This is a genomic window from Candidatus Buchananbacteria bacterium, assembly GCA_013359225.1.
Classification (GTDB): domain Bacteria; phylum Patescibacteriota; class Patescibacteriia; order Buchananbacterales; family UBA6539; genus JABWCG01.
Genome location: JABWCG010000002.1, coordinates 1 through 57,671, shown reverse-complemented (window position 1 = coordinate 57,671; position 57,671 = coordinate 1). Strand labels below are relative to the sequence as shown.

Genomic DNA, 57,671 nt, shown 5'->3' with positions numbered 1-57,671 from the left:
CCGCAGTTTTACCGCACCAACACCTGCCACTAGCCAACCAAAGGTAGTTGCCACCGGCAAAATGCAGTGGCCCTCAACCTGCCGCCGCATTACCCAATACTTCCGTCTACGTCACTCTGGCGTCGACATTGCCTGTCCGCTTGGGTCTGACATTTATGCCGCTGACTCTGGAAAGGTAATCACCGCCCAGAGCGGCTGGAATGGTGGCTACGGAACTTATATTATTATTGACCATGGTAATGGCACTCAAACACTCTATGGCCATTTAAGCAAACTGTATGTTAAGGTTGGTGACGCCGTCAGTAAGGGAGATGTTATTGCAGCTGAAGGTTCAACTGGACGATCCACTGGACCACATAATCACTTTGAGGTTCGGGTTGGCGGCGCCAGAAAAAATCCGCTCTACTACGTTCAGTAACAAAATAAAAAAACACCCGGTTTATTTCCGGGTGTTTTTTTGATTGCTTAACTAAAAAACCAGCCAGCTGCGCTTAAATATCAAAATCAACCCCAACATGATCATCAATATACCGCCAACTAGATTAGACCATTTGGAATATTTAGTCGTAAGTCCAATTTTTTCAAAGCTGTACAACGCAATACCAAAAACAATTAAATCATCAACCATATAAAACAAAATGTAGAGCCCCATAAACCACTGCGTCAGCCAAAATCCGGGATTGTTAAGCTCAATAATTTTGGTATATGCCTGAGGAATGCCAATTGAACAGGCAAATTCAATAATATTAACTGAAAATGCCAAAGCAATAACGCCCACAACAGTCAAAATAGTAAACGGTTGCGAAACCAAATCACGGATTTTTCGCGAGGTCTTGGAACGCTGCTCGTAGTTAGTTACCTTGCAAGTTCCGTCAGATTTACGCCATTCATACAAAAAGAAAATACCTCCGCCAATCGCAACCAAACCAACGAGTGGAGTAATAACACCGTCCAGACCGACAAAATCCCAAGCCGTAAACCAAACATTTAATATCAAATAATACATGATTGCTTCAGCCACAATAAACAGCCCGGCAACTTGCCACATCCGACGGCGATCACCAACCTGTGCTAGCACAATCAAAAAAGTAACCAAAACCCACATGGCACATGGATTAAACCCGTCAACAAACCCCAACACCATCGAGAGGCCGCCGAGCGAAAAACCTTCAACATCAATAGGGCCGATAAACGGCAAGCTCACAAAAAGAGGCACGGCACTAGAGCCGATGCTGCAAGTGTCCGAGTGTTCGTCGCACCCCTCATTGGCTTTCTGCACTTCCCCCGATGCACCTTGATTTAAAAATTCTTCTAAAGTAAGACGCGGCTTCGTCTTATTATCATCAATCAACTGTTCAAAATAGCGTCCGGTTGTTTCAGGCTGGTCAAAACCCTGAATAACAGTAGTACCAATAATGGTAATTGGCGTTACTTTCGGTAAACCCTTTAACTCGGCAAGTCTAACCCAATTATCACGATTTTGAGTTTCGGCGATGTCATAAAAATTAACAACAAAATCGTCGCGGCGCGAAGCTAGATCGGTCAAAAATGCTTTTTCGTTCTGGCAATGCGTACATTCCAACCGTTCAAAGACTTCAATGGTCACCTTGTCTACAGGTTGAACTTGAGCGGATAGCATTGTTGGTAAAATACCAAGCGTTGCAATAACTACAAGCGAAACGATAAATAAAAATTTTTTAAACATAAGATTTTATCAGCAAATCAACGGCGAGTTGATTTTTTTAGCTATTAAGTACGTAGAAATGAGTAAAATCAAAAATCCAACGATCCCAAACTCCAGCCCACCAAAGGGCAACACCCCCAAAAAGCCGGCTGATGCCGAAAAACCGAATAACGACGTAACAACAATTGAACCACACGACGCGCATCCGACACCCAAAAACCCAAGCACTGCCCCCAGCAAACTGCCCCCAGCGATTTTTTGTAACGTTGCACGCTTCCTAAAATAATACGCCTGCAACGAAACATTTATTCCTATTAATAAAGACAGTAAAACAATTAAAAACTGATCAATAATATCATAATTAGTCAATAAAATCTGAAAAGAGCTAAAGAATATTTTCAGTTTAGCAGTAGCTCCGTAGGTTCCGGAGAACAAAATTTGCCCAAGAAGACCATAATTATTAAACCACATCCCGGCTAAAAATAATATCAGAGTAATACCAGCAGCTAATAGCAAATATAAAGGCTTGGTAAACACTTCGCCAATGCCCCCAAGGGCTATCTTTAAATTATTTTTCATGATCAAAATATTAATAAAGCATTGTTATAATAATACTTTTATCCCAATAAGTCTAGCCAAAGCCCAAATAAAGAAAAACCCATTCAAACTTGAATGGGAAGACGAGCCATAACGGCAACATCGTCGCGTCTCACGACACAGCCCTCTTATGGACTTTTGGCTTCACCTGCCGACGACGAACGCCAAACTTCCACGGCCGGAGCGGAGAGGATCTGCCCTCGCGGGTAAAAACCTTAAACCGGACTGGTTGTTTTGATCTTTGAAACGTTGCCACCACAGGATAGTCAACGCTCCACACATCATGGCTTTCGCCTTGATTATCCACCAAGGAAAAATTCAAGCTGCTGACGTCTGACTCACAGCGATCAGCCATCAGGCGGGCAATGGCTTCGTTGGTAAAATCGTCAAGCGGCTTGATAAACCACTCGCATACCGTTTTCTTAGGCATGGCACCAATCCTTTCAGGGTTGCAGCGAAAAAGAACACCAAAACATCAATGTAACAAAAAATGTAATACACTATGGATTTTCTGTCAATCTATTCAATCTTTGGCCGATATTGTAATGCCTCAGCTACATGTTCTAATTTAATATCTTTTTCACCAGCCAAATCGGCAATAGTGCGCGACAATTTAAGAATCCGAAAATATGATCGGGTTGACAGGCTAAGCTGATCGACTGCCTGGCGCAACAAATTTAGCGTCTCATCATCAACCGTGCAAAATTCTTTTGCCAGGCGTGAACTCATTTCAGCGTTCGTAATAATCGCCATATCTTTAAACCGTTGTTGTGCCACGCGCCGTGCCGCTTCAACCCGCTGACGAATCGCCGAAGAAGGTTCTGATAAAACATTTTGAGTCAATTTATCAAATTTTACTTTTGGTACCTCAACGTGCAAATCAATACGGTCAAGCAGCGGGCCGGAAATCTTTTTTTGATAATTGATAATCTGCGACGGCGAACAAATACACTGATGTTCAGGGTCATTTAAATAGCCGCACGGACAAGGATTCATCGCCGCAACCAGCATAAACTGAGCCGGAAACTGCAGTGTCCCGGCGGCTCGTGAAACTGAAATCACGCCATCCTCTAGCGGCTGGCGCAAATTTTCCAACACGCTTCGTGAGAATTCGGGAAATTCATCCAGAAACAACACTCCGCGATGTGCTAATGATATTTCACCCGGCCGCGGCCAAGTGCCGCCGCCCACCAGTGCCACGCCGGAAGCTGTATGATGCGGACTACGAAACGGCCGAATAGTCACCAATGGGGTGGCGGGTGACAATAACCCGGCCACACTGTAAATCATAGTTACGTCTAAGGCTTCATCTTTAGTCATCGCCGGCAAAATTGTTGTCATACTCTTTGCTAAAAGCGTCTTGCCAGAACCAGGCGGGCCGCTCATAAGAATATTGTGGCCGCCAGCAGCCGCAATCTCTAAAGCGCGCTTAACGTGTTGTTGGCCCTTAACGTACGCCATATCATAGGATGAATTGTGTAACTCCGGAGATGAGGACGCACCAGCAATATACTGTTTAATCGTTTCCTCTCGACGAAAATGGTTCACTAACTGTTTCAAACTCTGACAACCATATAAATTCAACCCCGATACTAGGCTTGCCTCTTTAACATTAGCGGCTGGTAAATATATCTCTTTAATGGCATGCTTTTTTGCAAAAAGACAAATCGCCAAAACTCCGTTAATTGGCCGCAAGTTGCCGTCCAAGGCTAGCTCACCGACAAACAGTTTCTGCTGGGCTTCGTCCAATTTAATTTGATTTGACGCCAATAAAATACTTACGGCGATCGGCAGATCATACGACGGACCTTCTTTTTTCAAGTCAGCCGGAGCGAGATTAATTGTCACTTTACCGCGTGGCATCAACAAACTGGAATTTTTAATTGCGGATCTGACCCGCTCACGCGATTCATCAACCGCCTTATCGGGCAAACCGACTACAAAAATACCGGGCAACGCCGGGCTTAAATCAGCTTCAACTTCAACCAGTTCACAATTCAAACCGAGAACAGCGGCGGAATAAACTTTGGCGGACATAAAAACACACCTCAATAATTAGGTGCGCTATGTTGATTGGTTATTTACTTGTCTTACACCAGTTTAAAAAATTTTTTTAGTTTTGTCCAGCCTTGGCATGTAAAAAAGAAACAATGACCAGAACGGCAACGCCAATGGTAATTGCAGCATCAGCAAGATTAAAAACGGTAAACCAGGCAACATCAATATAATCAACCACAAACCCAAACCGCATACGATCAAACAAATTAGAAAACGCGCCTACAATAATTAAGATGAAACTAACAACTTGCGTTAATTCCTGTTCCAGAAACGATTTAATCAACAATCGAAACATAATCAGAATCAAAATAATTGTTATTACGATTAAAGCCACACGATTAAAGCCAAAACCAAACGCGATACCGGCATTTTTCGCCAAGCTAAAACTAACACCATCAAAAAAACCCTCACCGATAATTTCAGAAGGGTTTTTGATAAACCAATACTTTAACCACCGATCAACCAGAAATAAAATCAAAGCAACAACAAGCCAAGGAAATAATTTTTTAAACATCTACGCTTCGCCCTTTAATTTCTTTTTACATTCAACACACGACGTGGACGTCGGGCGGATTAACAAACGCTGCTCTTCAATCGGTTTACCACAGTGCTTGCAAACACCATATCCACCCTTAGCAATACTGTCTAGAGCTTTTTTAACATCACGAAGCTGCGTTTCCAATGTGTGTTCAATACTTAATCGGTCACTATACTCTGCAACCTCATTTGCATTTTCATCTTCATCATTTCCATATTCAGGAAAATCAGACCGATAGTTTCCCGGCAGGCTTTCATCTTTAGTCGCAAAATCTCCCAGCGCCATTTCCAAACGCTTTTTTTCTGCCTCAAGATTATTCTTAATTGTCTCAATGGTTTTTGAATCCATATATTTTATTATATTAATGATAAGCCCAACGCCTAATGATGTCAATATTGACTCTCAAACAAAAAAAAGAAGGCGCGGAGAGCGCCCAATGATAACATTGTTAAATGGCGACCGCGCCTTAGAAACACTTAAGCGGTCGCATGAGCACTCAGTGGGCAGAAAACCAAGTTAATCTGATTTTCTATCCACTGAATGCACAAGCATCAACCACTAAGTGGTAATATAGCTTCTACTGACTGAAGCGCTCCTCTACCTCTCTTTGGTTAGGACTCTCTTTGTTGGGTCCTTTCAACCGCTATTTTTGCTTTTTGTTTTTGTGGAATGTAGTCAGATTTACACTCCCTTTGTTGAAGAGTAGTAGAGAAGAAAAAAATTTCTCCAAATACTTTTTTGGGGAAACTTTTTTAAAGTTTTCAATGTATAGCGGCTTGAATCAACTTACATAATTAGTATATCACGGATAAACCACTTTGTCAATCTTTTTTGACTAAAAATAAAAATATTGCTTTAAATTAGCAATATTCTTTCCTTTACAAACCAAAAATAATATTGTTTATTTAACTTTTTGTTATTAACATTTTATCCACACCCCACTGTTAATAACTAAAACAGCCAACTGTTGTCTGACTATTTAACTGGTTCATCACTACATACTGATCAAGCGTGTAATCAAACAATTTCTGACCCCGATTAATAACTGCCAAACCACCCTGATGAGTACCAACTCCGCAATTTGTCAGTTCCGAAAGCGGCAATAGTTGCCCGCTTATAAATTGTTTTAAGCGGTCGGGCGAATTAGAAACAAAAACCTTACCATCAACCGCGGCGTATGCAAAATTAAAATCAACTCTTGGTTCAGATACGTAATGGATAACACTACTAGTTGAGATTTCTTCAGTTTGCCATTGCCAATATTCGGGTTCAGCCTTTAATTCGGTCACAACCGACTGATCAGGCAACACTCGAACGACTTCTTGCGGAAATTTTTGAGCCAAAATAATTGTAACTAGTTTTTCTAGCCCGGCCAATTCAGCTTCAGGTACTAAATCAAACACCATCATAAAATCAAAACCAAAAACGTTGCTACTGCCGGCATCAAACAAAATAATATCTGCCGGACGGTTAATGATATTTGTCACCAAACTAGTCACATCAAAATCATAAACTGATAGCAAGCCATTCACAACCTGCTTAAACGCAGCGTCAATACCCAAATCGGCCTCACCCCAGTTTTGAAAAACCGCAAAAAGATTTACCCCAGAAAAAAATACCTTAAAGTCTTGGGGCAAAGAAGTTATAATCGGCGTAGTTGAAGTTCCGCCAATATTGTTTTTAATTTCAAAAATCCACTGATCACTTTTTTGGTTCAAAACTCCGACAATGTCTTTTGTGATTAACTTTGCTAATAATCGATACTGTAATTCTGGATATGCACTAAGATACTGTTTCAAATTATGGCTACTCAAAACAAAGCTAACTTGCTGATTTGAAAATTGATTTTCAATTACCACTGAAGCAGAAAAGGTTTTAGCTTTTTGCACCTCAAGAATCTTATCAAGCGTTTCCTGATTTTTGGCAATTACTATATAATTGTCGCCTTGATAATGATGCGGAAATTGTGAAATGACATTTTCTAAATCAGTAAGATGATTAATCTGAAAAAAATAAACTGGTTCAAGTCCATTTGATGAATTAGGTACTAAGACATACGATACCCTTGTTGACTTATCAACCAACAAATTAAAATCAGAAAATAGTGAAATGATTGGAATGTCTGTGATGCCGGCTCCCCACGGCATCACAGAATCACGAGCCGTTAAATAAAAAACTGAATCGATGGGTGCCAATGTTATAAATGGATCAACAGTTATTTTTTTTAACCACCACCAGAAAAAGCAACTCACTAAAACCAAACACAAAACCCCTCCACCAATCAACCAAGACCAATGCTTTTTTTGTGAACGATGTTCGTTCACTGAAAGCGGGGCTGAATAATCAGTGAAGGGGTCTGTCATGACGTTTTGATTTTACTTAAAATCTTTTGCGAAACGGTTTTTTGTGATCGCGAGACTGATGAGTATCTTCTTGTCCTTCGGGCCGCTCTTTCAAAGCTTTAATTGAAAGGTTAACTCTCCCCTTTTCATCAATGCCAATGACTTTTACTTTTACCTCATCACCAATCTTTAACTCATCGCTAACCTTGCCAACACGGTAGTGCGCAATTTCAGAAATGTGCACCATGCCATCCTGACCAGGCAAGATGTCAACCAGGGCGCCAAAATCAAGAATGCGTGAAACTTTACCGGTGTAAATTTCACCAACCTCAACCTCTTTAACAATATTCTTAATCCATTCAACCGCTTTGTCCGAATCCGATCCAGCAATGGCCGTTACCATCACGGTACCATCCTGTTCAATATCAATTTGAACACCAGTTTCTTCAATAATCTTATTAATCACCTTACCGCCCGGACCAATGACTTCGCGGATCTTTTCCGGATCAATCTTGAAACTGATAATGCGCGGTGCATATTTTGACAGCTCTGTTCGCGGTTCACTAATGGCCTTATTCATTACCTGCAAGATTTCCAAGCGTGCTTTTAAGCCTTGGGTAAGAGTTTGTTTTACAACTTCAAGCGGTAAACCTTTAGTTTTCGTATCAAGCTGAATAGCAGTAATGCCGTCGGCAGTACCGGCAATCTTAAAGTCCATACCGCCCACGCCGTCTTCCAAATCCTGCAAATCGGTCAATACCTTAAACTTACCAGCCTCTTCGTCAGAAGCAACACCCATCGCAATGCCGGCTACCGGCTTTTTAATTGGTACCCCAGCATCCATTAATGCCAAACTAGAACCACAAGTTGAGCCCATTGACGATGATCCGTTTGAGCCCAAAACTTCTGAAACAACGCGAATAGTATACGGGAAAACCTCTTTATCAGGCATCATCGGTCGCAAAGCTTTTTCGGCCAAAGCGCCGTGACCAATTTCACGCCGACCCGGAGAGCCGAGACGGCCGGTTTCACCAACTGAATACGGAGGAAAATTATAATGATGCATAAAGCGCTTGCGGCCGCTTTCTTCCAAACCGTCCAAAAACTGCTCATCACCAGGCGCGCCAAGCGTGACAATTGAAAGAATCTGCGTTTCACCACGGTTAAATAGAGCCGAACCGTGCGTGCGCGGCAATAATCCAACACCAGCACTAAGTGAACGAATCTCCGTCAGCTTGCGACCGTCAACACGCTTATCTTCTTCCAAAATGGCGCGGCCAATTTCTTTGTCAACATACTGATCAAATAATGGAGATGCCTTCTTACGGCGATCTTTGCCGATGTTTTCACTTTCTAAATATGCCATCAGCTCTTCCTTTAATTTGCCAAGCGCTGCTTTCCGTTCAGCTTTGGTCGGCAGTTTGGTGTCAAACAACACTTTCGGAGTATTTTGAGCAATCCAGGATTGCGCCTTTTCCAACAGCTCTTTATGAGCTTCAGGAGTTTCTTCATCGGCCTCGCCGGCAGGGTTTTGAATTGCTACTTTGGCGACGCCGACTTTTTTAACTAATTCATTAATAGCATCAATTAACGGGTTAATATGTTTCATTGAAAGTTCAATACCTTCATAAACCAAATCTTCTGACGCCTCCAAACCTTCCGCTTCAATCATTAAAACTTTATTATTCATTCCAGCAACCACTAATTGCAATTCAGCTTTTTCCCGGGCTTCAAAGGAAGGATTAACAACCCATTGACCGTCAATGCGAGCAATACGAACACCAGCCAACGGACCATCCCATGGAATGTTGGAAATAGCCAACGCTGCCGAGGCAGCAATCAACCCAACGACATCTGAATCGTTTTCGTTATCAAAAGACAGTACAGTTAAAATGACTTGAATTTCATTTTTGATTTCTTTAGGAAACAGCGGCCGGACACAGCGGTCAACCAGCCGAGATGTCAAAATAGCCTCGTCAGTCGGACGTCCTTCGCGCTTAATCCAGCGACTGCCCTTAATTTTTCCGGCGGCATACAACCGCTCTTCGTAATCAACAGACAACGGGAAAAAATCAACTCCCTCACGAATACCGCCCATCACCGCAGTAGCCAAAACAACGGTATCGCCGTAGCGTACCGTACAAGAACCGTTAGCTTGTTTCGCCAACTCACCGGTTTCGATGATTAGCTCTTTACCTGCTAAATCAGTCTTGAAAGTATTTTTTGTCATAAAAAATTCCTTTCCCGGCTGATATAAATGTGCTTCACGTCACTAGTATACATCTGCCACTTTTTTGAAAAGTGAAAGGTGTCTACTAACAACGCTAAAAATATTTTCTATCAGCCGTACTTAATTTTAATTATCGTTTCTGAGTCAGCTTTTTAATATTGCTTATCAGTTTGCTTTTATTTTGTACTGGACCGTGGATTAAAAATTTCTTTGGATCTTTGCCCAGATCAATAAAATCATCAACGGCCTCAATCAATCTGGCCGAGGTGGTTTTGCCAAAGGCTAATACTTCAACCTGGCAACCTTTATTTTCCTGCAAATAAGTCACCAATGGCACATAGTCACCGTCGCCGGAAACCAGAATAACACTGTCAAGCTTACTAGCCATCTTAATACAATCCATTGCAATACCGACATCCCAGTCAGCTTTTTTAGCACCACCGGCAAACACCTGCAAATCCTTGGCTTTCACTTCAAACCCCTGATTATCAAGAGCACCAAAAAATCCGCGCTCTTCTTCGGACTCTGAACGAATCACATATGCAATCGCGCGAATTAATTTGCGGTCGGCAATCGCCGTTCTTAACACTTCCTGAAAATTAACTTTAGCACCATACAAATTTTTTGCTGAATGGTACATATTGGCAACATCCACGAATACACCAATTCGTTGCTCTCGATGTTTAAGCATACGTTTTAATTTTATTTTTATTCTTCTTTAACTTCTGGCTCTGCTTCAGCTTCTTCGGCCTCAACGGTGTCGCCAAAATCTTCCTCTGCCAACGCCGCTTTCTGCTCTTCTTCTTCAATTTTAACCACTTTAAGTTTCAAATCTTTAACGATCTGCTCATGTGCAGCCTGATCTTCGCGCCGTAAATAATTCAAAAGTCGCCGTCTTTCAGCCACTTTCTTTAACAATCCTCTGCGTGAGGAAAAATCTTTTTTGTGATCTTTTAAGTGCTTGGTCAGCTCTTTGATCTCTTCAGTCAAAATAGCGATTTGCACCTGTGAAGAACCGGTATCACTGTCATGGGTTTTATACTTAGCAATGATCCGCTCTTTTTTTCTTTTATCTAACATTAGCTTGGCCCTTTCGGTGACGATATATCCAAGTTTTGTCAAAATTTTGGCAAAACCGAGATAGCGTCAATTAGTTATAAATCACCTCAACAATATCATAATTATTGACCATTGTCAACCGACAGCCTGTAATCATTGGCAAAACTGATGAAGTGTCGTAAAATATAACCATGCTTAAACTGATCCAAGAATTTTTAGAATACTTAGAAATCGAGAAAGGCCGTAGTATCAACACGGTTCGAAATTATGATTTCTACCTCCGGCGCTTTGTCGATTGGGCCAAGATTAAATCCCCTGCTCAAATTGACATAGAGCTAATTCGCCGCTACCGGCTCTGGCTAAATCGCGAAGTTGATCACTACGGCGAAAATCTAAAAAAATCAACTCAGAATTATCATTTAATCGCGCTGCGGTCATTTTTGAAATACCTTGCCAAGCGCGATATCGCCTCACTGGCACCGGAAAAAATTGAACTGGCTAAAATGCCAGAGCGTCAGGTTGACTTTCTGGAAGGCGACGACCTAGAACGACTATTGGAGGCGCCGCTCAAAACGACTGAAGCAAAAATTATCCAGCTTCGCGACAAAGCAATTTTGGAAATGCTTTTTTCAACTGGCTTGCGGGTTTCCGAAATGGCTAAACTAAAACGCGATCAAATCAACTTACAAAAAGATGAATTTACCATCCGCGGTAAAGGCCTCAAGCTACGAGTAGTGTTTCTTTCAAACCAAACCAAATACTGGCTCAAACAATACCTAGACGCCCGCAAAGATTTGGCCGACAGCTTGTTTGTCCGACATGACCGGGCTAAAGGCAAAGAGCAGCCAGAAAATTTAACTCCCCGAAGCATTCAACGCCTGATTAAAAAATATTCCAAGGCGGCCGGCATCACTAAAAACGTCACGCCACACACGATGCGCCACAGTTTTGCCACTGACTTGCTAATCAATGGCGCCGATATTCGGTCGGTCCAGGCAATGCTCGGACACTCATCAATCACCACCACCCAAATTTACACTCATATCACTAATCAACAGCTTAAAGAGGTGTACAAATCGTTCCACCAGCGAAAAAAGAAAAAATAGACGATTGACTTTCAGTCATTTTTTTGCTAGACTCATTTTGTTCTAGTCTCGAGTCCCAGTAGCTCAACCGGATAGAGCAACAGCCTTCTAAGCTGTAGGTTGAAGGTTCGAGTCCTTCCTGGGACGCCAATCTTCGCTTCAAGTAAACGTAATTGAGCCCCTATAGTTCAACGGATAGAATGTGGGCTTCCGGAGCCTAAGATGTAGGTTCGATTCCTACTGGGGGCGGATTAACAATCAACATGGTGGCATTGGTGAAACGGTTATCACGCGAGTTTGTGGCACTCGCATTACGGGTTCGATTCCCGTATGCCACCCCAGAAGACATCTCCCCGCGCAGGGGAGGTGTTTTTTTTGTCAAATAAGCCTATTGTTGCAGGTTCTAACCAAACCTGCTTAAGTCGCATGTCAGCAAAACCTTTTTCCATTATTTCAAAAGGTTTCTGCAAATTTATGTTTAATTTCCTGTCCTTGAGGGTGAAGTCCGAACCTAACGAAGCCAGGATAGCTTTCTTCGCAATTAAGTCACCATTCATAAACCAATGACGGGCGTGGCAAGAGAACTCAAACGTTTTCTCGACTTGGTCGCACCAACTGTCGGCACGTTGCTCCGTATCGCGCAAGCGTTCGGCAAACCGTTCGCGTTGCTTTAAGAGCTTGTCTTTCTGTTGGAGATATTCCTCGTCAGTTAACAATTCCCTCAACCTCATTTGGGTCAAGTTATCAAGCTGCCGCTGTGCGTCGTTGTAAGCGGCTTGCTGGGACTTGTAAACCACCGTCCTATCCTCAATTTCCTTACCGTTGATTTCCTTCAGCCATTTGACCGCCCAATCCTTAAAATCTTCTGGTATTGATACTCGCTGCAAATGTTCGTCAATTTGTTTCTCCAACTCATGTACTGAAATGGTTTTTTGCGAACAACTACTCAATTTCTTTTTAGTGCAACGGTAATAAGTGTAGTGGTGGATAAGGCCGTTGCCCTTATTAATCTTGAATTTCTCCTCAGCGGTAATCATCGAACCGCACTCTCCGCACCTAATCTGCCCCGTAAAAGCGAACTTGTGCTTCTTTGGCCGTGGCTTACCTTTACGGCCAAGCAACTCCTGGATTCTCCAATATTCCCCTTCAGTAATCATCGTCTCGTGCTTGCCGTCGTACCAATTGCCGCTGCCCATTGGATATTCAAATTTTCCATAATAAAACGGGTCAGTTAAAATCCGATAAATCGAACTCTTGCTCAACGGTTTACCGCCCACCCGTTTCTTGATTGGTGTCCTGTAGCCCCATTCGTTATTCAGTTTTTCTAAAATTTGTGGCGGGCTACATGTCCCTGACAGCATCAAATCGAAAGCTTTCTCCAATAACGGGAAACGTTCAGGGTCAGACATGATTTTCTTTTCGCCTTTCGAACTAAACCTATCACCCATATAGCCAGGCTTCGAAACGCAGGGACACCAACCACTTTTAACTTTCGCCATCAGCCCGCGTTTGGTATTTGCTTTCAAATCAATGATGAATTGGTTGGCCATGCCGAACTCGACGCTCATCAACATGACATTGTCGGTTGGGAAATAATCCTTACTGGGTGTTTTTATATGCTTAATTATTCCCTGCTGTATAAGCCAAGCTATTTCACCGCCGTCAATCGGGTTTCTTGCAAGCCTATCCAATTTCCAACAGAGGATACCCTGGGCTTTATCCTGCTTAATCTTGTTTATCATGTCGCCATAAACTTCACGACCAGGTTGCTTAGCTGATTTTGATTCAGACATCTTGCCAACGACATGCAACCCATCCCTCTTTGCAATTTCCTCTAAGGCATCAATTTGTGAAGCTAACGACAAGACTTGCCTGTCCTCCGATTCCGTAGACTTGCGCGCATAGATGAAATATTTTATTGCTCGACTATCGTCTGCCATCACTTTCCTATAAAAAATATTTATCGGTCGACTACCCATTCAGTCGGAAGCCAGCCAGCCATGCCAACTTTATCATTATCAACATCCAATACCCCTGCCATAATTCTGACCTTAACCATAGTGACGGAAGTTTCAATAACTTTAGCCCGTGAACCGTTGTGTACAGCGAACGCCCCTGGAATTTCAAGCAAGCCTAAATAATCTTGAGCATCAAGAGCCTTAAAAACCTGACTGTAATCTTCCTTATTTTTGGTCAACATTATTGCCTGGTTAGGGTCTGGGTTGTCAGGAAGCCTAAGGAATGCTTCTGCACCAGTTTCACGAACCATTTTTGGTTGCTGATTCTGGCCAGTGTTCTGATACTTACCGTTCGCAATTTCATCCGTATTCTTTTCGATTCCTTGGTTAATAAATATAGCTATGATAAAAATTGAACCGACGATAAATGCCCAGCTTTTCCAAGAACCAAGGCTTGATTTCTTTTTTGCCGATGGCGTAGTGTTCTTTTTAAGTTCCTTGCCGCAATGTTTGCAGACGATTGCCTCGTCCTGGATTTCCTCGGCGCAAAATTGGCATTTTTTCATAAAATTCCCCTAATATGGAGGGACTATAAGGCCCTCACCAGTTTTAACAGACCGAAGTCTGTCTGCGCGCTAACACAGCCTGATGAGGGCTTCATAATGTGTTAGCGCGCATATTTAGTTATAACTCCATATTAGTCATAATTGCTTAAAAAATCAACCTTAAATTTACCTCTCTCAGCATCCTAACCGAACTACTTCTTCAACTTTTCTTGTTCTTGTTTTTCAATTTCCTGATGGAGGTAATCAAGTCGACTTTGTAACTCTGCCGTGCTCATGCCTGCATACTTGTTACGAGAGACCAACTCCTTAACCCAGTCTTCGCCATATTTCTGAGCGATGATGTTCCTGGTAGCAACACCAACCATTGCACCAGACAACTCGGCAATATATTTTTGTACTGACAGAATAATATTTAATGCCTGAATCCTGACCGATAAACTACCTAAAGAAAAAATATTCCACGCCTCACACAGTAAGTCATTTGCCATTTCAATCGCCTGAACCCTCTGAAATTCAAAATCTGCTGCTGTTTTCTCCTTGGCAAGAAGTTGTTCATTAAGGTGTTCACGCACTTTCTTCAACAAGTTACAACCAGCCTGTGGGCTTATGTGTAACCGCCTTCCTATCTCGCTCCCACTCCTCAACCCATGCAGGTACAAAATTAAAGCTCTGGCAAAATGCTCTTCGCTTTCATCCGTAGTCGGTCGGCCACCTGATGACATCTTAAAATTTTCATTTGAAACGTCACTCATTACCTTAAAGTTTTTAAAGTTATTATCGTCCCTTCTTTTTCAAATATTTATTACCATAATCAGCAAATTGTTGGCTGGCCTGCTTAATGAACTTTTGCTTAATTATTTTCTTCACGACGGCAAACGAACGAACCATATAATTACGCTTTGTTATGCCTTGTTCCTTGATAAAACTATCAATCATGTCATACTCCTCTGGTTTTAATTTTACCTGAAAAAGTTTGGTCGTACTTTTACCATACTGCTTCCCAGTTTCACTCGCATGAAAATCAAGATTCATAACATTATTACTTTTATCAATACCTTAAATTAGGTGACTTCCCTTTCCTAATTAAGGAAAGACATGATTGATTGATTATCATAGCTGATTTAATTAGCAATATGGACAGAGGAAATGCCGTGGGGCAAGTCACCAGGCTACCCACGGACTTAGTCTCTGGCCACATTATTTCCTGGATGCCTTTATCACCCAGTAAGCTTTTGCTTGGTTAATGTTTATCCAGCAAACCAAGGGAAAGACTGCCCAGCTATAATTTTTATGATGAACCATCGCTTTCTTTGGTGTTAACTAACTTAACACCATCTTTTCCAATCGGCCTGTAGATTACCTGAAACATATTCAACAACTTAAAAGCTGCTTCTCTAGCCTGTTCTTGGGTTAAAGTTACACCATATCTCTTGTAGTAAATTGCTACAAATTCCTTTATTGCGATTTCGGAAAGCATAGTTAAAAGCTGTCGACCCGTGGAGATGAATCAACAGCTTTTGACTCTCCACGGTATACAAAAAGCCCGAGACAACCCACCCAGAAAAACTGAGAAGGTCGTCTCGGGCAACTTAGCACTTCACGGCACCGAGATTAAATCAATATTTTAGGCTAAGTAGGAACAATATTATTCTAACCGATATTAAAAAAGCGTCAAGATTTCAGCCTATATTATTATATATTAGATTATAACATTTTAAAAAAATAATTTGTTTTTTTCTCAGCTAAAATAAGATAAAAAGTAAACTTATCCACAAATGGCATAAACATTCTTAAAAAGTGTTAACACAATTAACAGTCAATCATTACTTTCTTTAAAAGGTAGATTGTACCTATAATTTTTATGTTTATAATTTCTTATATACCTAAAATAACTAGTTGACGAAGGATTAATCCCCATCAACCGCTTAATTTCGCTTACTCTAACCTCACGTTTATACAAATCTAAAAATTTTGTATTCCTGAATACTGATGGAGTAATTTTCTTATTAATGCCAACGTTTTTTAACGTATCAACTACAATCCTCTGAATACTCCTCTCGGTTAGCGGCCAGGCCTCAACGATAAATTCGTTTTGTGGCTTAAAAGCAACTACTAAGCATTGACACCTGTCTTTCCGCAAATCAAAATATTTTTCTAACAATCCTAGCGTCGCTCGTGGCAAATCAAGTTCTCGATTCTTATAATAATATTTACTATTTTTATACTGAATATTGATTGTCCCCTTCTTAAGGTCAACGTTATCTCTAAAAAGTAGTGTCATTTCATGCACGGTCATGCCAGTATCAGCTAAAATTTGTATTATCAATTGATTTCTCATCATCCTAGGATTAACCCCATGTTCAGAGTTTCTCCAATAATTTAATAACGCTTCAAGCTCCTCATCTTCTAAGAAGTCACGATGATAAGATGTACGGTGTTCCTTAAGAATAGTGTTATTTATTTTTTTATCAATAATTTTATCGGAGTTCAGTGATTCGATATTAATATTTTCTAAATATTGAAAAAAATACCTCAAGTGTTGAAGTGTCATCATTGCGGTAGATAGCGACAAACCCTGCAACTCTCTTAAATGGCTAATAAACTCCTTATTAATCATTTCATCAGAAATTTTTTTCACCTCAATATCACCAATAAACTGATAAAATTTTTTTAAAGAACCTATATAATTAATTAATGTTCTCTGGTTTATTTTATTGTTTTCCAAATAAGTTGAATAACCTTTAATCAGGTTAATCAACCCAGCAGGCCTATCACTCTTCAGGCTACGAAAATAAGTTAATGGTGAAAATTTTAAATTCATGTTTATTAATTTTCATAAAACAGCTTTCATTATGCTCACAACACCTAGATGAAAACACTTAATTAAATGCTCCCTGAAAACCAAGGGAGCATTAGCATAATTTAAGATTAAGCCTTTCTCGTACTATATTGAACTACTGAAAATTTTCGCATTCCTTAAGCGCTGCCCTTTGGCACCAATCAACAGCTGCTTCATGTCCAAAGCTCTCTTGTAAACACTGAGTATATTTTTCAGATATGCCGCAATACTTAGCACTACATTCACTGTTATCTTCACATAAATAGTTAAATTTTATACTTGTTATTTTGACACCACCATACTGGCCGTATTCATTAAATGGGGCGAATAAAAATCGAACTACCGTTGGGGGTTGCAATTTGATTTGGTCCCATAGAATAACATCTCTTGTTGGGTTCCTGTCTTTTTCAAATTCTTCTTTCGTGGTTGCTAGAGTGATGCGGTTTTTTAAATCCACCACGAATTTTATCGGAACATCTTTCACAAATATTCCTCCTATTTTTTTTGTTTCCGCTAAATCCAATTGATTTTCATCTTTCCTAACTGCATTCAGCACGCCACTGATATTATCAAAACTAAAAGAAATAAAATGTCTTCCTTCACCTAACACCTGACCTTCCACCTCAAGTTGAGCGACTTTAAATTTGCCATTCAATGCTAACTTAATAGACTCTTTATCATAATTTGAAGTGTAAACTTCTGGAGAAGGAATATAATCACCCCTAGACTCTAATAAATTACCAGTAGTCAATAATGTCTCACCGCCACCCAAGTCTGGCGGCTGAGGTTTATCAATGTCTGGTGTGACTGCAATGTCCTCATTGGTATTTACAGTTATATTCGGTTCAAACGCTGGCTGTTTCGAAAAAATAATATAAAGAACACCAATAATAGTGATGGTAAGTCCTAGAATAGCAATAATTCCATCTTTAGTTTTCTTTACCTCGTCTGGCATAATATTTATTATTAATTAATAAAGCCGACAGTAAATCGTCAATCTTTATTATTATTACCTTGAATAAATTAAGAACTGGGAAAACAAATAAATTTAAAGCCGCAAAAATTTTTATATAATGAATACAATCGTTATTTTTTAACCCCATAATTTCTTTGGGATTAAAATTAATTTTCATAAGTTTCGTAAAAAAATTATTCTTGTGATATTCCTCTAACCATGGACCGAAGTACTTATATATAGCCCCGATGCCTACAATGGTTGCCAAGGACACGATATAAATACGCGATAAAAAACCTCCTGTATACGGTTCTTTTAAATAAGAGATTGATAATGGCAAAACAAAAACATTAAACGCTGCCACCTCCGTAATTAATGCCAAAGTAACGGTTTTTTTGCCCATATTTATATTATGACACAAAAACTAACATGCGGAAAACAATCTTAACAAAATCAAAGCAAAATTGCAAATCAAAGATTAGCACCTACTAATATTCGTAGATAATGATGATTTATAATAAAAAAGAAGCCCGTTTCTGGAGGTGGGCTAAGCCTCGGTTATGTCAGTAGGGTTCTTTCTCGGCATATTCTCGAAAGCAATGGTAGCCAGACGGTGGCCGCCAAATTTCGAAAGTTCTAATCCCCTTATGACGTGAGGTGCGAACGATAACCAGGTAGTTGATTTGGGAATCTTGGGGTGCTGCGTCTAGTATTGCACGCTGATAGTTTCTGGCTTCACATTCAGGCCAGCGGGGCGGTTCATCGTCCTTTATAGGGATTAACCGTTCAACGCTGTCAGAAGTTGTAACCTGAATAAACACCTTAACGCTCCTGGTTAGCTCGAAGACTGCTTTGTGAAACAACAGATGAACATCCTCCCAGTGAGAGAAAACAGTCATCTCCACCTTTCGGTAGTCCCAACTACTTCCCAATGACCACAGCCAAGGAAAATCTCTCAACATCCGTCTCATTCCTTGAAGAGTCATATCCTGAACCTCCGTTCTTTGAGCTCATCCGAGCTACTGGATATTCCCACGTGCGTGAGAGTTAACTGCCAATCAGTTAACGTTCAATACTAACATAAAAATTTGTTATTGTCAATGCTAAACCCTAAAAGAGTTCTCGCAACATTGTTTTAACGAGAATAATTTGGAATAAAAAAATGGTTTAAACCATTAAAAGCTGACTTTAATCTCCCAATGACATCACATAATCTAATTCTAACGTCATCCCCTTCCCGACCCCATCAAAAAATCAGCGTTCAAGCGCTGGTTTTTTGTACCCAAATCAAACTTGCCTACTTTTGAAAAAACGATTATAATAAAAAAGCCTTGGGTACTGTGCAAAGCAGCAAAATAATAGATCTCTGGAAAAGAGTATCTTGAAGCAACAAAACAGTATCAATTATAACCGGCATTCGTCGGTTTTATTTTTTTATAAAATTTATGCAAGCTCAAACCTACCTTCTAATAATATTTAGCGTCATAATTCTTGGTTTTTTGGCAATTGACCTTGGTTATTTTAACCGAAAAAGCCATAAAATAGAGTTTAAAGAGGCCCTGTGGTTATCAATTTTTTGGATTGCCATTTCTTTTGCCTTTGCTTTTCTAATTTTCTTATTCATGAGTCGAGAATTGGCCGCGGAATTTATGAGCGCTTATATCACGGAAAAAATGCTATCAGTAGATAATTTATTTGTGATACTCCTCATTTTAAATTATTTTAAATTAGAAGAAAAATATCATCATCGGGTGCTATTTTGGGGAATTATGGGAGCGATTGTCTTTCGTGGCATTTTTATCGGTGCCGGCGCTTACATCGTTAACCAGTTCCATTGGATACTTTATGTTTTTGGGATTATTTTAATTTATACAGGTATAAAAATTATAAGGGCAAAAAAAGAAGAACATATTGATTTCAATAAAAACCGAGTGATAAAAATTGCTAAAAAAATATTACCAATCACAGCCAATCATCACAACGGTAAATTCTTCCTGAAAGAAAACGGCAAAATTTATGTCACCTCATTATTTCTTGCCATTTTGCTGATTGAGACATCTGACATCATTTTTGCAGTTGATTCAATACCAGCCGTATTTGCTATTTCCCAGAGTTTATTTGTTGTTTATACTTCAAATATTTTTGCTATCATGGGATTACGGGCCTTATTTTTTTTAATAGAAAACATTTTGCATATTTTCCATCACTTGCAAAAAGGGCTGGCTTTAATTTTATTTTTTATTGGCCTAAAAATGCTTTCCGGAATATTTGACATACACATCTCATCGCTAGCATCATTTAGTGTAATCATCGGAGTGCTTACCTTATCAATAATAGCCTCACTACTGCTACCAAAAAAATATAAAATCATGCAATAAATAATGGACGACTTACTCTTCGGATCAATACCCCCCCCTCAAAAACTAGCGTTGATACGCTGGTTTTTTGTTTCACACAATACCTAAAAGTGATACAATTAATTTAATTGATAACTTTAATCACAATTTTCATAAGGATTATTGCCAATATGAAAAAAATGTTTCTAATTTTTGGGGTGAGTTTAACATTAATACTAGCCGGCTGTCAGAGCCCCTCTACCCCCACCAAGACGGAGGCGTTTACCACCAACGAACAGCCTCCGCTGGTAGTAAACCAAGCCAACCCCGCTTCAACTAACTGCCTACAAAAAGGCGGACGGCTGGAAATTAAAAAAAACAAAAATGGCGAATATGGTGTTTGTCTTTTTGATGATAATCGACAATGTGAGGAGTGGGCACTGCTACGAGGCAACTGCCCGGTCGGCGGCGTTAAAATTACTGGCTACGAAAATGAGGCCGAAATTTTTTGTGCTATTACCGGCGGACAGGTTAAGGGCGTTGGGACACAAACTCCCATGTGCAAAAGAATTGACGGAACACTTTGTAATGCTCAATCTAACTTCGACGGCGAATGTCCAGACCCAAACGATCCAAACCCAAACGCCGGAAATGCAGAAGCACTATAACTATGGAGTATAAAAAAGCAGCAACAATTCTTGTCGATCTCTTAGAAAACCCCGCGCTTAGCCCTGCAGAAAAACAAGCACTTTCAACAGCCATTGGCGTCTTGGCCTGGGCATCCCTATCAGACAATCGGATAAAAAAATTAAAGGCTAAACGAGAAGAGGCTGTCACTAAATAATATGAGAATTATACTACCAAGTTTACTATTTGTTTTATTAATCAGCTTGATTAGCTCCCCTGCCCTAGCGCTAGACACCGGTCTGCAGTATGGCGCCCAGACCGGACTTGGCACCAAAGACCTGCGCGAAAGCATCATGAGCATTGTCCGAGTCCTGTTTGGTTTTTTGGGAGTCCTGGCGATTGCCGGCATTGTCTTTGGCGGATTTTTAATTATGTTGTCAGGTGGCGATCAAAAGAAAAACAGTAACGGCCGCGCGGCGATTGCCGCCGGCGTCATTGGCATGATTATTGTCTTTAGCGCCTACGCTCTCGCCAGCTTCGTTATCAATCAACTCATATCAGCAACCGGCGCAAATTAAAAAAATAAAACTAGCCCCTTTTTATTGGTGCTAGTTTTATTTTTTATAATTATTTTATTTTTAATATAGTGGTTGTCCCAGAAATAAATATCAATTTCGAACCACCATCATCAAGTTTAATTGTTAAACTGGTTTCATCAACCTTCATAATCTGCCCCACCGCCCGCGTAACGGCCATACCCCCAGCCCGGCGGGCCTGGCCCGAAGCGGTGCCACCAGACTGCTCAAATCGAGCGCGCATCTGGGCGCGCTGTTCATCCGTCATATTTTTAAAACCCTCCGGCAGACCCATTCTTGGTGTAGCATCATCGACTGGCGGTGTAACGTTAGCATCCTGATTATTATCTTGATCTTTTAGTTGACCTTCCGGCCGCGGACCGGCCATCATAGTACCGGAAATAAATTCATCAAAATTAGTATCGGCGTTACCAATAATAATTCGACCAGCTGCAATAGCCCCCGTTGCGTCATCAGAACCCATGACCATAACTTTTGTTCCCAAAAGCAAATCAGTCGTGCTGGCAACTAAAAAATTATCATTAAGCTTTGGTGACTGTCCGTCGGCGTTAACCTCGGCCTGATCTTGATTAGTTAACGTGCGAGCAATGTCGCTTTTATTCTGATTAGCAACACACCCAGCCAACACCACTGAAAGGACCATAATCACATATAATGATCTCATAAATTATTTTGATTAAACTAGTTAAAATATTTATTCATATCGCAAAGCATCGATGGGGTTTAACTTTGCCGCCCGACGGGCCGGATAATATCCAAAGACAATGCCGATTGCGGCTGAAACACCAAACGCCAAAACAACCGAAGACAGCGTTACCACTGTAGCGGTGCCGCTGAATTGTTCAACGGCATATGCCGCCAACCAACCTAAAGCAACGCCGATAACACCACCTATAAAAGTCAGCGCCACCGACTCGGCCAAAAATTGCCAGCTGATATCTCGATTTTTAGCGCCAAGTGATTTTCGTAAACCAATCTCACGCGTGCGTTCTGTAACTGTTGTTAACATCATATTCATAATGCCAATACCGCCCACCAATAAAGAGATGCCGGCGATTGCCCCAAGTAACAACGTTAATGTTCCGGTAACTGAACTCAAAGCCCCTAAAACATCTGCCTGATTAACGATGGAGAAATCAGCTTGGGTCGCATCAGAAATTTTATGCCGCACTAATAACAAATTCGTAATTTCAGCCTGAACCTGAGTCATTAAATCTTCTCTTGTAACCTGGACATTGATGCTAGAAACACCATCACTGCCGGTAACATATTTTTGGGCTGTAGAAATCGGAATATACATCAAATCGTCAGCACTGCCAAAACCGGTGCCACCCTTGGACACCGTAATACCAATAACGGTAAACTCCAACCCCTCAATCCGAATTTTTTGTCCGACTGCGTCCACATTATCGCCAAACAAATCATCGCGAGTCGTCGGCCCTAATACTACTACTTTAGAGATGTTGGCCACGTGCTGATCGCTAATAAACGACCCTAACTCAATTTCAACATTTTTAACTGATTGATATGCACCAGTGACACCATACACGCTGGTGTTGGTATTAGTTCCTTTAGTCGTCGTAATCTGTTTACGACTACTGGTAGCTGGTGCAACCGTTTCAATGTCACTAATGCCACTTTCAATCGCTTCCGAGTCTTCAAGCGTCAAGGTTGTGGCGGTGCCAAAACCACCGCGCACCACCATACCAGGACCTTGCTGCGAACCGGGTGTCACCACTAGTAAATTAGTTCCCAACGATTGGATGTTAGTCTGAATACTGGAAGTTGCCCCCTGCCCAACGCTGATCATAGTTATTACCGAACCAATGCCAATAACAATGCCCAAAATCGTCAAAACGCTTCTTGATTTGTTAGCATTCAAAGAAAAATAAGTTTCTTGAAACAGATCAGACAACAACATACTATTTATCTTTTAAAAAATTATGACTCTGGCGATCAACCGAGATTTGTCCATCTTTAATTTCAATCACCCGATCGGCATGTTCGGCAACATATTTCTCATGAGTAATCAACACAATCGTATGGCCTTTTTCACGATTCAATTTCTGAAAAGTTTCCAACACGATATCGCCGGTTTTTGAATCGAGGTTGCCAGTCGGTTCATCAGCTAAAATCAAATCAGGCTCATTAACCAACGCTCGCGCAATGGCAACACGCTGCATCTGGCCGCCGGAAAGCTGGTTAGATAAATGGTGCCATCGACCTTCTTCTAATCCAGCCGCCAATAATGCGTTTTTTGCTTTGGCCAGCCGGTCAGACTTGGAAATTTTAGTATCATAAATCAACGGCAATATTACATTTCTTAAAACTGTTGAGCGAGACAACAAATTAAATGATTGAAACACAAAACCAATATGCTGAGACCTAATTTCTGCCAGCTCATCATTGGAGAGTTCAAACACATCTTTGCCATTCAAAAAATATTTGCCAGACGTTGGACGGTCCAACGCCCCTAAAATATGCATGAGTGTTGACTTTCCGGATCCGGACGGTCCAACAATCGCCACAAATTCTCCCTTTTTTATTTCAAATGAAATATCGTTCAAAACTTTGAATTCGTTTTCACCAGTCGTGTAAATTTTATCAATCCGATCACACGTAATCATATTTTACCGAGTCAACTGCATCATGCCTCGCATTGCATCGTTGCCGCCAGGGCCCGAATTAGTGCTGTTTGATTGTGAAGACTGGCTACTAGAGCCGGTTTTTTGCGACGTAATAACCCGATCACCTTCAACCAGCCCATCGGTAACTTCAACGGCGGTATCGTCACTAATACCAAGAATAATGGTTTTTTGTTGCGGTACGCCGTCAACTAGCACTTCCACGTAGCTGCTACCTGTCGAATTCTTTACCGCACCGCTGGGAACGGTCAAAACATTTTGTCGTGATTCAATAATAATACTCACGCTAGCGCTCATTCCCGGCTTAACCCGATCATCTTGTACATCAAAACCAATTTTAATACCATAACTCACTACGCCCTGCGATACTTCTCCCAACGTGTCAATTTCCACTACTTCACCAGTAATTGACAAGTCAGACACCGCATCAAACGTTAGTGTTGCCCGCTGGCCGACTTTCACTTTAGCGGCGTCAATTTCATTGAGCGTCACCTCGGCAATTTTTTGTTTGGTTATTAGAGTCGCAATGGAAGTTCCGGAAGAAGCCGATTCGCCAAGCTGGGCGGTTGCTTCAGCAATGACGCCGTCAAACGGCGCACGGACGTAATAATCAGCCAATTTTTGTTGAGCAGATTGCAATGAACTTTCACGCTGTTTAATTGTCAATTCCTGAGACCGAACGTCAAGCGGATCAACACCCGCCAACAAATCATCTAAAGCACCCTGCTGTTCCTGAATAGTGCGCTGGGCATTAATAATATCCTCCTGGGCCGCGTCAATACTATTTTGGTCAGACGACATCTGTGACAAGTGTCCATTGGTTGTGCCTGTATAATTTTCCAGACTGGTTTGGTGGGCCTGCGTCTTAGAAGATACCTCAACATTCTTCTTAGTTAAAGTGTCTTCATAAAAATCTAAAAAGTTTTTAGTTTTCTTTATAGCTTCGGAAGCGCTTTTTAGCGTAGCATATGTTTCATCAATTAGACCGGCAACGGTTTCCTGATCAGAAAGCCGACTAGCGGCTTTATAGTCATCAAAATTTTTTTCATAGCTTTCGCGGGCGGCATCATAGCTAAGACGTGCGGCATCGGCATATGCCTCAATACCCTCGTCATACAGCTTACCAACCGTTTTATAATAATCAATATTCCACTGTCCATCTTTAAACTCATACCCAAACAAGATGTTTTCCAGGCCCGACATAATATTTGGCAAATCCAAAAAAACATTCGCCACGTCGTTATAGCCATCTTCATATGCTTTCGCTAAATCATCCTGGGCATTCGGCAGTGCCTCTTCGGCTTTTGCCAGACTATTTTTAGCTTTGACAATATCTAATTCATCAATCGGCGCCGTCAACTTTTCTAACGCTAATTTAGCACTCTCAAGATTATCTTTAGCATCGCGAACGCTCTGGACGGCATCAGTCGCATCAAGCTGAGCCAACAAATCACCTTTTTTGACTTCTTGTCCGGCTTTAATGTTTAAATAAACAATCTTACCTGAAGCATCAGGCTTTAACTCAACCTGATTGGAAACTGATACTAAACCAGTACCCGAAACAGCCGAAACAATGTTACCCCTTGTCACTTCAGACGTCACATACGTCACTTCAGACGTGGCTGTCTGATTCAAAAAATATTGGTATCCAAAATAACTGCCAACACCTAAAACAGCTACTCCAACAGTAAACATACCCTTGTGCCGTCCGATAAATTTTATAAATTTTCCCATATATTTCCTCATATAGTAACCCCCGCTAGGCTGTAGTGACTAACGGGGGTTACTATATACTACAGCTGATTTTTTTATTAATTAGCTTTTAAGATATATCACCCTCCACACATTGGTAGTACGCCTTTAATCAAAAAACCTTTCAGTTCAAAATAAAATTAGCCCCGCCTTGGGGGCTAATTTTACTAAATGGTAGTTACCCGGGTACCTACTGTCCTAGAGTCGTAAATACCTGCTGAGTTGAAGTTGCTTTATTGTTACTAGCGTCTTTTGACTCAATAATAAAGTAGTACGTTGTACTGGCAGTCAAACTTGACACATTCAACGAATGGTTGGTAACAAGACTGCTATTTTCAACTTTAATTGTCGTACTAGCTGTACTTAGTGATTCAACCGCATATTCAATCTGGCTTGATGCCGCTTCATTAGTGGTCCAACTCACCAGAGCAAAAGTGGTCGAAGCGGAAACTGAAATATTGCTAATGACTGGCGCCGTTACGTCAGCCGGAGGAACGGCTGAGGTCGTAAACATTTTTTCAGTTGTCGTAGCCTTATTGCCATTAGCATCGTTTGATTCAACAATAAAGTAGTAAGTGGTGCTGGCGGTCAGTCCGGTTAATTTAATGGCGTGATTAGTAACTAAATTCTTTTTAACCACGCTGTCGGTATCATCGGCCGAACCCTTCGGCTCAGTGGCATAAGTAACTTTGCTGGTTGCTAATTCATCAGTCTTCCAGCTAATAACAGCTGAAGTAGTTGATGCTGTTACCGATACATCACTGATTACCGGCGCTGTCTTGTCGGCCTGATCATCATCGTCGTCATCATCATCTGGCTTACAGATTCGTTCAAACAAATTATCAAAACGCTTTGAATGATCTGACATCAATGATCGAACACGGCTAATAACTCGACAGCGAATGGTGTTTGATTTTTTCCCCACAATAAACTGCCCTAAATGCAAGCCACGATCTTTTTCAACCGTATCAGTGTTTTCAGCCTCGTCATCAGCATCATAATCGGCATCATCATCAATATCTTCACCAACCTGGTAATTAGCAAAAAATGATGCCGGCAGATCGTCAATCAATGATGCCCAGTTATCACCGTACAACTTCTTGGCCAACAATTCATTTTTAATCCAGCGCAATATGCCTCCTTGCCCAACGGCATACACCTTAGGGTCGGTCTGCACCTTAATTAAAATCACACCGGGGCGATAGCGAATGTTACCATTCAGCGGATATTTTGCCAGATCCTCGGCACTAATGGTTTTAACTTCTGAAAAATCAAAAAACCAACTTTTATAAATTTTTTCATTGGGATACACATACCGTTTGCCGTCGGCCGCGATGTAATACAAGGTATCGCTATCGGCGATTTTAACTACTGCCCCAAGATTTGGATCAGCGGTTTCGGCCGCCAAAACCGGACTAATAGTCATGGATAGTACCATGGCTATTGTCGCTAATGACAAAAAAATTTTTTTAATCATAGTATTGATTATTAATTAGTTAATTAATGATAGTCAATTGCTAATTACCCTATTATCATACCATTCTTGGCCCTTTAAACGAAGGTTCTATAATAAGAGACGGAATTAACCAAAAATTCTTACAGCCATATTCATATATATCAATAGACGTGTTAAAATTTTTATACTAGAATAGCCTTTTGTCCTTAAAATGACGATTTATGGCAGACGTAGCTTCAAAAAAATCTAAATCCAAACTGTTCGCCCAAACCAGAAAACTGTCTGTTAAAGAAGGCGCGGCGGCATCAGTAATGGTCGGCTGCGTAGAAAATAACATTACGCCCTACGCCCTAGAGCTTAAAGCCACCAACCTTGAGGCGGGATTACTGGCAAGCTTTGCCAACCTCCTCGGGCCGCTTGCCCAATTAATCGGCAGCCGCTTGCTTGAAAAATGGCACCGGAAAAAAATTGTCCTCTGGGGCGTGGGGGCTCAAGTATTAGCCTGTTTTCTCTTAGCATCAATTGGTTGGATATTTTTAGCCAGCGGCAAAAATCTCTATCTTGTTCCCCTGTTCATTGGGGCATACGTTTTATATAACTTAACCGGCTCGCTCGCCGGTCCGGCGTGGTTTTCGCTTATGGGTGACGCCGTACCGGAAAATATCCGCGGCCGCTATTTCTCGTTTCGCAACAAGGTTGCCGGCATCTTCTCGGTTAGCGCCACCATTCTCGGGGCACTCTTGCTTTACTATCTCCAACAATTTGAAATCATCTACGGATTTATCATCATCTTTGGCGTTGCCGGCTTGAGCCGGTTTATTTCAGCGTTAATGTTTCGCCGCCATTATATTGAAGATCTAACATTAGAAAAAAACTACTACTTTTCTTTCTGGCAATTCTTAAGAAAAATTCGTTATTTTAATTTTAATCGGTTCTCGCTCTACGTCGCGCTGATTATGTTTGGCACCAATATTGCCGGGCCATTTTACGCGGTCTACATGTGGAAAATTCTAAAGCTTAATCCGCTATGGTTTGCTGCTGTTAACGTTTCAGTAAGCATTTTTATGTTGCTATTCTTTCCTGTCTGGGGACGATTTTCTGAAAAATACGGCAACCGCGAAACCGTAAAAGTCGGCAGTTTAATTTTATTGTTGGTGCCGCTATTATGGTCTGTCAGCGCCAACCCCTTATTTTTAATTTTTGTCACCCAGCTTGTCGCCGGACTGGGATGGTCGGCGTTTAATCTGTCATCATCAAACTTCATCTATGATTCGGTTGAACCAACCCGCCGCGCCCTAATGGTTGCCTACTATAACCTGCTAAGCGGTATTGGAATTTTTGCCGGCGCGGTTCTTGGCGGCGTCATCACCCAGTTCTTGAATTTTGGAGGCAGCGGTGTTTTTATTATGCTGTTTTTGTTATCTGGGCTGGTTAGATTAATAGTCATGGTAGCAGTGCTGCCAAAAATCAAAGAAGTCCGTTCATACGAGCATGCCGCCCAAAAAAATCCGCTCAGTTACTTAAAAGAAATTGCTCCGCTCCATGAAACATTCCACGCCACTACCTATCCGCTGCGGCAAGCAAACGTCCTGCGCAAAAAACTCGGTTTATATCGTCGGGAACGAATCCGATATTTCTAAACATGTCACACTTTACAGTATGATCAAAATCGCTTTAATTACTGACTGTTTTTACAGCGTTAACGGCGTCAGTAAAACCTACCAGCATTTTGCCCGCTGGTGCCAAGCCAAAAAAATTACGCTGGACGTTTTTACCATTGGTGAAAAGGCGCGCGTCACCACCAAGGGATCGGTTCGAATTATTGAATCACCCGCAGTCTGGCCGGTCAAATATTACTATGACCTACCGCCATTTGATACTAGAATTATTTCACCGCACTTCAAAAAAAATTTTAACCCCAACCAATACGATATTTTTCACCTTGCCACTCCCGGCTCGCTGGGGTTAGCCGCCACGATACTATTAGCAAATAGCAACGCGCCAAAGGTAGGAGTGTTTCACACCATGCTTGATGAATATATCAAAAGCTGGACTAGCAGTAGCTTGAAGGTATTACCACAAACCATCAAAAATCCGGTCGCCGATCTGTCACAAATCATGGTCTGGCAGCTGCTAAAATGGTTTTACTCCAAAACCGATTTACTGCTGGTGCCAAGCCTGATACTAAAAAATAAATTAACCGGGTTTCATCCCCGAATTGAAATCTTTCCTCGCGGCGTTGATACTAAAATATTCAACCCGAAATATAAAAATCCGCGACTCAAAGAACATCAGCCGATTGCTTTGTATGTCGGAAGACTATCAACCGAAAAAAACTTGGACTTGCTGGTAGAAATTTTTAAGCGGCGAGCTGACGTTAAGCTGTGGTTAGCCGGCGACGGACCATACACCGCCGGCTTGAAATCACAGCTGCCAAATGCAAAATTTTTTGGTTATCTCACCGGCAAAAAATTAAGTGAAATCTATGCCAGCGCTGATTTTTTTATTTTTCCGTCCATGACCGATACATTTGGCAACGTCATTCTTGAAGCACAAGCCTGCGGCCTGCCCGCCATTGTTACCACCCAAGGCGGGCCCCAAGAGCTGATCAAACACCAAAAAACCGGACTTATTGCCAAGCCTAATGTTAAAGATTTTAACCAGGCTATTAATTATCTCATTACTAACCACGATAAAAAGCTAGCAATGAGTCAAGCGGCTATAACATCGGTACAGGATAAAACTTGGGCCGCCGCTTTTGAAAAGCTAATAAAGTCATATGAAAACTTACTAGTGTAATATTTCCTGATCTGGCGCGTCTAATTATATGCAGGGGGTACAAAGTTTACAGCAGCTAGCCAAGCCTGAAAATCGCAAATCAAGCGTAGAGGTTATGTGCGATGCTGACGATAAACTTTGGAAACGACACTTCCAGCAATATTACCGTTTTATTGACCGGCGAGCAAAACAGGACGATAACTGTTAGTAACCGCCGTACTCAAGGCAGGGCCTACCCCCTGCCTTTTGTTTTGCTAAAAGAAAGAGGACCGAGCGAGCGCGTTTTTTGCGTTCGTTCGGTCCTAGGGTCAGGCGGGATGCGGTTAGGTTATTGGTTGGCGGCGTGCCGGGTCGGATGGATACATCCGGTTTCGGGGGATGATTCCTTCCGAATCAGGCTGCCGTCCCGGGTGGCACAGATCGGATAAACTACGTTATCCGGCACGTCCCCGACGTTGTCGAGCGCTTCGAGAAACTCCTCGAACGTTTCGCTCTGGCCGGCGGCGAGCACGTGCTTCATTTCAAGCTGGTGCTCCTGCACCTGCCGAACGATGATGCCGATCTCGCGACCGAGCTCCGGCGGACTCAAATCGTCCTTGGTACTGCCGAGTAACTCGACGGCTTTCGCGACCTCCTTCGCCACTTCGTACAAATGCATGTCCTGCCTTGGCATAGTGCTTGATCCTCCTTGTAGGTTGGCACTAAAGTTATCAACAATATAACATAAAAAGATAATTTTGTCAATATAAAACAAGGGCCCTAAGCCCTTGTTAATCTTTATAATTCGGATATTTTACTTTAAAGTCTCTTCTACTTTTTTGACAATGTCGTCAATACTCCAGTCACTTTTTACCAAGTACTCTTTGCCGCCGGCGGCTAAAATCTGGCTCACCGTCCCCTGGTCACTCAAATTAGTCATCACAATCACCGGAATACTATCAGTTTTCTCGTCAGCTTTTAAAGCTTGCAAAATTTCAATGCCATTCATGTCCGGCAGCATAATATCAAGCAAAATCAAATCCGGCAATTCCTTTTTAGCTTTGGCCAAACCCTCAACTCCCGACATTGAGGTGCTAATTTTATAATCGCCATCAATGGCCAGCTTTAAATTTTTCATCAACGACTCTTCGTCTTCAATGATTAAAATCTTTTGGGCCATATAGTTTGAGGGTTAAATGATTTTGGCAAAGTGACGCTTGCCTTTTTGAATAACAACGCCGTCTGAGCCAATGTTTTTGATAGTATAATTTTCGTCAGTTATCTTTTTACCGTCCACTTTCACTGCACCCTGCGCCAAAAGCCGTCTGGCTTCCGATTTTGAAGCCGCTAATTTCGTAGCCACCAGCACATCAATAATATCGCGTACCTTGGTTTTCACCACCGGCATTTCATCGGGACGCAAGCCATCCTCAAAAACCTGCTTAAAATTTTGCTCGGCGTCAGTAGCAGCTGCTTGACCGTGATAAATCTTAACTACCTGATATGCCAACTGCATCTTAAAAATTTTGGGGTTTTGACCGGCAGCTAATTCTTGCTTAATCTGTTCCATTTCCGTTAACGGTACATCCGTCAAAATTTCAAAAGCCGGTAAAATCATTGCGTCAGTCCAGCTCATAACTTTTCCGTATACCTCTTCTGGTGAATCCGCCAGCGTAATCATATTGCCTTCCGATTTACCCATCTTCTTGCCAGTCGGGTCTTCCAGCAGTTTCATGGTTAAAACCATTTTTTCTTTGCCCGTCATTGCCTTCATTAATGTCCGGCCGGCCAACATATTAAAAGTCTGATCGTTGCCACCAACTTCCAAATCAACATTCATTTCCACCGAATCGTACGCCTGCATCAGCGGATAGAAAAATTCGTGTAAATAAATAGGGCGGTTAATCTTTAGCCGCTCCTGAAACATATCACGGTCCAACATCTGCTGAACAGTGAAATGCTTAGCAATATCAATAAGGTTTGCAAAATTCAGTTTCGCCAGCCACTTGGAATTAAACCGAAACTCAACCTTGTCAATATCAATTAAATTCTTAATCTGCTTTTTCCAGCCGGCTAAGTTTTTTAAAACCTGCTGATGAGTGATCTGCTCGCGAACGCTTAATTTGTCGGGGTCGCCAATCTGGCCGGTGAAGTCTCCAAACAAAAAAATGACCTTATGGCCCAGCGCCAAAAATTTTGCCAATTTTCTCACCGTAATGCCATGACCAATATGCAAAGTTGGTGAATTTGGGTCATATCCGCAGTATAAAGTAAGCTTTTTACCCGACTTTAAAGCTTGTTCCAAAGCTTGTGGATTGGGATAAATATTTTCCACGCCGCGGGTTAAAATTTCATCAATTAATGCTTGCTTATGTGACATGTTAAGTAAGTGTTTTAAGTTGCTGATTAATACTAGCTAATTTCAGCTTGTTGCTTTCGAGCTTTTCTTTTTCTGCGGCAATAATTTCTTTGGGTGCTCGCTCCAAGAAACGCTCATTGCTTAATTTTTGCTCAAGATGCTGGACAAAATCAGTCAGCCGGGTCATCTCTTCCGTTAAGCGCTTAACTTCCTTAGCTACATCAATCATACCAGAAACCGGCAAATAAATCTCAACTTGGGGTAGAATCACTGCTAACGCCTGGGATGGTTTAGCAGCGGCTGTTTTTAGTTCAAGCGTCTTAAGCCGCGCTAACGTTTTAATTACCGCTTCCTGCTCTTTGAATAATTTTGAATTCTTCGGAGCAACTACCACAGCATCCAGCAGTTGTGAGGGTGCAATTTTAGCCTCAGCCCGAACATTTCTGATGCCGGTAATCACATTTTTAACTAGGCCAAACTTGGCAACTGACGCTTTACTTATTTTGCCGGAAGCTTCCGGCCAAGGTTGAACTAACAATAATTCATTTGGCGAAATTTTTTTCCAAATTTCCTCAGTTACAAACGGCGTGTATGGATGCCATAACTTCAAAACGGTTTGTAAAATATACAATAACAGCTCGTCTTTATCACCTTCAATTTTGGCAATCTCAACATACCAATCGGCCAGCTTCGACCAGGTAAATTCATAAATTTTTTCGCCAACAATCGACAGGTTATACTTTTCCAAATTATCAGTGGCGCTGACAATTAACTCGTTAAGTTCCGCCAAAATCCATTCATCAGCTAACGTTTTTGGTTTTGGCGCAGATTCCACCAACCGTACTGTCTTAACGTTCATTAAAATATAGCGCGAAATATTCCAAAGTTTATTAACAAAATTTCGGTACCCGGCAATTTTTGCCTCTGACATATTAGTGTCGTTTCCGGGCGTCATGCCAATCACCAAACTCAGACGCGTCGCGTCCGCGCCATATTTACTGATGGTGTCCAGCGGATCAATAATGTTATCAAGCGACTTGCTCATTTTTCTACCCTGTTCATCGCGCACCAAGCCATGCAAATATACTGTTTCAAACGGAATTTCTTCAATCAAATACGTCGTCATAATAATCATTCGAGCAATCCAGAAAAATAAAATGTCATATCCGGTTTCCATCAACGATGTCGGATGAAAAGTTTTTAGGTCGGCCGTTTTATCTGGCCAACCCAGTGTTGAAAATGTCCATAGTCCCGAAGAAAACCAAGTATCAAGGGTATCGGGATCCTGTTGCCAACCTTCACCTTTTGGTGGCGTACTGCCAACATAAATCTCAGCTTGATTTTCGCCGCGGTACCAAACCGGAATCCGGTGGCCAAACCAAATCTGGCGCGAAATGCACCAATCGCGTAGATTTTCCATCCAGTGATAATAAGTTTTTTCAAAGCGTTCAGGAATAATTTTAACTTCGCCGCCGCGCACTACTTCCAGCGACCGCTCTTTGATTGTCTTACCGCCAAATTTTTTAATCGGTTTATTAACATCAACAAACCATTGTTTGGAAACCAATGGCTCAACGGGTGTACCGCAACGGTAACAAACCGACAGATTATGAACGTAGTTTTCGTCGATATGATCAACCAGATTTTTAGTTTGTAATAACTCGACAACTTTTCGGCGCGCCTCCTTAACTGACAATCCGGCTAACTCCCCCGCCGCCTGTGTTAAGCGACCAGACTCATCAATAATCTTTTCAATGGCAATGCCGTATTTTTGAGCCAGCTCAAAATCAACAAAACTGTGACCAGGCGTAATCGTCATCGCACCAGAGCCCATTTCCATTTCCGCAGCCGAGTCCGCAATCACCCGGGCTTTAATCTTGCCTAAAATCCAGTCGACTTCCAGCTCTTTATTAATCAAATCTTGATACCGAGGATCATCGGGATGAACCACAATGACCTTATCACCGAATTTCGTCTCCGGCCGGGCGGTACCAATCACCACCGGACCATATTTAAAATAATAAAACGGTGTCATTTCTTCTTTATATTCAACCTCATCATCAGCCAAGGTTGAACCACAATGAGGACACCAGTTAACAATTCGCTCCCCGCGATAAATCAAGCCATCATTATACATTTCCACAAATGCCGATGACACCGCATGGCTCAAGCCCTCATCAAACGTATAACGCAACCGCGACCAATCACAACTTGAACCCATTTTCTTAACCTGATTAATAATGGTAGCCTGCGATTCGGCAATAAACTGCTCCACCCGACTAATAAACGCCTCGCGACCAATATCAAATCGCGTTTTCCCTTCCCGATCCTGTAAAATCTTTTCAACCTTAGCGTTGGTGGCAATTGCCGCATGATCGGTACCCGGCAACCAAAGTGCCTTGCGGCCTTTCATGCGCTGATGACGAATAACAATATCCTGAATTGCCAACATTACCGCATGGCCGACATGCAGCGTGCCGGTTGCATTTGGTGGCGGCATAGCGATGGTAAACGGCTGCTTATGCCCCTTGGGTAAATTATCAGGGTTAAAAAAACCAGACTCTTCCCACATTTGGTAGATAGAGTCTTCAACTGTTTTTGGTTCGTAGGCTTTAGGAATCTCAGTTTTTGACATATTCATATTTTAGCCAATTTTCTTAGATTTATCAAGTTTTTGGCCCGAATTCTTGACAATCTGTATCACAACAATTAAGATGACAAATTCCTATTAAATAGGTATAATTAACTACTTTACTAAAGATAACAAAAAGCGCTCCAGTCATGGCTCTCAATGAGGCTCAACAAGTACATGAAACGATTAAAAGAAGTCATCACATTTTAATTGTTTGCAAGAAAGATTATTCGGCAGATGCTATTGCCTCAGCACTGGCGCTTGGTTTGGTTTTAAAAAAACAAAATAAGCTGGTTGATATTGTCTGTGATGGCTTTTCGGTGCCTAACAATCTTGATTTTCTACCAAACATCAAAGACATTAAACCTCATATTACCGGCTTGGAAAAATTCATCATCAGTCTTAATTTGAAAAAGAATGCCGTTGACGAGTTTAGCTACAACATTGAAAACGATCGGCTCAATATTTATGTTACTCCCAAGGCCGGATCGTTTCACAAAAATGACGTTGAAGCCACGAGTTCAGGGTACAAATACGATGCAATCTTTACGATTGACGCGCCAGACTTTGATTCCCTGGGCAATATCTACCAAAACTTCACCGAATTTTTTTACGATACCACAATCGTCAACATTGATCACTCTGCAGAAAATGAGCAGTACGGACAAATCAACTTAACCAACCCCAATGCGGTAGCAGGGTCGGAAATTATTTTCCGGTTAATCAAAACAATTGATCAAAATTTACTCGATAAAGATATCGCCACCTGTTTATTAACCGGCATGATTGCCGAAACCAAAAGCTTTAAAACCGTTACGGTTACCCCAAAAACTTTGGAAATTGCCAGCCAGCTATTAGGGCTTGAGGCCGACCGCGATTTGATTATCAAAAAATTATACCGCTCAAGAAATCTGCCTACCCTAAATCTCTGGGGACGAGTCTTGGCCCGACTTAAGAGCCGCAACGGCAACACGTTGGTTTGGTCACTACTAACCGACAACGACTTTATTGAGGCCGGCGCCAACCCAAATGATTTATCTGACGTCGTAGAAGAATTAATATCATTTGTTCCGGGAGTAGAAATCGTGGTTTTAATCTATCAATTTAACGGCGCCGTCAATGTCTTAGTTAACACTTTGAAAAATCATAACGCTCTTTACCTCACAAATAATTTTAACCCGACCGGTTCTAAAAGTATTGCCGCATTTGAGCTTCCTCAAAAAACCCTCCAAGAAGCGGAGCAAGTCGTCATTGATCGAATTAAAGAAAGGCTTGGTCAAAAATAAGACGGCTGTTATAATGAAGGGTGTCTTAACGCCACCGAATTCCTGTGCTTAGTGCGCCGATTAGCACCACTCATAATTTCATTCTCGTATATTTAGTGCGCCCATAGCTCAGTTGGTTAGAGCGCCACTCTTATAAGGTGGATGTCCCTGGTTCGAGACCAGGTGGGCGCACTAAATATATGAGCCAAGGTGGATGTCCCTGGTTTAAGACCAGGGGTGGCGCGTACCAAACACAGGAACTCAGTTGACAATTAGCCGATTATTGCGTATCTTAGTAAAGTCTTGGGCGGTTAGCTCAGTTGGTTAGAGCGCATCGTTGACATCGATGAGGTCAGTGGTTCGAATCCACTATCGCCCACCAAAAAATACTTCTTGTTGCAAGAGGTATTTTTTGTTTTAAAAAAACCGCGCTACAATCAACAGTAAACGCGCGGTCAAACGACCAAGATAGGTCGGACAAAAGAACAAACTATTATTGGCCACTATACTACACTGGGCCCTCCTAACGATACGAACCAGACAGTTCAACTTGCGGCTCGTTGCCCTCGCGTGCGGCGACTTCGCCAATCAGCACGGCGTGCGGATTGACAACCGGCTTGCCGTTTTGCGACACGATCGAAACCATCATCAGCCCCTGATTGAGAGTTCGATCCATCTCGGCACCGTCGACATTTCCCAATCTTTCAATTAAGGAAAAAATCGCGGGACGACACCAGCGCGAACGGTCAATGCGCACCTTGCAGTCAGGCGGCAAGCAACGCGGAATGTTTTCCACCATGCCGCCACCAGTAATGTGGGCATGTGCTAAAAACTTCACGCCACAAGGTTTCTGCTGTTCAATCGCGCTGATGTAAATGGGGGTTGGCTGTAGTAAACTAGCAGCTAAGGTTTGGCCACCAAGTTCCGGCCAGGTCCGCTCCAGACGAACTCTGGCGCGTGACGGGCGATCCTTCAACTGAAACACTTTGCGCGCCAGCGAAAAACCGTTTGAACCAAGTCCGTACGACAGCCAGCCATAAACCAGATTGCCGGGCTTAACCGCGACTGGACCAAAAAGTTCTCCGTTAGACGGATAAGAAAATCCAACAACCGAGGTGTTCAGGTTAAACATCCACGGATGCTTAAACAGATCGGGAAGCTCAGCCGTTTCACCGCCGACCAACTTACAGCCCGCAAGCTTGCAAGCGCCGATCACGCTCTCGATGATTGTAATATGCTTGGCTGGCTCTAGCCGCGCGACGTCCAGGTTATCAAGCAGATAAACCGGTTTGGCGCCGACGACATAAGTGTCAACGGCACTCATCGCTACGGCGTCGTGGCCGATGCCGGAAAATTCTTCGACCAGGGCGGCCAAGATCGCCTTTGTCCCCGTGCCGTCGGTTGAGGTTTCAACGCGGCTGGGAAACACACCACTAAGGACCGGGATGATACCACCGCCGGCAAAACCGCCAATTTCGGCTGCCGCTTCCGGCCAGGCTTGAGCGATCAAACCTTTGACCATCCGGGCAAAGCTGTTACCGGCGTCAATATCAACGCCGGCCTGAGCGTAGGTCGCGCCGCCGAGTGGTGGTGGCGCTGCTATGAGTGCTCCCATTCGCTGCCTCCGATTTCTGAGTCAAACAACGACCCTTTCGATATCCGTTTTTCTTCCATCGGGATCTCTTTTTGCCCATGTTACTTTTTCTTCCGCTTGCGGGTATTGCTGCCGGCGGATTTGCCACCACGGTGAAATTTCATACTACCATTCTTCCACTTCTTTTCGCGGTGGTGCTTGGTCGTTTTGTGGCTTCCGTGTGCCATAGTGTGCTGGTTCTCCTTTCCTGCTGGTTACCAAAAAACTACGTTGTAGGGTTCGAAAAAACGTTGTCAGTGTAGTCGACAACGCTACCTAAAAGAGTAGCCCATTTCTCTGGTTTTCGTCAAACTAATGGCTGTCAATCCGGTTTTTGTGGTAAAATAAAGATATGAAAAATATTCCAATTAAGTTAAAAAAGTGGTCTATTCAACCATTCATCAAACAATTTTATAAGCAGCTTCCGGAAGCTGAAATTTTTTTAGTTGGCGGTGCCGTTCGCGACATGCTTCTAAATCGCCCCACGACCGATTTTGATTTAGTTGTTCGTAACGTTTCCAAACCAACACTGGAAAAATTTTTAACCGCCCATGGCAAAGTTAATCTGGTTGGTAAAAAATTCGGCGTCTTTAAGTTTGTTCCCAAAGGCTGGGTTGGCACTGAAATTGATATTGCTTTGCCGCGCACCGAACACTCGATTAACTTCAGTGGCGGCTACAAAGATTTTAAAATTAACAGCAGCGCTAAATTAAAAATTGAAGATGATCTTGGCCGGCGTGATTTTACTATCAATGCCATTGCATATGACGTAAAAAATAAAAAATTACTTGACCCGTACCAAGGCCTTCAAGACTTAAACCATAAAGTGATTCGGGCAGTTGGCGCCCCAACACAACGATTCAAAGAAGACTATTCTCGCATGCTGCGAGCCATCAGATTTAGTGCCCAGCTTAATTTTGTAATTGAACACCAAACTTGGTCAGCAATTAAACGCCAGATTAAACATCTTAAAACAGTCGGGGGCAAACCAATTGTTCCCTTTGAGGTTATAGCTAAAGAGTTGAACAAAGCAATGAGCGCCAATGCAACCAAAACGATTCAACTACTGGACGAATCAGGAGCATTAAAAATTTTAATCCCTGAATTACTAAAAATGAAAAACTGTCCGCAGCCGACCAATTGGCATTCTGAAGGCGACTGTTGGATCCACACTATGCTGGCAGTTGAAAACCTTGCTGACAAAAAATTTAAAGCGGAATTCAAAAACCAACAGCCCACTCCTGAATTAATTTGGGCGACTATCTTTCATGACCTCGGCAAACCCTACACCATTAAACACGAAGATCGAATTCGGTTTAATAATCATGACAATGTCTCAGCTCAAAAATGGCGACTGATTGCTGAACGGCTAAAATTATCCTCCGCCGGCGTTGACATTAATCGCGTTGAAAAAATCATTGCCAAACACATGCTGCCGGCAAATGCCAAACACTCTGAAATGAAAGACACTACGATTGAAAAATATTTTTTCAAGCCGGACTTTCCGGGCACGGAACTCCTGATGTTGATTTTTGCGGATATTTCCGCTACGATTCCTGAAAAAACCGGCCGGCCTGATTTCACCCAATACCGAATGATTAAAAAAAGAATTAACCGCCTCAAACAACGCTTAGGCAATAAAAACGGCCTTATTAAGCCGCTGGTGACCGGTAACGACCTTATTAAAAACCTAAAATTACCGAGCGGACCACTGATTGGCAAACTATTGATTTCGGCCCGAGAGGCACAGCTAGCCGGCAAAATAAAAACCAAACAGCAGGCACTCGCCTTTCTGAGGAACTTACTTAAATAAAAATATGCTTGAAAAAATTATTATCACTAACGAAAATGAAAACCAGCGCCTTGATAAGTTTTTAACCGAAAAACTGCACGAGGATTCTCGATCAAGAATAAAAAAAATGATCAAGCAGGGTTTGGTTTTAATTAACAACAAACCAGCCAAGGTCCACCAATTCCTAAAAGTTAATGATGAAATCACCGTACTGCCCGATGCGGAAACCAAAGCCGAGACATCCGTTACCCAACAGTCAGCCACTACCCTGGAACCGAAAATAATTTTTGAAGATAACAATTTTTTGGTACTAGACAAGCCAGATGGTCTTTTGGTTCACCCGACCGACCTTAATGAACCCGGCACTCTTGTTGAATGGGTGCATCAAAAATATCCGGAAATCGAGACCGTCGGAGAATACAAATACCGCGGTGGTATTATTCATCGGCTTGATAAAGATGTTTCTGGTGTAATCGTTATCGCCAAAAATGATCAAACGTTTTACCATCTAAAAGAACAATTTAAGCAACGCCAGGTTAAAAAAATTTACTACGCACTGGTCTATGGGCATCCGACTCAGCCCGAAGGTGAAATCAATTTACCGATTGGACGAAATAAAGATGGCCAATTTGTAGCCCATCCTCGGCGTGGCACCGAAAAATTTAACAGCAAAGACAAAGTTGCCAAAACTAAATACAAAGTATTAGAATATATTAAAGATTATACGTTACTTGAAGTCCAAATTCTAACCGGCCGGACCCACCAAATCAGAGCACACTTATCTGCTATTGGCCACCCAATTATTGGCGACCAAATTTACAAGCCAAAGAAAAACTTTCTGCATTTCTTCCAACATAAGGTTAAAGTTATTAACCCTGGCAGGATCTTCTTGCATTCGGCCCAAATCGGATTCAATGATTTTGATAACCATTGGGTAGAATTTAATTCCCCGCTACCTGAAAAACTAACCGCTTTTCTTCATGAACAAAAAAACAAATAAAGTATTCATTATCTCCGGACCAAGTGGTGTCGGCAAAACGAGCGTTGCCAAGGGAGTTTTAAAAAGACTACCCTTTTTAAAAACAACTGTCACTTATACTACGCGCACGAAACGGCTGGGGAAGAAAGAAGACAAAACCATTATCCACGTTTCCGAGGAAGAGTTTCGCACCAAAGTTGCGGCGGGTGATTTTTTAGAATGGGCCGTGGTACATAATAACTTCTACGGTACGGACGCTCAAGTAGTAGCTCAGGAGCTGAAAAAAAATAGCCTTTTGATGAACATTGACGTTCAGGGGGCGCTACAAATTAAGCAGAAAATGCCAGCCAAAACCGTCTTAATTTTCTTAAAAACCGAAAATATTGATGAGCTCGCTAAACGTATTAAACACCGGGAAAAAATGCCGGAAGCTATCCTCAAGATCAGACTGCAAAATGCCCGCAAAGAGCTTATTTTGGCAAAAAAGTATGATTACATCATCATCAACAAGGCACATAAATTGACCGAAACAATTAATCAGGTTATTAAGATAATAAACGAAAATATTTAAAATATACCTCTTGACTTTTGGAACGATTTAGATTATAGTTGAGGGGTATTAATTTTTAACCACATATCATTTTAAGACAACTATATGGCAGATAAAAAACAAGCGGCTGACGCTGTCGAACACAAAAAGAAAGAAGTTGCCCGACAAGCTTTACCGGATCTTAAACCTGGCATGACCGTAAAAGTTCATCAACAAATCAGCGAACAAGGACCAAAAGGTGAAAAGAAAAGGATTCAGGTCTTTGAAGGAATCATCTTGGCCCATAAGCACGGCAAGCAGACGGGTGCCACAATCACCGTTCGAAAAATTTCTGAAGGGGTTGGGGTGGAAAAAATATTTCCCATTCACTCACCAAACGTTATTAAAATTGAACCGGTGAAACAAGCTAAAGTTCGCCAGTCAAAACTCTACTACCTGCGAACCAGCAAAAAACGACTGAAAGAAAAAAAAGTTGAAGCGAAATAATTATTTCGCTTCAATTGTTGTGCGGACGTGGTGGAACTGGTAGACACGCAGGCTTGAGGGGCCTGTGAGCGCAAGCTCGTGGAGGTTCAAATCCTCTCGTCCGCATTTTGGGTTCGTAGCTCAGCTGGTTAGAGCGTCTCGTTTACACCGAGAAGGTCAGAGGTTCGAATCCTCTCGAACCCACCAAAAAATAAAAATTAATTGCCAAGACAAATATATGATTGGTCAAATTATTCTCGGATTAATTGTGGTGGCTGCCGGAGCTGCCATAACCATAAAGGCTGACTGGATTTATCAGAATATTGGCGGTATTCCGAGCGCCGAAAAGTATTTGGGAACTGAAGGTGGTAGCCGTCTTGCCTACAAACTGATCGGAATGGCGGCCTCAATTGTTGGCTTTCTGATTATGACAAACTTAATTGAAGGCGTCTTGAAAGGTTTTGCCAATTTGATCATCCCTGGATAAATTCAACTCACAAAGCATCTTGATAGTGTCTCGTGTGGGCCCGTAGTTCAGCTGGTTAGAATGCCTGCTTTGCAAGCAGGAGGTCAGCGGTTCGAATCCGCTCGGGTCCACACGGGACATTATTTTTTTAAAAAAAATTAATGAATAACAAAATACTTTTGAAAAAGTATTTTTATTTTTTAAAAAATAAGAAACAAAAAAATTTTAAAAATTAAAGTTATCCACAGTTTGACAAAAAAAAGATTGTTAATCATAAAAAAAAGCTTTATAATTAAATTAGCTTTTAAAAATAAATTTTTTTAAAAGTAAAAACAAAAAATAAACTTTTTTCAAAAAAGTTTACTCCACCATGGAGATGAAAGGAGGTGAAAGTATAATGCCAGCACGAAAAAGAAAAGCTGCAAAGAAAAGACCAGCAGCTAAAAAGGTAGCAAAAAAGCGACCAGCTAAAAGAAAGGCTGCTAAAAAGGTAGCAAAAAAGCGACCAGCTAAAAGAAAGGCTGCTAAACGTCGCCGATAATAGATTTCATGCACAAAAATCCCTGCCAAAAGATAACAGGGGTTTTTGTTTTGTCTAAAATTAAAATAAAGCTTTCTGCAACGGTTTATTAACCTGACCAGGCTTTAACGTCTTAATAATTCCATACTCACCATCATACCCGGCGACTGGTTCAACTTTCTGTTCACGAACATTTTTAATCGCTACAACCAATTCCGGTACGGCTATGGTAGCTAAAGTTGGATAATCAAGATCTAATAAAATCTCAAATTCACTGAATTTACCCACCAACTCCTCATACATCACCGAGACTTTCTTTGATGTTTTACCAACGCCAAGCACTTCGGCAATTATTTCGGGTAGCGGCACAATGCTTTTAAAAGGAATAACGTCGGACGCCTGGCCCACTTCACGATCAGCTAAAGCATCCACCCGATTCAACACGCCGATAGTGAGTGGCTTTTTGCATTTTGGACATAACCCACCGTGTTTTTTACTTTCGGCCGGAGCGAAATTAACACCACAGGCGCGATGACCGTCATGATGATACTTTCCTTCTTCGGGAAAAAATTCAATGGTATATAAAAAACGACTTTTATCTTTTTGTTCAATAATTTTTTTAATTTCAAAATAACTTAATTGGTCGGGGTCTATCTCAAAAACGTTAGCCTCGCGTCCTAAATTAGCCGGTGAATGAGCATCTGAATTAGAAATCAAGGTGATATTATCCAAGGCCGAAAGCCGCCAATTCATCAGCGGATCGGAACTCAAACCGGTTTCAATTGAATGAATGTGTTTAGTCATTTCGCCGAAACACTCTGCCAAACTGTCAAAGCCGGAGTTCGATCCGAAAACCGAAAACCAAGGCGTCCAGGCATGCGCCGGGATCACCATATTTTCGGGATTAGCCTCCAAAACAATTTTAACAACTTCATCTGCATGAAGTCCCATAATGGGACGGCCATCCGATTTTAAATTAACCCCTCGAGCAATAAGCGCCTGATTAATTTTACCCACGCTCGCTAAATCGGGGGCAAATAAACAAAGATGAATCCGCCGCACTTTGCCACCCTGCGAATAAATGCAGCTAATTTCCGTCGTCAACATAAAAAGCACTTTGCCGTCAGTACCCCTTACTTTAAATAATCCTGGCTTTTCTTCAATTAATTTTTCCTTGAGTTCTCTAAACCACACCGGGTGAGTAAAGTCGCCAGTACCAACAATGCCAATCCCCTTTTTCTTGGCCCAGATTTCATTATGCTCCAAGTCCAAATCTTTGGAACAAGCCCGGGAATACTTTGAATGAAGATGAAGGTCGGCAATATAGCGCATACTATTTAAATGTGTAGAATAATTCATCGCGGCGTCCAGCTATTTTCGCGACCCGATCAGTTAACGCTACCCATACTTTTTGCAAAGCGCAGTATTCTACGAAGGCGTTTTGAGACAGCGGCTTATGAAACCGCGAAAGATAGATATTATACAGCGCCATCGTTGCATCAAAAATTTTTCCCCGCAGCAAATACTCTCCGGCCATTACCAATTGCGACTGAACAATTAACCAATAAATATCATCACGCAAAAATCGTCCTGGATATGGCTCAAACTCACTGGCGGTAATTTTTCTCATGCCAACAACCTTCTCCTGATGTTTGATCTTATTAATTTCCCAGAGAAACCGCAACATGTCTTGACGAAATCCTAACCACTTCGGGTGAATCCGCGGCGGCGGTAAATGTCTAATCTCCAATTTATTATCGGCGACAAACAAAAAACCAAACATTCTGGCGTTCAAATTATAATCCATATCCTCACCACGCAAAGCATATGGGTCGTAGGGCACTATTGAAAAAACTTCCCGATGAATTGCCGACAGGCCGCCATGAGACAATGGCGTCTTCTTCCAGCGAGGCTCACTCATAAAAACAATTTTGAAAGTTTCGTTTTGATAATGAATTTTATCCCAATATCTCATCCACGGCTTCATTGGCCTAACTCGAATCGGACTGCCGGCTTCACCCTCTGGACAAGCACCCGTAATCAACCGCACCGGCTGACTTTCAATCGTCTGGGCAAACCCCTCATCAAGCTTCTGTAAGAAATCCTTATCCCGAACCAGTTCGTCATCGTCCAACCAAATTACCACATCAGTATTCAAAAGAATGCCCGTCAGCAGGCCGATATTGCGTTCCTGGGGATACCCTCCTAAATCAAGTAATGAGGAGAATTGTTTTACATCCGGACCTATTAGCGCCGCTAACTTTGCCAAATGGGAATGGGAAAAAAGATACAGCTGTTTAGGGCGATAACGAGCACGACTAACCACTTCTTTAATCCACGCTTCCGAGTCTTCGGCAATCTCCGGTGCTACTGCCGACAGCAACAATACAACGTTGAAATCTTCATGATCCAAACATTGCAAAGACTCAAGCGTTCGATTCAGCGGCCCATCCTGGTCAATCGGCGTAGGATGATCATACATAACATCGCCGCGGCGATACCCATCGCGGGAAACTCTAGCGGCGTGAACTGGGATCAAAAAAGTATATTTCATGATATTGTTGATTTTTCTAAAAAAAATAGGGACATCCCTGTCCCTTCATTATACTCAAACCTCACACGGTTTGTAAAACGGCTTCGAGCACCTGACGATGCTCCGGATTAAACGCGCCAAATGGCGCAATGTTGTAGACAAGCGGATAGGCAGCGTCCCTTTCCAGTGCCAGTTCCCTCCGGCAATGAGCATAAGCTTCTTCGGCAGCATGGCGGTATGCGCCGGGAAAAATCATATATCCAGGCAACACATATGACGTGTGCCGCAACTGCCGACCCAATGCCAGCAAATCACACCACACATCAGGTCCACAATCAGGACAATAACGTTCAACATATCGACGGAAAAGAATTTTTCCCTCAAAGCTGTCTGGCTCAAATTCATAGGCGTATGCCAGAAACATCATTGAAGAAAAAACGTGCTTCAGTGAGCTACCGTTAACACCGGCTGACGCTGTCGCACCAGAAGCGCGATCACGATCACCTTCGCGCGCCACCGGCAAGCCGGTATAACAAAATGTCGGGATGCCGGCGCGCCACAGCCTGGTGCTCCAGTCAACCCATTCACCACGCAATGCCATGTGAACGGGAAACGCTACCCGACACACCGTGTCACGTCTGACGAAAAATGGTGTATGCACCATACCCAACACAATCAGGTCAGGCGCAACTGACATTTGCGGCATCATGTTTTCGTCCTGCGGGTGAAACGAACTTTCGTCCGAGTGCGTCAAAACGACTTCCATCACACTCGCATCAGACTCCACATACCGACGATACGCTACTCGTAGATTGGTCGGATGAACACTGTCGTCGTCATCCCAAATCATGATATCGTCACCGGTTGCGGCGCTGACACCCAAATTGCGTGCCAACGGCATGTTGTTCTCAGGTGAAAAGACAATTCGGCTGGCCATTGGCCGAGACCGAGTCGTCAGAGTTTGCCGGATCATAGCTTCATAACCCGCATACGGCGGATTGATGACAGCCACTACCTCAGCAAAAATGCCAGACATCGACGCCTCCAGCAATCGAGTCGGGCCAAAACGTACCCAGCGGTCGTAACCGCCAAACAAAACCACCAGACTCAGCTTTCTCATGGCGCGACCCTTCCTGCGTCATAGCTTGCAAAAATCGTTAAAAATTCAAGGTACATCAGCATGTATAACACAGATTATGCACGCTGATTTATCTTAAAAGATTGACCTATCCTACAATAATTTTGAAATTAAATCAAGCTGTTCTTGACTATTAATCCCCATAGCTTCTTTTGGCTCAATCTGAACCGAAGCAATCTGATGATTTTGGCCAAAGGCGATGTCAACTAAGTCAGTCAGGTAATACTCTTGCTGGGTATTATGGTTTCGCACGAGATCTAAATTAGTCCACAGCCAATCAGCCTTAAAACAAAAATAGCTTGGATTTACTTCCTTAATCTGAAGCTGCTCGGGAGCGGCATCCTTTTTTTCAACAATACCAATAATTTTACCACTGTCCGAACGTACCACTCGGCCAAAATCATAAAACGGCAAGCGCCATCCCTCAAAGTCGGGAACCACCGTGGTAGCCATAGTCAACACTTCCTGTTCGCGAACATGAGTATCTAAAATATTTTTGATTGTTTGAGGGCTCACCAGTGGGTGATCACAATACAAAACCAAAATATTTTCCGCACTGCCCTGCAACTGTTCACGGCTTACCATCACGGCGTGACCGGTTCCCAACTGTTCGGCCTGGAATGCATAATCATAGTCCGGGCCTAAGGCTGATTTGACTTTGTCAGCTAACTTACCGACGACAATCAGCGGGCGGGCGCAAACATCCGCCTCTTTGATCGCGTCCAAAAGGTAGCTAATCATTGGTCGGCCATGTAGCGGCACCAATGCTTTCGGAATATCATGGCTATTCATGCGCTTACCCAAGCCGCCAGCCAAAACAATAACTTGAAATTTATTCATTAATGATCTTTTGTAAATTATTAGTAAGGTTGGCATTTGTAGCCATCACCTGCACAAACCCTTTGCCGTTTGTACCTAAATCAATCAGTTCACCGCCGGCTTCTTTTAAAATCAACTGCGCGGCAGCCTGGCTTAGCGATTGACTGGTTGAAGACAAATCAACATAGGCATCAAAGGAACCGCTGGCAACTAAGCACTGCCCAAACGAGCCAATCCGAAATGTTTCAACCTGCCGGCAGTGCTTAACCAAGTTAGTAACCTGCTTCATACTTTTTTCAAAGTCAGGATTTTGGTTAAACTTTTTTTCCGGTAATTCCACAAATACATATGCCAAGGCAGCGTCTTGCTGGCTAGAGACATTAATTTTAATGCCATTTAAATATGCTCCTTCACCCCGAAGCGCAAAAAATAGCTGATGGGTCTGCGGATGATTTACCGCGCCCATAATTGTCTTGCCCCGATGTTGCAGAGCGATATTAACCGTATAGATCGGAATATTTCGAGAAAAATGTGAACTACCTTCCAGCGGATCAACCAGCCACACGTACTCAGCGGATGGTTCGGCTGCATCACCCTCAACAATCACCTGGTGATCCGGATAACTCTTTAAGATACGTGTTCTGATAATTTCCGCCAATTCAAGATCAATGTTAGTAACTAGATTACCAGCATCGTGTTCAATTACATTTTTAAAGGTATAAAAATGATTGCGTAAGTATTCCCCTGCTTCAGCCGAAACTTGAATAATAAATTGTTTGAATTCTTTTGTTTCCATACGTTTAAATAATATTCATTTCTTTACCAACCTTCTCCAAAATTGCTAATGCGGCGTCCAGATGCTGTTTGGTGTGTGCTGCCGAAACCTGAAACCGCAGCCGCGCCGTGCCTTCAGGAACAACCGGAAACCACAAACCAACAACATACAACCCCTCCTCAAGTAATCGCTTACTCATTGCCTGAGCCACAGCTGCTTCGCCCAGCATGACCGGCACAATCGGATGTGAACCCGGCAATGTTTTAAATCCTAATTTTTTTATTTTACTTCGAAAATATTTGGTATTTTTTTGGACCTTTGTCGGCAACTTTTTATTTTGTTCAAGCAGCTCCAAAGCCTTAATTGAGGCTTTAACCACTAGTGGCGGTACTGAATTAGAAAACATGTATGTTCGGGATTTTTGCCGCAGTAAATCAATAATCTCTTTCTTGCCGGCAATATACCCGCCGACTGCACCACCCAATGCCTTACCGAATGTTCCGCTCAAAACATCAACTTTGCCATGAACACCCAACGCTTGCGGTGTGCCAGCGCCAGCTTCTCCCAAAACGCCAACACCATGAGCGTCATCAACAAACAACAGCGCTTGATATTTTTCCGCTAAAGCCACTAACTCGGACAAAGGCGCTGTATCGCCTTCCATACTAAACACGCCGTCGGTGGCGATAATCTTAAACCGGAAATTTTTATCGGCATCTTCCTGTAACATTTTTTCCAACGCCACCATATTAGCATGCGGATAAATCCGTTTTTCCACTGATCCTTTTTTTATCAATTTGAAAGCGTCAATAATACTCGCGTGATTCAATTCATCGCTATAAATCACATCTTGATATTCTGCTGCGCCGAAAGGTTCATTGATAATGCTGGCAAAAAATCCTAGGTTAGCCATAAAACAAGTGGAATACAAAATGGCATCGTCACAACCTAAAAATTCAGCCAGCTTTTTTTCCAATTCCCGGTGCCAATCCTGAGTGCCACAAATAAACCGGACTGACGATAATCCAAAACCATACTCCTTTAATCCATCCTTAGCCGCTCTGACGATCGCTTTATGATTACCTAGTCCAAGATAATTATTGGAAGCAAACATCAAAACCTTCTTACCGTTGATTTCCACCTCAGGACCCTGAGCACTGGTTAAAATCCGTTCCGTTTTTAACTTGCCCTGATCCAATAAATTTTGCAATTCATTATTAATGCTCTCAATTAGTTTATGTGTATACATATGTTTTTATATTCCTGGCTTTAATAGCACTTTAATCGCTTGACCATTGATCAAGGCTTGAAAACCCTGATCGTACTCTGCCAACGGCAGTTGATGGGTAATAACACCGCTTCGTAAAATAGTTTCCGTCAAACCATTAGCCAACAAATAACGCATCAAATCCCAGGTATCAAACACCCGGCGACCATAAATACCTTTAATCGTCAGCCCCTTAAAAATAACCTGATTGGAAAAATCAAGCTCTAATTTTCCAGCTGGCAACCCTAACATTAAAATAGTGCCTCCCATGCGAACACTATCAAAAATCACATTATAAGCGCTGTAATGACCGGCCATTTCAAAAACAATATCAACACCGGTATTATCGGTTTCTTTGGCAATCGTTTCGCGCAATGCGGCCAGACCTTCGGGTTTACCCACATTAAAAGTAAAGTCCGCCCCAATTTTTTTGGCAATGCCAAGCTTGTCGAGACTCGCTTTGTCGGGTATGACATCGGTGATAAAAATTTTTCCCGCTCCAAGTTGTTTAGCAATAGCGCAGCTCATCAGCCCCTGTAAGCCCGCGCCGGTAATCAAAATCGTTCGTCCAACAAGGTCGGCCGACTGACAAGTATGAACGCCATTACCAATCGCATCCATAAAACTAATAATTTCCGGCGGCACTTCCCCTACCTCAAATAATACCAGTCGGTTTGCCGGCACAACCATAAAATCAGTATACGCGCCGTCTTCATGAATGCCCTTGCCGATTGTCTTTTTACAAACGTGCTGATGTCCGGTCCGACACTGCAAACACTCAAGACAGGTAAAATGCATTTCGGCGCTAACATAAAAATTCTTATTCAAAAACTCTACAAAATCAGCACCGGAGGCCAGTTGCTTAGCAGTTTTACCTTCGACATAATCAGCTAATTTTTTATTCAATAATTTTTTACGTAGCAGTAAGCTGGCCACTTCCGTTTTAGCAGAATCATGAATCTCAGAAATTCGACCACAAAACTCATGGCCCAAAATAGTCTCCTCATCTTTGTTTTTAGCCATACTTTGAGCTAATGAATCCTTGCCCTGATAAATACCAACGTCAGTTCCACAAATACCGGTTGAAATAATTTGCACCTTTACCGGACGTTCGGGGGTAACTGATGGCTCAGGTTTATCAATATAATCTAAACCGACATACCAGGCAGGCGGATTAGTGGGTCGCTTTTTAACGAGTGCTTTCATAATTTATAATAATTAAGTTTCCTTAAATCTATTTTTTAAAATAAATCTTCATTTCCACCTCAGCCGCTTTAAACCCAAATCGACGATAAAAACTAACTAGCTCTTTACGACAGTCCAGAATCACTTTATAGCAACCCAAAACCTTAGCTTTTTTTAAGGCTGCTTTGATTAATTGGCTGGCCACACCTTGACCTTCAAAACCTTTGCGAGTAACCACGTCTTCAATATGACCGGCCAAAGCCAGATTGCGAATAAACTTTTGCTCAACCAACAGCGTAACCGTACCAACAATTTGATTAGTAACAGGCTCAATAGCAACAAAAATATAGCTGCCTTGCTTTTTGGCTCGGCGATAAGCTTGAACTGCTTGACGATAGCTAACCTTTTTGCCCGGAGCAAGGTGAGCTAAAGTTTTCCAAAAACCACTTTCGGGTTTCAGGTCGCTAGATTTAAGTAAACGGATTTTTATTGCCATATTATTCAACGGTTACGCTTTTAGCTAAGTTACGCGGCTTATCAACATCGCGACCACAGGCAACCGCAACATGATAGGCAAAAAGCTGCAGCGGCACGACGGCTAACAGGGGCGTTAACATTTCTAAAGTCTTTGGAATGTAAAAAACCTCATCAGCGACTTTAGCGACCTCCTCGTCACCAACGGTGGCCACAGCAATAATCTTTCCCTGCCGCGCCTTAACTTCCTGCAAGTTAGAAAGGTTTTTTTCATAGACACTGTCTTTGGGAGTAACAAAAACCGTCGGAAATTCCGGATCAATCATGGCAATCGGGCCGTGCTTCAATTCACCGGAAGATCCCCCTTCAGCATGAATGTAAGAAATCTCTTTCAACTTTAATGCTCCTTCAAGAGCAATTGGATAGTTATATTTTCGTCCCAGATAAAAAAAGTTTTTAAACTTCGCATACTTTTGAGCCACACCTTTAATTCGTTCATTAGTCTGTAAAACCTCTTCAATATATTTTGGAATAGTAAGCAGCTCTTCGGCAATGCGTTTACCTGTCACGATCGACATCTGCCGCTGACGACCGAGCATTAATGTTAGCAAAGCTAACACTGTAACCTGAGAAACAAATACTTTTGTAGATGCAACGCCAATCTCCGGTCCGGCGTGATTATAGACGCCGGCGTCAGTCTCCTGAGCAATAGTACTACCAATCACATTAACAATACCAAGCGTTAAAACACCTTTTTCTTTGGCTTCTTTAACGGCCGCCAAAGTGTCGGCAGTTTCTCCCGACTGACTCAACACCAGCACCGCATCCTGTTCTGGGTCTAAAATTGGCTTACGATACCTAAATTCTGACGCTACCGAGACTTCCGTTGGAATGCCGGCATATTCTTCAAGCATATATTCTCCGATCAAGCCGGCATAAGACGCTGTACCACAGGCCACGATGGTCAAACGTTTAATTTGACGCAAACGATGTTCAACCGACTCAAGCCCACCTAATTTTGACCGGCCCTCCTCAACAATAATTCGGCCACGCAAACTATTACGCACCGTTTCGGGTTGTTCCATAATTTCCTTTAACATAAAATGATCAAAGCCGCCTTTTTCTGCCTGTTCCATGTCCCATTCAATTTTTTCCACCTCTTTATCAATCGGCTGTTGGCCATCCAGACTAGAAATAACATATTCGCCATCTTTGATCACAGCCACCTCTTTATCTCCCAGAGTGATAACCTGATGAGTATAACTTAAAATCGCTGATGGATCGGACGCGATAATTAATTGATCAGCACCAATACCAATGCGTAACGGGCTACTCAGTCTAGCAGCCACCAAAGTACCCGGCTCACTATTAGCCATCACTGCAATCGCATATGCCCCTTTAACCAGGTGCAACGATTTTTTGACTGCTTCCTCTAAGCTCTTGCTACTTTTCAATAATTTGCCAATAAGATGCGCCAATACTTCTGTATCGGTTTCTGATTTAAAAATATGGCCTTCTTTTTCCAGCTCATTTTTCAGCGTTTTATAATTTTCAATGATACCATTATGCACTAAAAAAACATTGCCATCATTATCCCCGTGCGGATGAGCATTCACTTCATTTGGCTCACCATGAGTGGCCCACCTCGTATGAGCGATGCCGACCGTGCCGCTTAAAGGGTTTGCAGAAACGGCATCAAATAATTCTTTGACTCGACCCCGAGTTTTTAAAACATTAATTTTATGACCATCCCAAACCGCAATACCGGCACTGTCATAGCCTCGATATTCCAAACGTTTTAGGCCATCAAGCAAGATCGGCGAAGCCGCCTTAGTCCCAACATATCCGACAATACCACACATATTATAGATTCTCCCAGACAAACTCAAAAATCATTTTTTGAGTCTGATAAATATTTTTATCTTCGATAATAACACCAATTGGCTTCTCGTTAGCATCAACCGAAATCATCCCTAGCTTGCCGGCATAAATTAAAATATAGGTCGGTGCACTGTCTTTTTTTGTCAGCCACTTGCGCTCATCAAGTCCCCGGGTTTCTCCGCCGGGACCGATTGAAATTACTTTAACCCCAATGCCAGAATCAATTCGATCCTTGGAAAAATTAGGGTAGACATTATATAAATATCTTTTAATGCTTGCAGCCGAATACACATAGTATGATTTTTCGGATCCGTCCCGGCAACTCTTGATAACGTCTTTCAAAACTAATTCGATGCCGGCATACCCTTCATAAAATTTAGCAACCGGCTTAACGGCCGCATTGTTATAAATTGATTTAAGCTGTGGAATAATCTCACTCATTTCTGTTTCAGTTTTCTCCAACAAGTCCCGGCGTTGACGTAAAACATCTTTAAGTCGCGATGGGTCCTCGGCAATAAAATACTGACGCTTATCTTTATGGTAATAACTAATCAAGCCGGTACCGATCAACCCCTTTAAAATATCATAGACAGTTTGACGATTAATGCCAGCGTTTTCGGCAATTTTACGCACTGGCGAAGGGCCCAACTTTAAACAAGCCAGGTATACTTTAATTTCCTTGTCTTCCAGACCCAAATTTTGGAGGGTTTTTTCAACCATAGAGATAATAGCCATAGTATAACGAATTTTAAATCTTGTCAATTTTTTTCTGACAAAATTGTGGATAAATACATAATTTAGCTAAAATTAGCTAAAATTATATAAATTTTATGTCAAAAAATTTTATTATTGTCTAATAATTAAATTACTGATACTATAGACTATATGATTAAAGCAATACTATTTGATTTGGACGGGGTTTTAATTGAAACCGAGAAAGAAACCTTTAAGTTTTATCAAAAAATTCTTGGACAGGATTATGGCATCTTCCTGAAAGATGAAGATTTTAAATATAAAGCCGGGCGCAAATCAAAAGATTTCTGGAATGACATATTGACTCCCGAACAACAAGAAAAAATCGACGTAAAAAAATTAACCCAAAACAAACGAGAAGCATTTAACACTGATCCTGACAAATACGTCAAGGCAATGCCCGGCGGCAAAAAACTGCTTGAGCTGCTCAAAGGCCAGGGATTTAAGCTGGCACTAGCCTCTCAGAACGAATCACGAATGATTGAAAGTATGATGCGTTGGCTTGGGATTAAAGAATATTTTGAAGTGATTTTATCAATTGATCAAATCACTAACCTCAAGCCTGACCCGGAAATTTATTTGCTGGCCGCGCAAAAATTGGGCGTCACACCGGCTGAATGTGTTGTAATTGAAGATTCTAAAGATGGTGTTGGTTCTGCTAAAAATGCGGGAATGAAATGTATTGGCATCAATCATCCCTATACTCCACCGGGAGCCCTTAATGCTGCCGATACAACCGTTGATGCGCTGTCAGATATCAATCCTGCGGTAATACATACTTTATAAAAATAAAAAGCGATTCAGTTTACATTGTAAATGAATCGCCGGTGATGAACGAGTCGGCTTGTTAGCCGGCTTTTTCATCAAATGCAATGATCTGTCCAGGTAGCCCGTCTTCGGACAGGGCAAACGTCTGGTCAAGTGACGACAAGACCAGCGGATCCTGGCGCGAATTGTCGAGCCAGCAGCTCAAGTGGTGCCAATGGCTGTGAAAGTACGGGACTTCAAACGCCTGGGTTAAACGAAAGCGTTCAAGCACTTCCGCACCTTGACGGTGACGATCGCGAGCACGCAAACGTTCAAGCCGAACGCTGGCCGGGGTATGAACATAGGCAATCTCACACATCCCCTGGAGATGGCAGATAGCAACTCCATCAAAGAGAATGGCCATACCTTCTTTTGGCGGCACGATATGAACTTCGCCGGTCAACTCGCCGCCGTCAGCACGATTGTAGACGCCCTCTAAATGAAGGGGTTTATGTGCCAACAGGTCGTTGAGCGCCGACTGTGCCCGATCAAAATCCCACCAGGTCATTTGGTCCGCGCGCCGCGTGAGTTCTTCGGGGTCAACACCATCCTCATTCAGCCAAGCCTTACGAGCCCGGCTGGAAAGTTTGAAGAAGACGTCAAGTCCAAGGATCTCAGCGGGGTAGCCAACGCTTTCGATTTGCGCTTTCGCCAACGGCGCAATATGGTTGCTCTTGCCAGCGCCTGCCTGACCCGTAATACCGATAATCGACACTGCACCGGGCCGAACATGGCCGGCGATTAAATCCTGAAACGTGGGTTGTTGTTTCATCTGCTAACACCTCCCTCCATATGCGTTTGTGCGCTAAGCGTCCTGCTAAGCAACATTTCACCAACCTGAAGTGTTTCGTCCCTGCTGCCAGGAACAATTATTGCACCAGCGTAACCAGCCTCTAGTGCGGGCGGCCCTTCGGAAAATTCGCGATCGCCAATCGAAAGGCAAGTAGCAGGATCCAGACCCGCTACTTGCGCGATCAACGAAAAAAACTGCGGATCAGGCTTGGAGTGTCCAATGTTATCTGGTCCGAAAACCAGAACCTTGGGCACTGTTGACCTAATACCAATCAGTTCAATAATGCGTTCGCCGATTTCCGACGGCGAATTGGTGCCAAAACAGACGGTAAATCTGTCTGCCAGGCGCCGCATCAGTTCCGACATTTCTGAATCCGGTTGAATCCATTTTTCGGGGTTCCACGCTGTGCAGCGCAAAACATCCCACTGCCGGCGAGTAACACCAAGTGCCAAGACACCTTCCGTCAACGCGACCTTGCGGTTTTGTTGAGTAGCGATTTCCTGACGCTTAGCCGCGATACGTCGCTGAGCTTCCGCCGGTTCAACACCGAGAATCTTAGCGACTTCCACAACTTCGTTATGGCTGCCTGCAGCCAAATACTCATCGGTTCGATAATACACCGTGTTGTCGATATCGAAAACGATACCAAGAATACCCGTTACACTTCCAAGCACTTTCATGCCTGCCACTCCTATTGAGTTTTTCTTTTATTCAGTTTTGAACGTTCCGTTCAGACTCCGCTCCACTCCTAGTCGGAACCTAAATCAAACGTTCAATATCAATTTTTCCATTCTTTAATTGCCCGATTATAACTTTCACTGTTACCAACGTCAAACCAGTCCCCCGCAAAAATATAGCCAAAAAGTTTACGTTCTTCAACTAATTTTGGAAAGACATCTTTTTCCAGTCTGGTAGCGTCTTTAAGATAATCAAAAATTTCTGGGTCAAAAATATAAACTCCTGCGTTAATGATGTTTGACAGATCACGTCGATTATCCGGCTTTTCCAAAAATGAATAGACCCGCGAACCCTGAATACGCACCACCCCCCAATCGCTGGAACGATTAACCGCTGTCAACGCAATAGTGACTGGACCATTATGAGACAAGTGAAAATCCATCATGTCATCCAAATCAAGCTGAGCGATGACATCACCATAAATTACCATAAACGGTGAATTGCCTAACTCTGTTTTGGCTTGCATAATCGGCTGGGCCGTACCGGTCTGAAATTTACCCTGTTCTAAATAAGTAGCTTTAATACCAAACCGCGAGCCGTCACCAAAATGCTTTCTGATTTTTTCCCCCTGGTGGCCAAGGGAAAAAATAATTTCCCGAACACCATAGCGACGAAGATTCTCAACCGTATGTTCAAGCACCGGACGAGCATTGATTTCAATCATACCTTTGGGCAAGCTAGTAGCCTTACCACCAGTCAAAATGAGTGCCTTACGAACTTTCGGCGAAAAATATTTGCTTAACACATACTCAATAGCGTGCGACCGATTACGAATCCTAGCGCCATCAATATATTCATCCAGTTTTTCGAGGATGTCTTTATCTAAAGTGATTGTCAGGCGGGTTTTATCCATATAAGTTTATATAATATCATACTATATCATACAAAAAACAATGTCAATAAATTACCCTATAAGAAAAACCACCGGCGATGAGAGTGGTGCATTGGGGTTTGCGCGCAAGGGCGCGGTGAGGGCTCTCATAGGCCGGTGGGGTTCTTCCTGGAGCGGAAGGAAACGAGGAAGGGGTCTTCCTCGGGAAAGGTATTGATAAAGAGCAAAAAAGTGGAGGTGCGGAAGGGCCAAACCATGGTCGTCATCTATTAACGGCCGCTAGTATGGCCCTCCCGCGTGCGGGGTGGATATGGCCGCGCAAGAAAGCAGGCCGCAACGAAGAAGTAATTGATATCGTAGCAAAAAACAATATTTTGGTCAAACAAAAAACCTCGGAATAAATCCGAGGTTTTCTGATATAACTGGCGATGACCTACTTTTCCCTTGCGAGTATCATCGGCGCTGAAGGTCTTAACTGCTGTGTTCGGGATGGGAACAGGTGTTACCCCTTCGCTAAAACCACCAGAAGCATCCAGTCGTTCGTAAACGACGGGACTTCTTCTGGAAATTTTTATTTAATCCCAGTTCTTGTGGTTAAATAGAATTGACAATTAGTACAGCTCGGCTCAATCTATTGCTAGACTTACACCTGCTGCCTATTAACCCGGTCGTCTACCGGGAGTCTTAATGAAATCTTATCTTGAAGACGGCTTCCCACTTAGATGCTTTCAGCGGTTATCCAAACCAGACGTAGCTACTCAGCAGTGCCCTTGGTAGAACAGCTGATACACTAGAGGTCTGTAGATCTCGGTCCTCTCGTACTAGAGATCTGCCTTCTCAAATTTCAACGCCCACAGTGGATAGGAGACCGAACTGTCTCACGACGTTCTGAACCCAGCTCGCGTGCCGCTTTAATTGGCGAACAGCCAAACCCT

At 42.4% G+C, this 57,671-nt stretch carries 58 protein-coding genes, 8 tRNA genes, 2 rRNA genes and 1 pseudogene (1 of these 69 running past the window's edge); 24 read left to right on the top strand and 45 right to left on the bottom strand.

Annotated elements, in window-relative coordinates; genetic code table 11:
- Positions 1–418, top strand: partial view of a peptidoglycan DD-metalloendopeptidase family protein gene (locus HUU49_03410; GenBank protein NUM25642.1) — the end only. The gene continues 824 nt to the left of window position 1, outside the view; only the last 418 of its 1,242 coding nucleotides appear in the window; its start codon lies off the left edge, out of view; it ends in the stop codon at positions 416–418.
- A gap of 51 nt (positions 419–469) precedes the next feature.
- On the opposite strand, the gene HUU49_03405 is transcribed toward HUU49_03410, so the two are convergent.
- The 10 genes from HUU49_03405 to rpsO form a co-directional block, all read right to left on the bottom strand.
- Positions 470–1,705 (bottom strand): glutaredoxin, encoded by a 1,236-nt coding sequence (locus HUU49_03405; GenBank protein NUM25641.1) that lies wholly within the window; start codon positions 1,703–1,705, stop codon positions 470–472.
- A 9-nt stretch (positions 1,706–1,714) separates the two neighbouring features.
- Positions 1,715–2,263 (bottom strand): hypothetical protein, encoded by a 549-nt coding sequence (locus HUU49_03400; protein ID NUM25640.1) that lies wholly within the window; start codon positions 2,261–2,263, stop codon positions 1,715–1,717.
- A 130-nt stretch (positions 2,264–2,393) separates the two neighbouring features.
- Complete coding sequence (locus HUU49_03395; protein NUM25639.1) at positions 2,394–2,711, bottom strand: hypothetical protein; 318 nt, start codon at positions 2,709–2,711, stop codon at positions 2,394–2,396.
- An 89-nt stretch (positions 2,712–2,800) separates the two neighbouring features.
- Positions 2,801–4,318 carry a YifB family Mg chelatase-like AAA ATPase gene (locus HUU49_03390; GenBank protein NUM25638.1) on the bottom strand — a complete coding sequence of 506 codons (1,518 nt, stop codon included), beginning with the start codon at positions 4,316–4,318 and terminating at the stop codon, positions 2,801–2,803.
- A 76-nt stretch (positions 4,319–4,394) separates the two neighbouring features.
- Positions 4,395–4,853: a signal peptidase II gene (gene lspA / locus HUU49_03385; GenBank protein NUM25637.1), complete on the bottom strand. Its 459-nt coding sequence runs from the start codon at positions 4,851–4,853 to the stop codon at positions 4,395–4,397.
- Complete coding sequence (locus tag HUU49_03380; GenBank protein ID NUM25636.1) at positions 4,854–5,225, bottom strand: TraR/DksA C4-type zinc finger protein; 372 nt, start codon at positions 5,223–5,225, stop codon at positions 4,854–4,856.
- 596 nt (positions 5,226–5,821) lie between these two features.
- Positions 5,822–7,240 (bottom strand): hypothetical protein, encoded by a 1,419-nt coding sequence (locus HUU49_03375; protein NUM25635.1) that lies wholly within the window; start codon positions 7,238–7,240, stop codon positions 5,822–5,824.
- Positions 7,241–7,256: 16 nt separating this feature from the next.
- Complete coding sequence (locus HUU49_03370; GenBank protein ID NUM25634.1) at positions 7,257–9,449, bottom strand: polyribonucleotide nucleotidyltransferase; 2,193 nt, start codon at positions 9,447–9,449, stop codon at positions 7,257–7,259.
- A 130-nt stretch (positions 9,450–9,579) separates the two neighbouring features.
- A complete protein-coding gene (locus HUU49_03365; protein ID NUM25633.1) occupies positions 9,580–10,140 on the bottom strand; it encodes an NYN domain-containing protein in 561 nt (186 codons plus the stop codon).
- A gap of 17 nt (positions 10,141–10,157) precedes the next feature.
- Positions 10,158–10,529 carry a 30S ribosomal protein S15 gene (gene rpsO, locus HUU49_03360; protein ID NUM25632.1) on the bottom strand — a complete coding sequence of 124 codons (372 nt, stop codon included), beginning with the start codon at positions 10,527–10,529 and terminating at the stop codon, positions 10,158–10,160.
- Positions 10,530–10,699: 170 nt separating this feature from the next.
- On the opposite strand from rpsO, the gene HUU49_03355 reads away from it, so the two are divergent.
- From HUU49_03355 to HUU49_03340, 4 genes are all read left to right on the top strand, one after another.
- A complete protein-coding gene (locus HUU49_03355) occupies positions 10,700–11,614 on the top strand; it encodes a tyrosine-type recombinase/integrase (GenBank protein NUM25631.1) in 915 nt (304 codons plus the stop codon).
- A gap of 52 nt (positions 11,615–11,666) precedes the next feature.
- Positions 11,667–11,743: transfer RNA gene (locus tag HUU49_03350), tRNA-Arg, on the top strand.
- A gap of 27 nt (positions 11,744–11,770) precedes the next feature.
- Positions 11,771–11,842 (top strand) — tRNA-Arg (locus HUU49_03345).
- A gap of 17 nt (positions 11,843–11,859) precedes the next feature.
- Positions 11,860–11,934 (top strand) — tRNA-His (locus HUU49_03340).
- Here HUU49_03340 and HUU49_03335 read toward each other — a convergent pair.
- From HUU49_03335 to HUU49_03295, 9 genes and pseudogenes are all read right to left on the bottom strand, one after another.
- Positions 11,905–13,533: a recombinase family protein gene (locus HUU49_03335; GenBank protein NUM25630.1), complete on the bottom strand. Its 1,629-nt coding sequence runs from the start codon at positions 13,531–13,533 to the stop codon at positions 11,905–11,907. The genes HUU49_03340 and HUU49_03335 overlap by 30 nt on opposite strands.
- A 509-nt stretch (positions 13,534–14,042) precedes the next feature.
- Positions 14,043–14,117: pseudogene (locus HUU49_03330) on the bottom strand (zinc ribbon domain-containing protein).
- Between the two features lie 191 nt (positions 14,118–14,308).
- Positions 14,309–14,701: a hypothetical protein gene (locus HUU49_03325; protein NUM25629.1), complete on the bottom strand. Its 393-nt coding sequence runs from the start codon at positions 14,699–14,701 to the stop codon at positions 14,309–14,311.
- Positions 14,702–14,891: 190 nt separating this feature from the next.
- Complete coding sequence (locus tag HUU49_03320; protein NUM25628.1) at positions 14,892–15,149, bottom strand: hypothetical protein; 258 nt, start codon at positions 15,147–15,149, stop codon at positions 14,892–14,894.
- 256 nt (positions 15,150–15,405) lie between these two features.
- Complete coding sequence (locus HUU49_03315) at positions 15,406–15,594, bottom strand: hypothetical protein (GenBank protein NUM25627.1); 189 nt, start codon at positions 15,592–15,594, stop codon at positions 15,406–15,408.
- Between the two features lie 339 nt (positions 15,595–15,933).
- Positions 15,934–16,938, bottom strand: coding sequence for a site-specific integrase (locus HUU49_03310; protein NUM25626.1), 1,005 nt, complete (start codon positions 16,936–16,938; stop codon positions 15,934–15,936).
- Between the two features lie 133 nt (positions 16,939–17,071).
- Positions 17,072–17,911: a hypothetical protein gene (locus tag HUU49_03305; protein ID NUM25625.1), complete on the bottom strand. Its 840-nt coding sequence runs from the start codon at positions 17,909–17,911 to the stop codon at positions 17,072–17,074.
- Entirely contained in the window at positions 17,886–18,314 is a 429-nt protein-coding gene (locus tag HUU49_03300; GenBank protein ID NUM25624.1) for a hypothetical protein, read from the bottom strand. Before HUU49_03300 ends, HUU49_03305 begins: the two co-directional genes overlap by 26 nt.
- A 160-nt stretch (positions 18,315–18,474) precedes the next feature.
- Positions 18,475–18,897: a hypothetical protein gene (locus HUU49_03295; GenBank protein NUM25623.1), complete on the bottom strand. Its 423-nt coding sequence runs from the start codon at positions 18,895–18,897 to the stop codon at positions 18,475–18,477.
- Positions 18,898–19,356: 459 nt separating this feature from the next.
- Between HUU49_03295 and HUU49_03290 the strand changes: the two genes are divergently transcribed.
- The 4 genes from HUU49_03290 (at position 19,357) to HUU49_03275 (ending at position 21,452) form a co-directional block, all read left to right on the top strand.
- Positions 19,357–20,289, top strand: coding sequence for a TerC/Alx family metal homeostasis membrane protein (locus HUU49_03290; GenBank protein NUM25622.1), 933 nt, complete (start codon positions 19,357–19,359; stop codon positions 20,287–20,289).
- A gap of 149 nt (positions 20,290–20,438) precedes the next feature.
- A complete protein-coding gene (locus HUU49_03285) occupies positions 20,439–20,915 on the top strand; it encodes a DUF333 domain-containing protein (GenBank protein NUM25621.1) in 477 nt (158 codons plus the stop codon).
- Between the two features lie 2 nt (positions 20,916–20,917).
- Positions 20,918–21,091 (top strand): hypothetical protein, encoded by a 174-nt coding sequence (locus HUU49_03280; GenBank protein NUM25620.1) that lies wholly within the window; start codon positions 20,918–20,920, stop codon positions 21,089–21,091.
- A gap of 1 nt (position 21,092) precedes the next feature.
- The gene (locus HUU49_03275) at positions 21,093–21,452 is read left to right on the top strand and encodes a hypothetical protein (GenBank protein ID NUM25619.1); all 360 of its coding nucleotides are present in this window, start codon (positions 21,093–21,095) and stop codon (positions 21,450–21,452) included.
- Positions 21,453–21,501: 49 nt separating this feature from the next.
- Here the strand turns inward: HUU49_03275 and HUU49_03270 are convergent, their stop codons facing one another.
- From HUU49_03270 to HUU49_03250, 5 genes are all read right to left on the bottom strand, one after another.
- Positions 21,502–22,134 (bottom strand): hypothetical protein, encoded by a 633-nt coding sequence (locus HUU49_03270; protein NUM25618.1) that lies wholly within the window; start codon positions 22,132–22,134, stop codon positions 21,502–21,504.
- A 30-nt stretch (positions 22,135–22,164) separates the two neighbouring features.
- Positions 22,165–23,391, bottom strand: coding sequence for an ABC transporter permease (locus HUU49_03265; GenBank protein ID NUM25617.1), 1,227 nt, complete (start codon positions 23,389–23,391; stop codon positions 22,165–22,167).
- Position 23,392: 1 nt separating this feature from the next.
- The gene (locus HUU49_03260; GenBank protein ID NUM25616.1) at positions 23,393–24,097 is read right to left on the bottom strand and encodes an ABC transporter ATP-binding protein; all 705 of its coding nucleotides are present in this window, start codon (positions 24,095–24,097) and stop codon (positions 23,393–23,395) included.
- Between the two features lie 3 nt (positions 24,098–24,100).
- Entirely contained in the window at positions 24,101–25,849 is a 1,749-nt protein-coding gene (locus tag HUU49_03255; GenBank protein ID NUM25615.1) for an efflux RND transporter periplasmic adaptor subunit, read from the bottom strand.
- 208 nt (positions 25,850–26,057) lie between these two features.
- Positions 26,058–27,344, bottom strand: coding sequence for a fibronectin type III domain-containing protein (locus tag HUU49_03250; GenBank protein ID NUM25614.1), 1,287 nt, complete (start codon positions 27,342–27,344; stop codon positions 26,058–26,060).
- A 200-nt stretch (positions 27,345–27,544) separates the two neighbouring features.
- On the opposite strand from HUU49_03250, the gene HUU49_03245 reads away from it, so the two are divergent.
- From HUU49_03245 to HUU49_03235, 3 genes are read left to right on the top strand one after another with little or no spacing between them, the layout of a single operon-like run.
- Entirely contained in the window at positions 27,545–28,963 is a 1,419-nt protein-coding gene (locus tag HUU49_03245) for an MFS transporter (GenBank protein NUM25613.1), read from the top strand.
- Positions 28,964–28,982: 19 nt separating this feature from the next.
- Entirely contained in the window at positions 28,983–30,122 is a 1,140-nt protein-coding gene (locus HUU49_03240) for a glycosyltransferase family 1 protein (GenBank protein NUM25612.1), read from the top strand.
- Between the two features lie 28 nt (positions 30,123–30,150).
- On the top strand, positions 30,151–30,309 hold the full coding sequence (locus HUU49_03235; protein ID NUM25611.1) for a hypothetical protein: 159 nt from the start codon (positions 30,151–30,153) through the stop codon (positions 30,307–30,309).
- A gap of 120 nt (positions 30,310–30,429) precedes the next feature.
- On the opposite strand, the gene HUU49_03230 is transcribed toward HUU49_03235, so the two are convergent.
- The 4 genes from HUU49_03230 to HUU49_03215 form a co-directional block, all read right to left on the bottom strand.
- Positions 30,430–30,759, bottom strand: a complete 330-nt coding sequence (locus HUU49_03230) for a hypothetical protein (protein NUM25610.1) — start codon at positions 30,757–30,759, stop codon at positions 30,430–30,432.
- Between the two features lie 135 nt (positions 30,760–30,894).
- Positions 30,895–31,260 carry a response regulator gene (locus tag HUU49_03225; protein ID NUM25609.1) on the bottom strand — a complete coding sequence of 122 codons (366 nt, stop codon included), beginning with the start codon at positions 31,258–31,260 and terminating at the stop codon, positions 30,895–30,897.
- 12 nt (positions 31,261–31,272) lie between these two features.
- On the bottom strand, positions 31,273–32,460 hold the full coding sequence (locus HUU49_03220; GenBank protein ID NUM25608.1) for a tyrosine--tRNA ligase: 1,188 nt from the start codon (positions 32,458–32,460) through the stop codon (positions 31,273–31,275).
- Between the two features lies 1 nt (position 32,461).
- Positions 32,462–35,080, bottom strand: coding sequence for a valine--tRNA ligase (locus HUU49_03215; GenBank protein ID NUM25607.1), 2,619 nt, complete (start codon positions 35,078–35,080; stop codon positions 32,462–32,464).
- Positions 35,081–35,220: 140 nt separating this feature from the next.
- Here HUU49_03215 and HUU49_03210 point away from each other — a divergent pair, with 140 nt between their 5' ends.
- The 3 genes from HUU49_03210 to HUU49_03200 all read left to right on the top strand — a co-directional run bounded on the left by HUU49_03210 (position 35,221) and on the right by HUU49_03200 (position 36,718).
- Complete coding sequence (locus HUU49_03210; protein NUM25606.1) at positions 35,221–36,357, top strand: hypothetical protein; 1,137 nt, start codon at positions 35,221–35,223, stop codon at positions 36,355–36,357.
- Between the two features lie 97 nt (positions 36,358–36,454).
- Positions 36,455–36,528, top strand: a tRNA-Ile gene (locus HUU49_03205).
- A 113-nt stretch (positions 36,529–36,641) separates the two neighbouring features.
- Positions 36,642–36,718: transfer RNA gene (locus HUU49_03200), tRNA-Val, on the top strand.
- A gap of 141 nt (positions 36,719–36,859) precedes the next feature.
- Here HUU49_03200 and HUU49_03195 read toward each other — a convergent pair.
- Entirely contained in the window at positions 36,860–37,951 is a 1,092-nt protein-coding gene (locus HUU49_03195) for a phosphoribosylformylglycinamidine cyclo-ligase (protein ID NUM25605.1), read from the bottom strand.
- A gap of 370 nt (positions 37,952–38,321) precedes the next feature.
- On the opposite strand from HUU49_03195, the gene HUU49_03190 reads away from it, so the two are divergent.
- The 8 genes from HUU49_03190 to HUU49_03155 all read left to right on the top strand — a co-directional run bounded on the left by HUU49_03190 (position 38,322) and on the right by HUU49_03155 (position 42,352).
- Entirely contained in the window at positions 38,322–39,782 is a 1,461-nt protein-coding gene (locus tag HUU49_03190) for a CCA tRNA nucleotidyltransferase (protein NUM25604.1), read from the top strand.
- A 4-nt stretch (positions 39,783–39,786) separates the two neighbouring features.
- Entirely contained in the window at positions 39,787–40,761 is a 975-nt protein-coding gene (locus HUU49_03185) for an RluA family pseudouridine synthase (GenBank protein NUM25603.1), read from the top strand.
- Positions 40,742–41,311, top strand: coding sequence for a guanylate kinase (gene gmk, locus HUU49_03180; GenBank protein NUM25602.1), 570 nt, complete (start codon positions 40,742–40,744; stop codon positions 41,309–41,311). Before HUU49_03185 ends, gmk begins: the two co-directional genes overlap by 20 nt.
- An 84-nt stretch (positions 41,312–41,395) precedes the next feature.
- A complete protein-coding gene (gene rplS / locus HUU49_03175) occupies positions 41,396–41,776 on the top strand; it encodes a 50S ribosomal protein L19 (GenBank protein NUM25601.1) in 381 nt (126 codons plus the stop codon).
- A gap of 21 nt (positions 41,777–41,797) precedes the next feature.
- Positions 41,798–41,881 (top strand) — tRNA-Leu (locus HUU49_03170).
- Positions 41,882–41,885: 4 nt separating this feature from the next.
- Positions 41,886–41,962, top strand: a tRNA-Val gene (locus HUU49_03165).
- Between the two features lie 31 nt (positions 41,963–41,993).
- Positions 41,994–42,242 carry a hypothetical protein gene (locus HUU49_03160; protein ID NUM25600.1) on the top strand — a complete coding sequence of 83 codons (249 nt, stop codon included), beginning with the start codon at positions 41,994–41,996 and terminating at the stop codon, positions 42,240–42,242.
- 36 nt (positions 42,243–42,278) lie between these two features.
- Positions 42,279–42,352: transfer RNA gene (locus HUU49_03155), tRNA-Ala, on the top strand.
- Positions 42,353–42,581: 229 nt separating this feature from the next.
- On the opposite strand, the gene HUU49_03150 is transcribed toward HUU49_03155, so the two are convergent.
- From HUU49_03150 to HUU49_03100, 11 genes are all read right to left on the bottom strand, one after another.
- Positions 42,582–42,791, bottom strand: coding sequence for a hypothetical protein (locus HUU49_03150; GenBank protein NUM25599.1), 210 nt, complete (start codon positions 42,789–42,791; stop codon positions 42,582–42,584).
- Positions 42,792–42,822: 31 nt separating this feature from the next.
- Positions 42,823–44,073 carry a DNA helicase UvrD gene (locus tag HUU49_03145; protein ID NUM25598.1) on the bottom strand — a complete coding sequence of 417 codons (1,251 nt, stop codon included), beginning with the start codon at positions 44,071–44,073 and terminating at the stop codon, positions 42,823–42,825.
- 1 nt (position 44,074) lies between these two features.
- Positions 44,075–45,295, bottom strand: a complete 1,221-nt coding sequence (locus tag HUU49_03140; GenBank protein ID NUM25597.1) for a hypothetical protein — start codon at positions 45,293–45,295, stop codon at positions 44,075–44,077.
- Positions 45,296–45,356: 61 nt separating this feature from the next.
- The gene (locus HUU49_03135; protein NUM25596.1) at positions 45,357–46,394 is read right to left on the bottom strand and encodes a glycosyltransferase; all 1,038 of its coding nucleotides are present in this window, start codon (positions 46,392–46,394) and stop codon (positions 45,357–45,359) included.
- Positions 46,395–46,505: 111 nt separating this feature from the next.
- Positions 46,506–47,252, bottom strand: a complete 747-nt coding sequence (locus tag HUU49_03130) for an NTP transferase domain-containing protein (GenBank protein ID NUM25595.1) — start codon at positions 47,250–47,252, stop codon at positions 46,506–46,508.
- On the bottom strand, positions 47,245–48,027 hold the full coding sequence (locus HUU49_03125; protein ID NUM25594.1) for a hypothetical protein: 783 nt from the start codon (positions 48,025–48,027) through the stop codon (positions 47,245–47,247). The genes HUU49_03130 and HUU49_03125 overlap by 8 nt, the downstream gene beginning before the upstream one ends.
- Before the next feature lie 4 nt (positions 48,028–48,031).
- A complete protein-coding gene (locus HUU49_03120; GenBank protein NUM25593.1) occupies positions 48,032–49,255 on the bottom strand; it encodes a glycine C-acetyltransferase in 1,224 nt (407 codons plus the stop codon).
- Positions 49,256–49,261: 6 nt separating this feature from the next.
- On the bottom strand, positions 49,262–50,479 hold the full coding sequence (locus HUU49_03115) for a zinc-binding dehydrogenase (GenBank protein ID NUM25592.1): 1,218 nt from the start codon (positions 50,477–50,479) through the stop codon (positions 49,262–49,264).
- Between the two features lie 28 nt (positions 50,480–50,507).
- Positions 50,508–50,954 carry a GNAT family N-acetyltransferase gene (locus HUU49_03110; GenBank protein ID NUM25591.1) on the bottom strand — a complete coding sequence of 149 codons (447 nt, stop codon included), beginning with the start codon at positions 50,952–50,954 and terminating at the stop codon, positions 50,508–50,510.
- Between the two features lies 1 nt (position 50,955).
- Positions 50,956–52,794, bottom strand: a complete 1,839-nt coding sequence (glmS, locus tag HUU49_03105) for a glutamine--fructose-6-phosphate transaminase (isomerizing) (protein ID NUM25590.1) — start codon at positions 52,792–52,794, stop codon at positions 50,956–50,958.
- A gap of 1 nt (position 52,795) precedes the next feature.
- A complete protein-coding gene (locus HUU49_03100; protein NUM25589.1) occupies positions 52,796–53,548 on the bottom strand; it encodes a TrmB family transcriptional regulator in 753 nt (250 codons plus the stop codon).
- A gap of 150 nt (positions 53,549–53,698) precedes the next feature.
- On the opposite strand from HUU49_03100, the gene HUU49_03095 reads away from it, so the two are divergent.
- A complete protein-coding gene (locus HUU49_03095; GenBank protein NUM25588.1) occupies positions 53,699–54,352 on the top strand; it encodes an HAD family phosphatase in 654 nt (217 codons plus the stop codon).
- A gap of 61 nt (positions 54,353–54,413) precedes the next feature.
- Here HUU49_03095 and HUU49_03090 read toward each other — a convergent pair whose 3' ends face one another.
- The 5 genes from HUU49_03090 to HUU49_03070 form a co-directional block, all read right to left on the bottom strand.
- Positions 54,414–55,145, bottom strand: coding sequence for a hypothetical protein (locus HUU49_03090; GenBank protein ID NUM25587.1), 732 nt, complete (start codon positions 55,143–55,145; stop codon positions 54,414–54,416).
- Complete coding sequence (locus tag HUU49_03085) at positions 55,142–55,846, bottom strand: HAD family hydrolase (GenBank protein ID NUM25586.1); 705 nt, start codon at positions 55,844–55,846, stop codon at positions 55,142–55,144. The genes HUU49_03090 and HUU49_03085 overlap by 4 nt, the downstream gene beginning before the upstream one ends.
- Before the next feature lie 98 nt (positions 55,847–55,944).
- Positions 55,945–56,757 (bottom strand): NTP transferase domain-containing protein, encoded by an 813-nt coding sequence (locus tag HUU49_03080; GenBank protein NUM25585.1) that lies wholly within the window; start codon positions 56,755–56,757, stop codon positions 55,945–55,947.
- Between the two features lie 399 nt (positions 56,758–57,156).
- Positions 57,157–57,263, bottom strand: a 5S ribosomal RNA gene (gene rrf / locus HUU49_03075).
- 64 nt (positions 57,264–57,327) lie between these two features.
- A 23S ribosomal RNA gene (locus tag HUU49_03070) occupies positions 57,328–57,671 on the bottom strand; the annotation flags it as partial.

Bases quoted from the DNA above. Each gene is read 5' to 3' on its own strand.
- HUU49_03405 (NUM25641.1), bottom strand. From the start codon at position 1,705: ATGTTTAAAAAATTTTTATTTATCGTTTCGCTTGTAGTTATTGCAACG.
- HUU49_03400 (NUM25640.1), bottom strand. From the start codon at position 2,263: ATGAAAAATAATTTAAAGATAGCCCTTGGGGGCATTGGCGAAGTGTTT.
- HUU49_03395 (NUM25639.1), bottom strand. From the start codon at position 2,711: ATGCCTAAGAAAACGGTATGCGAGTGGTTTATCAAGCCGCTTGACGAT.
- HUU49_03390 (NUM25638.1), bottom strand. From the start codon at position 4,318: ATGTCCGCCAAAGTTTATTCCGCCGCTGTTCTCGGTTTGAATTGTGAA.
- lspA (NUM25637.1), bottom strand. From the start codon at position 4,853: ATGTTTAAAAAATTATTTCCTTGGCTTGTTGTTGCTTTGATTTTATTT.
- HUU49_03380 (NUM25636.1), bottom strand. From the start codon at position 5,225: ATGGATTCAAAAACCATTGAGACAATTAAGAATAATCTTGAGGCAGAA.
- HUU49_03375 (NUM25635.1), bottom strand. From the start codon at position 7,240: ATGACAGACCCCTTCACTGATTATTCAGCCCCGCTTTCAGTGAACGAA.
- HUU49_03370 (NUM25634.1), bottom strand. From the start codon at position 9,449: ATGACAAAAAATACTTTCAAGACTGATTTAGCAGGTAAAGAGCTAATC.
- HUU49_03365 (NUM25633.1), bottom strand. From the start codon at position 10,140: ATGCTTAAACATCGAGAGCAACGAATTGGTGTATTCGTGGATGTTGCC.
- rpsO (NUM25632.1), bottom strand. From the start codon at position 10,529: ATGTTAGATAAAAGAAAAAAAGAGCGGATCATTGCTAAGTATAAAACC.
- HUU49_03355 (NUM25631.1), top strand. From the start codon at position 10,700: ATGCTTAAACTGATCCAAGAATTTTTAGAATACTTAGAAATCGAGAAA.
- HUU49_03335 (NUM25630.1), bottom strand. From the start codon at position 13,533: ATGGCAGACGATAGTCGAGCAATAAAATATTTCATCTATGCGCGCAAG.
- HUU49_03320 (NUM25628.1), bottom strand. From the start codon at position 15,149: ATGAATCTTGATTTTCATGCGAGTGAAACTGGGAAGCAGTATGGTAAA.
- HUU49_03315 (NUM25627.1), bottom strand. From the start codon at position 15,594: ATGCTTTCCGAAATCGCAATAAAGGAATTTGTAGCAATTTACTACAAG.
- HUU49_03310 (NUM25626.1), bottom strand. From the start codon at position 16,938: ATGAATTTAAAATTTTCACCATTAACTTATTTTCGTAGCCTGAAGAGT.
- HUU49_03305 (NUM25625.1), bottom strand. From the start codon at position 17,911: ATGCCAGACGAGGTAAAGAAAACTAAAGATGGAATTATTGCTATTCTA.
- HUU49_03300 (NUM25624.1), bottom strand. From the start codon at position 18,314: ATGGGCAAAAAAACCGTTACTTTGGCATTAATTACGGAGGTGGCAGCG.
- HUU49_03295 (NUM25623.1), bottom strand. From the start codon at position 18,897: ATGACTCTTCAAGGAATGAGACGGATGTTGAGAGATTTTCCTTGGCTG.
- HUU49_03290 (NUM25622.1), top strand. From the start codon at position 19,357: ATGCAAGCTCAAACCTACCTTCTAATAATATTTAGCGTCATAATTCTT.
- HUU49_03285 (NUM25621.1), top strand. From the start codon at position 20,439: ATGAAAAAAATGTTTCTAATTTTTGGGGTGAGTTTAACATTAATACTA.
- HUU49_03280 (NUM25620.1), top strand. From the start codon at position 20,918: ATGGAGTATAAAAAAGCAGCAACAATTCTTGTCGATCTCTTAGAAAAC.
- HUU49_03275 (NUM25619.1), top strand. From the start codon at position 21,093: ATGAGAATTATACTACCAAGTTTACTATTTGTTTTATTAATCAGCTTG.
- HUU49_03270 (NUM25618.1), bottom strand. From the start codon at position 22,134: ATGAGATCATTATATGTGATTATGGTCCTTTCAGTGGTGTTGGCTGGG.
- HUU49_03265 (NUM25617.1), bottom strand. From the start codon at position 23,391: ATGTTGTTGTCTGATCTGTTTCAAGAAACTTATTTTTCTTTGAATGCT.
- HUU49_03260 (NUM25616.1), bottom strand. From the start codon at position 24,097: ATGATTACGTGTGATCGGATTGATAAAATTTACACGACTGGTGAAAAC.
- HUU49_03255 (NUM25615.1), bottom strand. From the start codon at position 25,849: ATGGGAAAATTTATAAAATTTATCGGACGGCACAAGGGTATGTTTACT.
- HUU49_03250 (NUM25614.1), bottom strand. From the start codon at position 27,344: ATGATTAAAAAAATTTTTTTGTCATTAGCGACAATAGCCATGGTACTA.
- HUU49_03245 (NUM25613.1), top strand. From the start codon at position 27,545: ATGGCAGACGTAGCTTCAAAAAAATCTAAATCCAAACTGTTCGCCCAA.
- HUU49_03240 (NUM25612.1), top strand. From the start codon at position 28,983: ATGATCAAAATCGCTTTAATTACTGACTGTTTTTACAGCGTTAACGGC.
- HUU49_03235 (NUM25611.1), top strand. From the start codon at position 30,151: ATGCAGGGGGTACAAAGTTTACAGCAGCTAGCCAAGCCTGAAAATCGC.
- HUU49_03230 (NUM25610.1), bottom strand. From the start codon at position 30,759: ATGCATTTGTACGAAGTGGCGAAGGAGGTCGCGAAAGCCGTCGAGTTA.
- HUU49_03225 (NUM25609.1), bottom strand. From the start codon at position 31,260: ATGGCCCAAAAGATTTTAATCATTGAAGACGAAGAGTCGTTGATGAAA.
- HUU49_03220 (NUM25608.1), bottom strand. From the start codon at position 32,460: ATGTCACATAAGCAAGCATTAATTGATGAAATTTTAACCCGCGGCGTG.
- HUU49_03215 (NUM25607.1), bottom strand. From the start codon at position 35,080: ATGAATATGTCAAAAACTGAGATTCCTAAAGCCTACGAACCAAAAACA.
- HUU49_03210 (NUM25606.1), top strand. From the start codon at position 35,221: ATGGCTCTCAATGAGGCTCAACAAGTACATGAAACGATTAAAAGAAGT.
- HUU49_03195 (NUM25605.1), bottom strand. From the start codon at position 37,951: ATGGGAGCACTCATAGCAGCGCCACCACCACTCGGCGGCGCGACCTAC.
- HUU49_03190 (NUM25604.1), top strand. From the start codon at position 38,322: ATGAAAAATATTCCAATTAAGTTAAAAAAGTGGTCTATTCAACCATTC.
- HUU49_03185 (NUM25603.1), top strand. From the start codon at position 39,787: ATGCTTGAAAAAATTATTATCACTAACGAAAATGAAAACCAGCGCCTT.
- gmk (NUM25602.1), top strand. From the start codon at position 40,742: ATGAACAAAAAAACAAATAAAGTATTCATTATCTCCGGACCAAGTGGT.
- rplS (NUM25601.1), top strand. From the start codon at position 41,396: ATGGCAGATAAAAAACAAGCGGCTGACGCTGTCGAACACAAAAAGAAA.
- HUU49_03160 (NUM25600.1), top strand. From the start codon at position 41,994: ATGATTGGTCAAATTATTCTCGGATTAATTGTGGTGGCTGCCGGAGCT.
- HUU49_03145 (NUM25598.1), bottom strand. From the start codon at position 44,073: ATGCGCTATATTGCCGACCTTCATCTTCATTCAAAGTATTCCCGGGCT.
- HUU49_03140 (NUM25597.1), bottom strand. From the start codon at position 45,295: ATGAAATATACTTTTTTGATCCCAGTTCACGCCGCTAGAGTTTCCCGC.
- HUU49_03135 (NUM25596.1), bottom strand. From the start codon at position 46,394: ATGAGAAAGCTGAGTCTGGTGGTTTTGTTTGGCGGTTACGACCGCTGG.
- HUU49_03130 (NUM25595.1), bottom strand. From the start codon at position 47,252: ATGAATAAATTTCAAGTTATTGTTTTGGCTGGCGGCTTGGGTAAGCGC.
- HUU49_03125 (NUM25594.1), bottom strand. From the start codon at position 48,027: ATGGAAACAAAAGAATTCAAACAATTTATTATTCAAGTTTCGGCTGAA.
- HUU49_03120 (NUM25593.1), bottom strand. From the start codon at position 49,255: ATGTATACACATAAACTAATTGAGAGCATTAATAATGAATTGCAAAAT.
- HUU49_03115 (NUM25592.1), bottom strand. From the start codon at position 50,479: ATGAAAGCACTCGTTAAAAAGCGACCCACTAATCCGCCTGCCTGGTAT.
- HUU49_03110 (NUM25591.1), bottom strand. From the start codon at position 50,954: ATGGCAATAAAAATCCGTTTACTTAAATCTAGCGACCTGAAACCCGAA.
- glmS (NUM25590.1), bottom strand. From the start codon at position 52,794: ATGTGTGGTATTGTCGGATATGTTGGGACTAAGGCGGCTTCGCCGATC.
- HUU49_03100 (NUM25589.1), bottom strand. From the start codon at position 53,548: ATGGCTATTATCTCTATGGTTGAAAAAACCCTCCAAAATTTGGGTCTG.
- HUU49_03095 (NUM25588.1), top strand. From the start codon at position 53,699: ATGATTAAAGCAATACTATTTGATTTGGACGGGGTTTTAATTGAAACC.
- HUU49_03090 (NUM25587.1), bottom strand. From the start codon at position 55,145: ATGAAACAACAACCCACGTTTCAGGATTTAATCGCCGGCCATGTTCGG.
- HUU49_03085 (NUM25586.1), bottom strand. From the start codon at position 55,846: ATGAAAGTGCTTGGAAGTGTAACGGGTATTCTTGGTATCGTTTTCGAT.
- HUU49_03080 (NUM25585.1), bottom strand. From the start codon at position 56,757: ATGGATAAAACCCGCCTGACAATCACTTTAGATAAAGACATCCTCGAA.